Annotated in this window: 47 protein-coding genes and 1 tRNA gene; 17 read left to right on the forward strand and 31 right to left on the reverse strand. The window is 42.8% G+C overall.

Translation table 11 applies throughout. The features are described from left to right. The first annotated feature begins 186 nt into the window (after window positions 1-186). The 4 genes from IEY42_RS13980 (at window position 187) to ptuB (ending at window position 5,826) form a co-directional block, all read left to right on the forward strand. Window positions 187-1,998: a replication endonuclease gene (locus tag IEY42_RS13980; RefSeq protein ID WP_188925820.1), complete on the forward strand. Its 1,812-nt coding sequence runs from the start codon at window positions 187-189 to the stop codon at window positions 1,996-1,998. 573 nt (window positions 1,999-2,571) lie between these two features. Beyond that, window positions 2,572-3,513 carry a retron St85 family RNA-directed DNA polymerase gene (locus IEY42_RS13985; protein WP_188925821.1) on the forward strand — a complete coding sequence of 314 codons (942 nt, stop codon included), beginning with the start codon at window positions 2,572-2,574 and terminating at the stop codon, window positions 3,511-3,513. Then, window positions 3,506-5,188 (forward strand): retron Ec78 anti-phage system effector ATPase PtuA, encoded by a 1,683-nt coding sequence (ptuA, locus tag IEY42_RS13990; protein WP_188925822.1) that lies wholly within the window; start codon window positions 3,506-3,508, stop codon window positions 5,186-5,188. Before IEY42_RS13985 ends, ptuA begins: the two co-directional genes overlap by 8 nt. Continuing rightward, window positions 5,185-5,826: a retron Ec78 anti-phage system effector HNH endonuclease PtuB gene (gene ptuB / locus IEY42_RS13995; protein ID WP_188925823.1), complete on the forward strand. Its 642-nt coding sequence runs from the start codon at window positions 5,185-5,187 to the stop codon at window positions 5,824-5,826. Before ptuA ends, ptuB begins: the two co-directional genes overlap by 4 nt. Before the next feature lie 219 nt (window positions 5,827-6,045). Here the strand turns inward: ptuB and IEY42_RS14000 are convergent. Next, window positions 6,046-6,122, reverse strand: a tRNA-Ile gene (locus tag IEY42_RS14000). A gap of 309 nt (window positions 6,123-6,431) precedes the next feature. Then, on the reverse strand, window positions 6,432-6,575 hold the full coding sequence (locus tag IEY42_RS14005) for a hypothetical protein (RefSeq protein ID WP_188925824.1): 144 nt from the start codon (window positions 6,573-6,575) through the stop codon (window positions 6,432-6,434). A gap of 494 nt (window positions 6,576-7,069) precedes the next feature. Between IEY42_RS14005 and IEY42_RS14010 the strand changes: the two genes are divergently transcribed. Beyond that, window positions 7,070-9,910: an FAD-binding and (Fe-S)-binding domain-containing protein gene (locus tag IEY42_RS14010; RefSeq protein ID WP_188925825.1), complete on the forward strand. Its 2,841-nt coding sequence runs from the start codon at window positions 7,070-7,072 to the stop codon at window positions 9,908-9,910. Between the two features lie 128 nt (window positions 9,911-10,038). Here IEY42_RS14010 and rpoD read toward each other — a convergent pair whose 3' ends face one another. The 4 genes from rpoD to rpsU form a co-directional block, all read right to left on the reverse strand. Next, window positions 10,039-11,871: an RNA polymerase sigma factor RpoD gene (gene rpoD, locus IEY42_RS14015; protein ID WP_229780062.1), complete on the reverse strand. Its 1,833-nt coding sequence runs from the start codon at window positions 11,869-11,871 to the stop codon at window positions 10,039-10,041. Window positions 11,872-12,022: 151 nt separating this feature from the next. Continuing rightward, entirely contained in the window at window positions 12,023-13,750 is a 1,728-nt protein-coding gene (gene dnaG, locus IEY42_RS14020; RefSeq protein WP_188925827.1) for a DNA primase, read from the reverse strand. A gap of 89 nt (window positions 13,751-13,839) precedes the next feature. Then, window positions 13,840-14,283: a GatB/YqeY domain-containing protein gene (locus IEY42_RS14025; protein ID WP_188925828.1), complete on the reverse strand. Its 444-nt coding sequence runs from the start codon at window positions 14,281-14,283 to the stop codon at window positions 13,840-13,842. A 7-nt stretch (window positions 14,284-14,290) separates the two neighbouring features. Continuing rightward, window positions 14,291-14,506, reverse strand: a complete 216-nt coding sequence (gene rpsU / locus IEY42_RS14030; RefSeq protein WP_006080725.1) for a 30S ribosomal protein S21 — start codon at window positions 14,504-14,506, stop codon at window positions 14,291-14,293. A 309-nt stretch (window positions 14,507-14,815) separates the two neighbouring features. Here rpsU and tsaD point away from each other — a divergent pair, with 309 nt between their 5' ends. Then, the gene (gene tsaD / locus IEY42_RS14035) at window positions 14,816-15,832 is read left to right on the forward strand and encodes a tRNA (adenosine(37)-N6)-threonylcarbamoyltransferase complex transferase subunit TsaD (protein ID WP_188925829.1); all 1,017 of its coding nucleotides are present in this window, start codon (window positions 14,816-14,818) and stop codon (window positions 15,830-15,832) included. A gap of 24 nt (window positions 15,833-15,856) precedes the next feature. Here the strand turns inward: tsaD and plsY are convergent, their stop codons facing one another. Beyond that, window positions 15,857-16,486 (reverse strand): glycerol-3-phosphate 1-O-acyltransferase PlsY, encoded by a 630-nt coding sequence (plsY, locus tag IEY42_RS14040; RefSeq protein ID WP_188925830.1) that lies wholly within the window; start codon window positions 16,484-16,486, stop codon window positions 15,857-15,859. A gap of 242 nt (window positions 16,487-16,728) precedes the next feature. Here plsY and folB point away from each other — a divergent pair, with 242 nt between their 5' ends. From folB to IEY42_RS14060, 4 genes are all read left to right on the forward strand, one after another. After that, window positions 16,729-17,082 (forward strand): dihydroneopterin aldolase, encoded by a 354-nt coding sequence (gene folB / locus IEY42_RS14045; protein WP_188916890.1) that lies wholly within the window; start codon window positions 16,729-16,731, stop codon window positions 17,080-17,082. Between the two features lie 40 nt (window positions 17,083-17,122). After that, window positions 17,123-17,647 (forward strand): 2-amino-4-hydroxy-6-hydroxymethyldihydropteridine diphosphokinase, encoded by a 525-nt coding sequence (folK, locus tag IEY42_RS14050; protein ID WP_188925831.1) that lies wholly within the window; start codon window positions 17,123-17,125, stop codon window positions 17,645-17,647. A gap of 25 nt (window positions 17,648-17,672) precedes the next feature. After that, window positions 17,673-18,470, forward strand: coding sequence for an undecaprenyl-diphosphate phosphatase (locus IEY42_RS14055; protein WP_188925832.1), 798 nt, complete (start codon window positions 17,673-17,675; stop codon window positions 18,468-18,470). A gap of 120 nt (window positions 18,471-18,590) precedes the next feature. Continuing rightward, the gene (locus IEY42_RS14060; protein WP_188925833.1) at window positions 18,591-19,427 is read left to right on the forward strand and encodes a putative RNA methyltransferase; all 837 of its coding nucleotides are present in this window, start codon (window positions 18,591-18,593) and stop codon (window positions 19,425-19,427) included. Window positions 19,428-19,766: 339 nt separating this feature from the next. On the opposite strand, the gene IEY42_RS14065 is transcribed toward IEY42_RS14060, so the two are convergent. Beyond that, on the reverse strand, window positions 19,767-20,033 hold the full coding sequence (locus IEY42_RS14065; RefSeq protein ID WP_124017059.1) for an Lpp/OprI family alanine-zipper lipoprotein: 267 nt from the start codon (window positions 20,031-20,033) through the stop codon (window positions 19,767-19,769). Window positions 20,034-20,311: 278 nt separating this feature from the next. Next, a complete protein-coding gene (locus IEY42_RS14070; RefSeq protein ID WP_188925834.1) occupies window positions 20,312-21,544 on the reverse strand; it encodes a multifunctional CCA addition/repair protein in 1,233 nt (410 codons plus the stop codon). A gap of 130 nt (window positions 21,545-21,674) precedes the next feature. Here IEY42_RS14070 and IEY42_RS14075 point away from each other — a divergent pair, with 130 nt between their 5' ends. After that, window positions 21,675-23,345: an ExeA family protein gene (locus IEY42_RS14075; protein WP_188925835.1), complete on the forward strand. Its 1,671-nt coding sequence runs from the start codon at window positions 21,675-21,677 to the stop codon at window positions 23,343-23,345. Continuing rightward, window positions 23,345-24,346, forward strand: coding sequence for a general secretion pathway protein GspB (locus tag IEY42_RS14080; RefSeq protein WP_188925836.1), 1,002 nt, complete (start codon window positions 23,345-23,347; stop codon window positions 24,344-24,346). Before IEY42_RS14075 ends, IEY42_RS14080 begins: the two co-directional genes overlap by 1 nt. An 80-nt stretch (window positions 24,347-24,426) precedes the next feature. Here the strand turns inward: IEY42_RS14080 and nhaD are convergent, their stop codons facing one another. From nhaD to IEY42_RS14100, 4 genes are all read right to left on the reverse strand, one after another. Then, complete coding sequence (gene nhaD, locus IEY42_RS14085) at window positions 24,427-25,674, reverse strand: sodium:proton antiporter NhaD (RefSeq protein WP_188925837.1); 1,248 nt, start codon at window positions 25,672-25,674, stop codon at window positions 24,427-24,429. Window positions 25,675-26,002: 328 nt separating this feature from the next. Beyond that, window positions 26,003-27,289 carry a glutamate-1-semialdehyde 2,1-aminomutase gene (hemL, locus tag IEY42_RS14090; protein ID WP_188925838.1) on the reverse strand — a complete coding sequence of 429 codons (1,287 nt, stop codon included), beginning with the start codon at window positions 27,287-27,289 and terminating at the stop codon, window positions 26,003-26,005. Window positions 27,290-27,315: 26 nt separating this feature from the next. Then, window positions 27,316-28,335: an aspartate carbamoyltransferase gene (locus IEY42_RS14095; protein WP_188925839.1), complete on the reverse strand. Its 1,020-nt coding sequence runs from the start codon at window positions 28,333-28,335 to the stop codon at window positions 27,316-27,318. 238 nt (window positions 28,336-28,573) lie between these two features. Beyond that, window positions 28,574-30,313, reverse strand: a complete 1,740-nt coding sequence (locus IEY42_RS14100) for a chloride channel protein (RefSeq protein ID WP_188925840.1) — start codon at window positions 30,311-30,313, stop codon at window positions 28,574-28,576. Window positions 30,314-30,364: 51 nt separating this feature from the next. On the opposite strand from IEY42_RS14100, the gene IEY42_RS14105 reads away from it, so the two are divergent. Next, window positions 30,365-31,135: a DUF6776 family protein gene (locus IEY42_RS14105; protein WP_229780063.1), complete on the forward strand. Its 771-nt coding sequence runs from the start codon at window positions 30,365-30,367 to the stop codon at window positions 31,133-31,135. A 24-nt stretch (window positions 31,136-31,159) separates the two neighbouring features. Next, entirely contained in the window at window positions 31,160-31,510 is a 351-nt protein-coding gene (gene erpA / locus IEY42_RS14110; RefSeq protein WP_055024237.1) for an iron-sulfur cluster insertion protein ErpA, read from the forward strand. 80 nt (window positions 31,511-31,590) lie between these two features. On the opposite strand, the gene IEY42_RS14115 is transcribed toward erpA, so the two are convergent. The 4 genes from IEY42_RS14115 to IEY42_RS14130 all read right to left on the reverse strand — a co-directional run bounded on the left by IEY42_RS14115 (window position 31,591) and on the right by IEY42_RS14130 (window position 35,242). After that, a complete protein-coding gene (locus IEY42_RS14115) occupies window positions 31,591-32,052 on the reverse strand; it encodes a hypothetical protein (RefSeq protein WP_188925841.1) in 462 nt (153 codons plus the stop codon). A gap of 24 nt (window positions 32,053-32,076) precedes the next feature. Then, window positions 32,077-32,463, reverse strand: a complete 387-nt coding sequence (locus tag IEY42_RS14120; RefSeq protein WP_188925842.1) for a DUF2750 domain-containing protein — start codon at window positions 32,461-32,463, stop codon at window positions 32,077-32,079. Window positions 32,464-32,555: 92 nt separating this feature from the next. After that, a complete protein-coding gene (locus tag IEY42_RS14125; protein WP_188925843.1) occupies window positions 32,556-33,671 on the reverse strand; it encodes an anhydro-N-acetylmuramic acid kinase in 1,116 nt (371 codons plus the stop codon). Window positions 33,672-33,709: 38 nt separating this feature from the next. Next, window positions 33,710-35,242, reverse strand: coding sequence for a peptidoglycan DD-metalloendopeptidase family protein (locus IEY42_RS14130; protein ID WP_188925844.1), 1,533 nt, complete (start codon window positions 35,240-35,242; stop codon window positions 33,710-33,712). A 125-nt stretch (window positions 35,243-35,367) separates the two neighbouring features. Between IEY42_RS14130 and tyrS the strand changes: the two genes are divergently transcribed. Next, window positions 35,368-36,564 (forward strand): tyrosine--tRNA ligase, encoded by a 1,197-nt coding sequence (tyrS, locus tag IEY42_RS14135; RefSeq protein WP_188925845.1) that lies wholly within the window; start codon window positions 35,368-35,370, stop codon window positions 36,562-36,564. Between the two features lie 72 nt (window positions 36,565-36,636). Here the strand turns inward: tyrS and IEY42_RS14140 are convergent, their stop codons facing one another. The 14 genes from IEY42_RS14140 to IEY42_RS14205 all read right to left on the reverse strand — a co-directional run bounded on the left by IEY42_RS14140 (window position 36,637) and on the right by IEY42_RS14205 (window position 52,196). After that, complete coding sequence (locus IEY42_RS14140) at window positions 36,637-37,113, reverse strand: nuclear transport factor 2 family protein (protein ID WP_188925846.1); 477 nt, start codon at window positions 37,111-37,113, stop codon at window positions 36,637-36,639. A gap of 1 nt (window position 37,114) precedes the next feature. Next, window positions 37,115-37,741, reverse strand: coding sequence for a trimeric intracellular cation channel family protein (locus tag IEY42_RS14145; protein ID WP_188925847.1), 627 nt, complete (start codon window positions 37,739-37,741; stop codon window positions 37,115-37,117). After that, on the reverse strand, window positions 37,738-38,130 hold the full coding sequence (locus tag IEY42_RS14150; protein WP_188925848.1) for a DUF2721 domain-containing protein: 393 nt from the start codon (window positions 38,128-38,130) through the stop codon (window positions 37,738-37,740). The genes IEY42_RS14145 and IEY42_RS14150 overlap by 4 nt, the downstream gene beginning before the upstream one ends. Window positions 38,131-38,329: 199 nt before the next feature. Next, window positions 38,330-39,331, reverse strand: a complete 1,002-nt coding sequence (locus IEY42_RS14155) for a cobalamin biosynthesis protein CobD/CbiB (protein WP_188925849.1) — start codon at window positions 39,329-39,331, stop codon at window positions 38,330-38,332. Between the two features lie 58 nt (window positions 39,332-39,389). Further along, the gene (locus tag IEY42_RS14160) at window positions 39,390-40,082 is read right to left on the reverse strand and encodes a 5'-methylthioadenosine/adenosylhomocysteine nucleosidase (protein ID WP_188925850.1); all 693 of its coding nucleotides are present in this window, start codon (window positions 40,080-40,082) and stop codon (window positions 39,390-39,392) included. A gap of 169 nt (window positions 40,083-40,251) precedes the next feature. Then, window positions 40,252-41,340 carry a methyl-accepting chemotaxis protein gene (locus tag IEY42_RS14165; RefSeq protein WP_188925851.1) on the reverse strand — a complete coding sequence of 363 codons (1,089 nt, stop codon included), beginning with the start codon at window positions 41,338-41,340 and terminating at the stop codon, window positions 40,252-40,254. Between the two features lie 145 nt (window positions 41,341-41,485). Beyond that, window positions 41,486-42,298, reverse strand: a complete 813-nt coding sequence (locus IEY42_RS14170) for a sterol desaturase family protein (protein ID WP_188925852.1) — start codon at window positions 42,296-42,298, stop codon at window positions 41,486-41,488. Beyond that, window positions 42,295-42,975: a CDP-alcohol phosphatidyltransferase family protein gene (locus tag IEY42_RS14175; RefSeq protein WP_188925853.1), complete on the reverse strand. Its 681-nt coding sequence runs from the start codon at window positions 42,973-42,975 to the stop codon at window positions 42,295-42,297. The genes IEY42_RS14170 and IEY42_RS14175 overlap by 4 nt, the downstream gene beginning before the upstream one ends. A gap of 34 nt (window positions 42,976-43,009) precedes the next feature. Further along, window positions 43,010-43,675, reverse strand: a complete 666-nt coding sequence (locus tag IEY42_RS14180; RefSeq protein ID WP_188925854.1) for an ATP-binding cassette domain-containing protein — start codon at window positions 43,673-43,675, stop codon at window positions 43,010-43,012. A gap of 8 nt (window positions 43,676-43,683) precedes the next feature. Next, window positions 43,684-45,336 (reverse strand): ABC transporter permease, encoded by a 1,653-nt coding sequence (locus IEY42_RS14185; protein ID WP_188925860.1) that lies wholly within the window; start codon window positions 45,334-45,336, stop codon window positions 43,684-43,686. A gap of 50 nt (window positions 45,337-45,386) precedes the next feature. Further along, complete coding sequence (locus tag IEY42_RS14190) at window positions 45,387-46,613, reverse strand: ABC transporter substrate-binding protein (RefSeq protein ID WP_229780064.1); 1,227 nt, start codon at window positions 46,611-46,613, stop codon at window positions 45,387-45,389. A 52-nt stretch (window positions 46,614-46,665) separates the two neighbouring features. After that, entirely contained in the window at window positions 46,666-47,517 is an 852-nt protein-coding gene (locus tag IEY42_RS14195; protein WP_188925856.1) for a DUF547 domain-containing protein, read from the reverse strand. A 129-nt stretch (window positions 47,518-47,646) separates the two neighbouring features. Next, window positions 47,647-49,800, reverse strand: a complete 2,154-nt coding sequence (locus tag IEY42_RS14200) for a dihydrolipoyl dehydrogenase family protein (protein WP_188925857.1) — start codon at window positions 49,798-49,800, stop codon at window positions 47,647-47,649. Window positions 49,801-49,811: 11 nt separating this feature from the next. Next, the gene (locus IEY42_RS14205) at window positions 49,812-52,196 is read right to left on the reverse strand and encodes a TonB-dependent receptor (protein WP_373292853.1); all 2,385 of its coding nucleotides are present in this window, start codon (window positions 52,194-52,196) and stop codon (window positions 49,812-49,814) included. A 209-nt stretch (window positions 52,197-52,405) separates the two neighbouring features. Here IEY42_RS14205 and IEY42_RS14210 point away from each other — a divergent pair, with 209 nt between their 5' ends. Further along, window positions 52,406-52,819, forward strand: coding sequence for a hypothetical protein (locus IEY42_RS14210; RefSeq protein WP_188925858.1), 414 nt, complete (start codon window positions 52,406-52,408; stop codon window positions 52,817-52,819). Window positions 52,820-53,099: 280 nt separating this feature from the next. Further along, on the forward strand, window positions 53,100-53,573 hold the full coding sequence (locus IEY42_RS14215; protein ID WP_188925859.1) for a flagellar brake domain-containing protein: 474 nt from the start codon (window positions 53,100-53,102) through the stop codon (window positions 53,571-53,573). Window positions 53,574-53,623: the final 50 nt, after the last annotated feature.

The following is a 53,623-nucleotide window of genomic DNA, read 5'->3' on the forward strand; positions in this document are numbered from 1 at the left end:
CGAAGATAGAATTGTGAAACATATTAACTAAATTGCAGTTACACAGAATCTGTTACACCCTCTAATTTGATAAAAAGAACGATATTAGAGGAAGCATTTGCTAAACCAACGCCCTATCTTAGAAATCGTCATATTTTAGACACTACCTCACAGTTATTTAAGCTTTTACCGAAAAAGTTAGCGCATATGTTTTTTGGTTTTGATGATGATATAAATCTCAAAGCCAAAGAGTGTGCTGAATATTGCAGGCGTATTGTTATAGACCCTAGTGCAATTCAATTTATCAGTATTCATCATCAAGCGCTCGATGAAACTCAATCTCATATAAATAGCAAGGTTAATCTTGGAAGCATGCCAGAAACACTCGGTAGTGACGCCGAACAGCTTCTTGCATTTAACCGAATTTATCCCGAAAAATACGGGAATGATACCGGATTGCTTCCCGTAATTGACCAAATCCATCCCGAACAATGCGGGAATGATGCCGAATTGCTTCCTGCAACTGACCAAATCCATCTCGAACAATGCGGGAATGATGCCGAATTGCTTCCTGCAATTGACCAAGTCCATCCCGAAAAATGCGGGAATGATGCCGAATTGCTTCCTGCAATTGACCAAGTCCATCCCGAAAAATGCGGGAATGATACCGAAAGGCTTCCTGCATTTAACCAAAGTCAGATAAAAGATTGCTCTGCTGATACAAAGGAGTTGATTGCAGATTTAACTTCGAAGCAACAGCAAACATTGTATGAGTTTCTATCTAGGTACATTGAGTCATTTGGTCTTAAGCGGTTAGAACTGAATCAATCGATGAAAATATCAGGTTGTATAAAACGGTATTCAGATAAGCGCTGGTGGTTAAAGAAGTTTCGTAAAGTTATTACTCAGGCCAATGAAAAAGCTGCATTACATCTCAATTTTGTTAATAGTAAAAGACAGATTTACGCTAGCAATATCACTACCAAGAACCGAATAACTCAACGGTTGAGAAATGAAGAATTATTGAGTTCTAGCGTCATCATTAACGATGCAGGGCAGCGTTACACATTAAAGGAGGTATCAGACCTCAATGTTTCAAATCCAAAAATCAGAAAAGACGAACTAATTTGCCGTGCTAGAGGCTTTGAAAACTTGGCTAAAGATGAGGGACATGAGGCATTATTTATTACCGTTACATGCCCTTCAAAGTATCACCGAGCATTTTCAAAATCAGGTGCACCTAATCCCAAATGGCAAGGGCTAATGCCAGATGAAGCCAATACCTATTTAAATCATCAATGGCAAAAAACACGAGCTGAATTCAAGCGAAAGAACATCAACCCTTATGGATTTCGTGTGGTTGAGCCACAGCATGACGGTACACCTCATTGGCACATGTTGTTTTTTATTGAAGCTGAAAAGCTCGAAATTATGCAAGATATTATTCGTCATTATGCCTTAGAGGTTGATGGTGATGAAAAAGGAGCTCAAGAGAATCGCTGTGACTTTAAGAAGATTGACCCAAATAAGGGCTCTGCTACGGGCTATATTTTAAAATACATCGTTAAAAATATTGATGGTGAAGGGTTAGGTACAGATAAATTTGGCAATGACTCCGTTTTAGTGGCACAACGGATTGATGCTTGGGCCTCTTGCTGGTGTATTCGCCAATTTCAGCAAATTGGTGGCGCTAGTGTTTCTGTGTGGCGAGAACTTCGAAGAATCCGTACAAAGCTATTTAAGACTGATGCTGAAAATAATTCTTCAATGCTAGAGCAAGCAAGATTGGCCGCAGATAACAGTGATTGGCAAGGGTATAACAACGTTATGGGCGGTGTGTTTGGCAAGTCAAAAGATAGACCAATTAAGTTACATTATGAATTGAATATTGATGAGCAAACGGGAGAGTGTTTACCCAGTTATTATGATGGTGAATTCACCACTAAAGTTAAAGGGCTATGGTTCGCTGGGCAAGCGTTTTTGACGAGGGTTTATCAATGGAGGGTACAAAAAGCATAAACGGTTTAATATAACTGTTAGCCGCAATGTCTAATGTTTTAAATCCATGCTTTAAATTGAAATAACAACAACCAACTCAAGCTTACTTTTTAAGCTTCTAATGCAAAAAAACTGAAAATCTGCTTTCTATCCCTTGATTTAATCTCTCGCCAGAATGGCAAAAGTGCTTTTACTTGGAGTTCTGTAAATAACTGTACTAGTTATTTTATTGGACTAGGTTAAATTCAAGCTAGTATGAATTATGCTTAACACCGAGTGACGGGGCTTACAATTATTCTGTAAATGCATAAGTGTAGGGCTGCATCTATTTAGCTTACTAACAAGCATTGTTAAATATAAAGGGTTGGAGTAGTATTAAAGAGCTCTTTAGCTTAAGACGAATTACGTCTAGTCGGGTGATTAGCCAGACTCTAACTTATTGAACGAGATTAGTTGCGAAATGTACTGACTTCTTCGCTGTCTAAACTCGTTCCTCCTTTAGACAGCGAAGAAGTCAGTACATTTCGCTGTCTCTAGTAAAGAGCTAAGCCCAAGAGTATTAGTACTTTTGGGTTTTTTTTTGTTGAGAGATTTATGAACTTTGTGAAACAACTAGCAAGATACCTAGGAAACAGTGAGTCTGAAGTCATACGTTTTTTGATGGATGCCCCAAGCAAATATCGTGTATACAAGATCCCAAAAAGGTCACACGGACATAGAGTTATAGCTCAGCCATCTAAGGAACTCAAAGAGTACCAGAGGGCATTTCTGGCTATATATACGTTCCCTGTACACCCTACTGCTATGGCATATTGTGAAGGAAAGAGCATCAGAGAAAACGCTCTTGCCCATGTTCACAACAATTATCTACTGAAAACGGACTTTGAAAACTTTTTTAACTCTATAAGTCCTGCCATCTTTTGGCAAAGTGTAGATAATTGTACAGTTGACGTACCAAAGTTTACCGCTAAGGAAAAGATGCTTGTTGAAAAGCTTATTTTTTGGTGCCCAAGTAAAACAGAACACGGTAAACTAGTTTTGAGTGTCGGTGCTCCTACCTCACCAAGCATATCTAACTTCTGTCTCTACGAGTTTGACCGTTTTATGACTAATGTCTGCAACGATCAAAAAATCACTTATACAAGATATGCTGATGATTTGACATTCTCAACCAACGAAAAGAATATTCTTCACACTATAGTTCCTTCTATCCAACAACTATTGGTAGAGAACTTCTCGCACAACCTAAAGCTAAACCACAGTAAAACAGCTTTTTCATCACGTGCGCACAATCGACATGTTACAGGCATTACACTTAGCAATGAAAGGAAGCTCTCTTTAGGTAGAGAGCGTAAGCGATACATCAAGCATCTAATAAATCAATTTAAGTACAACCTATTAGATGACTCGAATATCCGACACTTACAAGGACTATTAGCTTTCGCTCAACATATTGAACCAGTTTTCATAAACCGATTAAAAGCCAAATATACTAATGAGTTAATTCAACGCATCTACGAGGCAAGTCATGAATAGCAAAACAAAAAATACTAAAGAGCTAGAGCGAAAAGCTAGGAAAAAGGAACTACTCCCTACCTTTCAGCTTTATCAAAACTATGCTCATGGTCTAGACGGTGTTGCTAAAGATGAAAAGCTAGCTAATCGCTACCTAATGCAATGTATTGAATACATTGAGAACAATAGTTCTGAAACTCCTGACAGCTTCATTCCAAAACACAAGCTACATTTGGCAAGCCTTGAACTATTTGATTTTCGTCGATTTAAAAACTTACGTATGTTCTTCGAACCAGATCTGACAGTGATAATCGGTAATAATGGCCAAGGTAAAACCACAATCCTTAATGCCATATCCAAAACGTTAAGTTGGATTAATGCCAATATTCTTAAGGAAGAAGGTGCTGGTCAGAGGTTGAGTGAACTATATGATATTAGAAGAGATTCCGATAACTCTTACGCTGATGTGTTAACAGAATTTGAATATGGCTCTGGGTTGCAGCGACTAACTGCACGCCTATCAAGAGCAAGTCTTGGAGCTTCCGAAAGGCGAGACAGCGATGTAAGGAACCTTCGAGAGCTTTCTAATGTATTCCGCGTTGTGAATAACAATAATGTAGTAAACCTCCCTTTGTGCGCCTTTTATTCTGTAGAACGCTCTCACCCACTATCACGCTTAAGTAAGGATAATGTCTTACTTAGAGAAGAGCGTTTTGACGCATACAACTCTGCTCTTGCTGGTTCAGGTAAGTTCGAGCATTTTGTAGAATGGTTTGTAGCTCTACATAAAAGGTCAGTAAATGATAAATCTAACGAAATTGAAGCAATAAAGCAGCAAGTTAAGGATCTACAGTCCTCTGTCGACAGTGGAATCATGTCGTTAGAACCTATTCTTCAACAGACAAGGCTTCAGCTGAATGATGCCTTAGCTACACTGAAGTCCGCTAGGATTAATCAGGTACTAACAGATGCACAAACAAAAAAAATCGTCGTCCAAGCTATCTGTAGTGTCATTCCAAGCGTTAGTGATATGTGGGTTGATACAAGTACTGGTTCAGACGTCGTTTTAGTAAAAAATGACTCCATCGACATAACTATTGAACAACTTTCAGATGGTCAGCGCACTTTCTTAGGGCTGGTATCCGACCTAGTTCGTCGCTTAGTAATGTTAAACCCTAAACTTGATAACCCCCTTGAGGGACAAGGAGTTGTCCTAATCGATGAAATCGAGCTGCATTTGCACCCTAAATGGCAACAGGACGTTTTATTAGACCTTCAAACTTGTTTCCCTAACATTCAATTCATTGTTACAACACATAGCCCTATAGTTCTATCTACTGTTGATAAAAATAACATCAGAATTTTTGAAGGCACAGATACAGAAGGTAGAACTCTCATAGACGCTCCCGACTTTCAAACTAAGGGAATCATCAATTCCGATGTTTTGGAGCAGCTAATGGGTACTTTTGCCACTCCTCAACGCATAGAAGAAGCCCATTGGCTAGCTAAATTTGAATCTCTTTTAATCAGTGGTCATTACGATGATAATTCCGAAGCACAAGCTCTGTATGAAGACATACGTAAACACTTCGGTGAGAAAAGCTCTGAGATAAAAAAATGCGATAGCTTAATCAGAATTCAGGAAATGAAACTCAAAGCTAAAAAAGCCATCGAGAAAAAGAGAATTGGCGAATGAGAAAATTGAATCGCCATCCTTCAAATTGTTTAGTTGGTTTAATCCCTGGACAAAACGACTGGATGGAAGCCCCTAAAGACGATATCTGGATTGAGTTAGACAAAATGCAAAGTGGGTATTGCGCATATTGTGAGTGCCACTTAAAACGTAAACACATTGAGCACTTTAAAACTAGAACGGCCCACCCTCAAGAGATATTCAGTTGGGCTAATATATTTGGCTCTTGCGGCGATAGTTCAAAGACTGGGGGATGGGGGCGCTGCGGGATCTATAAAGATGCTGGTGCAGGCAAATACAATATTTCAGAACTAGTCAAACCAGACGTAGATGATCCTAATGATTATTTGCTCTTTCTAACTTCGGGCATGGTGATTGCACACCCTGAGCTAACAGAGCCAGCCTTACGCAAAGCTGAGGAAACAATTAGGGTTTTCAATCTAAATGGAGACAGTGCTCTCTTCAATAGCAGGCGAAGCGCGATACTGGCCATACAAAAAGAAATAGATGAGCTATATCAGATGCAGGATGAGTTAGGTGATGACTGGCAATCTTTTCTTGACGAAGCATTAACAGGTGTTTGTGAACAGGAGTTTCAAACCGCTTTAGAACATTCTTGGCGTCACAACCTCCCATACTAAGAAACTGAATTAATATTTATTAAACCATCAACTGATTTGGCATTTGTTAGTTATGCCTCCATCAATGTGCTGAAGTGTATACACGATTCCAGATAGCCCACTATTAGTTAGTTAATAGAAGGTATTTAATTAAGCAATAATCTGCTACATATTTGCTACACAGAACTGCAGACATGAAAAAGCCGTAGTAGGTACTAACCTGCTACGGCTTATCAAAATTGGTGGCCCCTCCCAGACTCGAACTGGGGACCTGACGATTATGAGTCGTATGCTCTAACCAACTGAGCTAAGGGGCCGACTTAAGCTAGTCGTCACTAACAAAAGCGGATGCAGTATACGAAGTTTATTTCCGCTTGTCACCTCTGTTTGTGCATGAATTTAGCTTAAATGACTCAAGTGGTTATCTGTTAATCAGTCTCCACATTACTGGCTGTATGTTTGTGGGTTATGACCCTTTGTTCAAGCTTAAGTATTTACTCATTGTGAAGGTGAACATTTGAAATGGCTAATTCTAAACGCCGCATATCTTTGCTGGTTATTGAAATTAGTGATTGTTAGTTGTCATTGTTACTAGAAGTTGACGAATGGGTTTTTAAGGTTAATTACTAACGAGAACCGTTATCAATTTCGATAACATTAGTACCCAAAAATGGGCTGTGACGATATTGCTCAATTGTGAGGTGTTTAATCACTAATTTAACAAATTTTTGTGATTTGCCACCGTGATCAAAGTGGGTTTTATGTGCCATTGTGTGAGGTCGGCCGGTGTTAGGTGGCTTTGGTTTGGGCGGTTGTTCACGTTAGTTGCGTGAATTTTGAACTGATTTGAAGATTAAGAATAAGGGCTGCAGTGTTTGCGGTATGTTGAGAAATTATCTGCTACAAAGATAAGTAAGGTGTGATTGTGTCAGTCAATAAACTTATGTGCAACCCCCATTATAACGTACTAACTAACTTGTGGGTTCGTCTACTGTTTATGAATAGTTTATCGTCTTAGCGAGGCTTGGGCTTGTATTAGATAAGAAGTATAACAAGCGCGAGCAATAAAGATTAACTGAAACTGTTTAAAGATTGATATTTGCGCAACATCCGTGTGCATGATGAGCATACGACATGTCTGGTCAATAAACTCACCTTGAGATATGCCTAGATTTCCCTGCTAGGGGATAGCGTCGGCATAGCGTTCTTTAGATGGAGCTTATCGAGCTCTTCTCACATATTGATGACATGAATGGGGATTCACATGTTGCAATCTAATTTGACAGTTCTTGCAGATAAATTAGGCCAGTATCTTGAGCCTTCACGAGTTTATACCGATTACCTCCGCCGTATCGCTTGGGGTACCGATGCTTCTTTTTATCAAAAACGTCCACAAATTGTTGTCCATCCTAAAACTGAAGCTGAGGCTTCTAACGTTTTATCACAATGCTATCAAACTAATACGCCTGTGACATTTAGAGCCGCTGGTACCGCACTTTGTGGTCAGGCTATTTCTGATTCGGTGTTAATGGTTGCGGGTTTGCATTGGAATCAGTTCAAGGTGTTGGACGGCGGAAAGAAAGTGCAAATGCAACCAGGGGTTATCGGCGCCAAAATCAATGCCGCATTAGCGCCATTAGGTTGGAAGTTTGGCCCAGACCCTGCAACTATTGCCTCTGCAATGGCTGGTGGGATTGTCTCTAACAATGCTTCTGGTATGAACTGTGGTACTCACCATAACTCATATAAGCTCATTGATTCGGCCAGAATCGTTTTTGCTGACGGCTCGATTTTAGATACGGCAAGTGAGCAAGGCCGGGAGGCGTTTAAAAAAGAACACCCAGAGATGGTGCAAGCCATTGAGTCTATTCGCGATGACATTATGTCTGACGATGCTTTAGTGCAGCGTATTAAGCGTAAGTATTCAATTAAGAATGTCACCGGCTTTGGTATGAATTCTTTTGTTGAACACCATGACCCTATCGACATTATTTTGCATCTTATGGTGGGCTCAGAAGGTGCACTGGGTTTCCTTTCTGAAATCACCTTAAACAGTGTAGAGAAAAAAAGCCATTCGGCTTCTGCGATGGTTTACTTTGATTCATTGCGTGGTGCTTGTGAGTCAATTGTTGAGTTACGTAGAGAAGCATTTAACGAGACAAATGCGGCAGAGTTATTAGACAATTTTGCGCTTAAGGCTGTTGCTGAGTCTAAATATGACACACCCGATTTCTTAAATGATGTGCATAAAGATGTCACGGCAGTATTGTTTGAAACCTTTGGCGATAACCAAGAGCAGGTTGATGCTAACATTGCCAAAATGTCTGCCATTATGAAAAAACATGGTCTATATCGCGATGTTGAATTTACTCAAGATGCCGCTGAAATCACTAATATGTGGGCTATCCGTAAAGCGATTTTCCCATTAGCGGGTTCAATGAGACCTGTTGGAACATCGTGTATTATTGAGGATATTGCGTTTCCAATTGAAGTGTTACCTCAAGCGACAATCGATTTACAAAACTTGTCATTTAAACATGGTTATGACGATGCGGTGATTTATGGTCATGCGTTAGAGGGTAACTATCACGTTATTTTTGCTCAAGACTTTTCGACTCAAGCTGAAGTTGACCGTTTTGATGGTTTTATGCAAGCAGTTGTTGACCTTGTTGTAGGGTATGACGGTTCGCTTAAAGCTGAACACGGTACTGGATTTGGTATGGCTGCATTCGTTGAGAAAGAATGGGGCACTGAAGTCTACGACTTGATGAAACGAGTGAAAAATGCACTCGACCCAAGCGGTATTTTAAACCCTGGGGTGATTATCAATGATGATCCATTCTGTCATGCCAAAGGTTTTAAACCTATGCCAGCCGTACATGACATTGTAGATAAATGTATTGAATGTGGCTTCTGCGAACCGCACTGTGTCGCTCATGGTTTAACTTTATCTCCTCGCCAGCGTACTGCTGTTGCAAGGGTGATGAAAACGCTAGAGACAACTGGCAAAGAGCCTGAAGTACTGGCCGAGTTGAAAAAGAACTATCCATACTACGCAATTGATACCTGTGCGGCAGATGGTTTATGTAAACTCGGTTGCCCGATGGGTATTGATACCGGTAAATATGTAAAAGTGCTGCGTGCTGAAGGCGCTAGCAGTATGGATAAGAAAATCTCAGACTTTACCGCTGATCGTTTTGGCACCATGGAGTCTGTCGCTCGATTTGCTTTAGGGGCAACAGACATTTCTCGAAAAATTATCGGTGAATCTGGTATGGGGGCAATCACTAAGGTTGTCCGTAGTATTGCGCCGGGTATGCCTGTGCCATTATGGACAGAAGGTATGCCTACGCGTGGTAAAGCATTACCGAAAACCAAGACTCAGGGAGACATAAAAGCAGTTTATTTCCCTGCGTGTTTAAACCGTATGATGGGTACCAGTGCTAAGCATGACGACCAACGCTCTCTGCCTGAAACGATTGTGAGTCTATTTGAAAAGGCCAACATCGAAATGGTGTCTGGCGAAAAACCTAAGGGCTTATGTTGTGGTCAGCCTTGGGAGTCTTATGGTCATGATGAGGCGGCTGATCGTAAATCCGATGAGCTTTCAGCGTGGTTATTACAGGCGTCAAACAATGGCGAATATCCTATCTTGGTGGCAACAACGGCATGCCTTGAAAGAATGCGCCGTGCTTGTGACAGCCGTTTGAAAATGTACGGTCCTGAAGAATTTGCTTTTGAGTTTTTGGTTGATCGTCTTTCAATCAATAAAATCGTCGATAAAATTGCTGTTCATCCAACCTGTACAACTCGCAAGTTAGGCATGGCAGAGAAACTGGCTGATTTAGCCCGTTTGTGCGCCACAGAGGTTGTGGTGCCTGAAAAAGTGGGCTGCTGTGGCATGGCGGGTAACCGTGGTATGAATTACCCTGAGCTCAATGAGCACGGTTTACGCCACTTAAAAGAGGAAACAAAGGATAAAGGCTGTACCCATGGTTATTCTGTTTCAGCGACGTGTGACGTTGGTTTAACCACCCACTCGGGTATACCGTATAAAAATATCTTAACGTTACTCGATAAAGCATCGAGCAGAAAGCAACTGTAACAGGTTGATTTCAATTACAGCTCACGCAATAGCGTGGGCTTTTTTTTGGCTACAAATTTACACGCAATAAAAAACCCAGCACTTTAGCTGGGTTTTTTGATGTTGCCTTTGCAGACTATGACGAATATTTATTCGTCTAGGAAAGACTTCAAAATCTCTGAGCGAGAAGGGTGGCGTAACTTACGTAACGCTTTAGCTTCAATCTGACGAATACGCTCACGTGTTACGTCAAACTGCTTGCCCACTTCTTCAAGAGTATGGTCGGTGTTCATGTCGATACCGAAACGCATACGCAGTACTTTTGCTTCACGGGCTGTTAGGCCTGCTAGCACTTCGTGAGTGGCGTTCTTTAGACTTTCGCTTGTGGCTGAGTCTAATGGTAGCTCGAGGGTAGTGTCCTCGATAAAATCACCTAAATGCGAATCTTCATCGTCACCGATTGGGGTTTCCATTGAGATTGGCTCTTTAGCGATTTTAAGTACCTTACGGATCTTATCTTCAGGCATCATCATACGTTCTGCCAATTCTTCAGGAGACGGCTCGCGGCCCATTTCTTGAAGCATTTGACGTGAAATACGGTTCAGCTTGTTGATGGTTTCGATCATGTGTACCGGAATACGGATCGTACGTGCCTGGTCAGCAATCGAGCGAGTAATCGCCTGACGGATCCACCACGTTGCATAAGTTGAGAACTTATAACCACGACGGTATTCAAACTTATCAACCGCTTTCATCAAACCGATGTTACCTTCTTGGATTAAGTCCAAGAACTGTAAACCACGGTTGGTGTACTTTTTAGCAATAGAAATAACCAGACGTAAGTTGGCTTCAACCATTTCTTTCTTAGCACGACGTGCTTTTGCTTCACCAATTGACATACGACGGTTAATGTCTTTAATGCCAGCGATGGTTAAATCGGTTTCTTCTTCAATGGCTGCAAGCTTGCCAACGCAACGTGCTACGTCATCTTCGATCATACGAAGACCTTCAGCATAAGGCTTGCTGCTGGCTTTTTCGGTTTCAAACCAAGTTAAGTTAGTTTCATTACCGGTAAATGCTTTAATGAAGTTTTTCTTCGGCATTTTAGCTTGTTCAACACAAAGCTTGATCACTAGACGTTCTTGAACACGTACGCGATCCATCATGTTGCGCATGCTTTTCACTAAGCGGTCAAACTGCTTAGGTACTAGACGGAACTCTTTGAATAGCTCACCAATAACAAACAACGAACCGATGGCTTCAGGGTGGTCACGGCCTTTTTCAGCAATAATGCCTAAGCTTTTTTCGTAAGCTTCTCTTAATTGAGTAAACTTCTCTTTCGCTTCTTCAGGATCCGGACCTTTGTTGCCTTCTTCCTCTTCATCGTCATCATCGTCATCATCATCGTCATCGTCATCATCGGTATTAGCGACTTCTGAACCAATATTGGTGGCGGTAGGGGCGACGTCATCGTCGTCAGGATTGATAAATCCAGAGATAATATCAGACAAGCGCAATTCTTCAGCTTCATACTGGTCGAATTGCTCTAAGATCATTGCGATAGCTTGAGGGTATTCACTCACAGAACTTTGTACTGTGTTAATACCTTCTTCAATACGCTTAGCAATAACAATTTCGCCTTCGCGAGTAAGTAGCTCTACTGTACCCATTTCACGCATGTACATACGTACAGGGTCTGTGGTACGGCCTAACTCACTTTCAACGGTTGCGAGTGCTGCCGCAGCTTCTTCTGCAGCATCTTCGTCTGTGTTGTCTTCCGACATCATCATGTCATCGGCATCTGGCGCTTCTTCAAAAACGCGGATACCCATGTCATTTATCATCTGGATAATATCTTCAATCTGATCAGAATCGACCATGTCTGCTGGTAAGTGGTCGTTCACTTCAGCATAGGTTAAGTAACCTTGCTCTTTACCTTTAGCGAGCAACAGTTTGAGTTGCGACTGCGGAGTGTGATCCATAGATATCATCCAAGTTTGGGTAACTGATAAAACGATAGGCCATCTAGCCGAGCTAAAGTGGCGCGCAAATCGTCAATTATAACTGTGTGGACTAATCTTAGCTAGTCCATGGCAGCGTTTTGTACGCAGATTGTTGAACAATCAATGAGTACTATGTTGCCTTGCCTTTTATTATCGAAATCAGCTTTGTTAGTTGAAGTTTTTCAACTTTGGTCAAAGTCTGCTTAAGGCTTAGTTCCTGATAAAGTTGTTCAATTGATTGATTGTATAACCAAATCAGGGTTTGTTTAAACTCTAGCAATACGTTTTCATCCGCCACTTGATGGTCCCATTGGGCTAGCTTTATTAGAGTGCTTTTTTGTTCATGCTCTCTATGCAGTTCAAGTAGTTGTGCGCTGTTTAACGATTGTTCTCGAGTTATTTCTAACAAGTGCCCGAGTAATTTTACTCCTGGCATTTTTAGTCGTTTTAATGCTGCTTGCTCTTCTAATCCAAACCCTAAATGAGGATGTTGGACTAATAACGCAATGGCTAACCTTAATGGTGTGCCACGGCCTTGTATGCCTTTTGCATTAAGTGGTTGTGCTTTTTTTACCGCAAAACCTAATTTTTTCTTTAAATCTTCGCTACTGTTCATGCCCAGTTTGTGTGCTAAGTTTTCTAGCAACAAATTTTGCAGAACGGTATCTTGTACCTTTTCAATTAGCGCAATGGCTTGCTTGGCTAATGCGCCTTTGTCTGCACCATGGTTGTTACTTAAGGTCTCAAATAGAAACTCTGGAAGTAACATGGCTTGTTGCATTAATGCTTCAAATGCCTCTTTGCCAATTTTTCTGACCATGGTGTCAGGGTCTTCGCCTTGAGGCAAAAACATGAATTTTACTTGGTCGCCAGGTTTGAGCAGTGGCAGAGCGGTTTCTAGTGCTCGCCATGCGGCTTCTCGGCCCGCTCTGTCGCCGTCATAACAACAAATCACTTGTTTGGCACTACGCACTAAAAGCTGAAATTGTTCAGCTGTGGTGGCTGTGCCAAGTGAGGCTACTGCATAATCTACCCCAAATTGCGCCAGGGCGACTACATCCATATAGCCTTCAACAATTAAAACGTGCTGTGGATCGCGGTGTTTTTGTTTGAGCTCATATAAACCGTAAAGCTCATTACCCTTATGAAATATGGGCGTTTCTGGAGAATTCAAGTATTTTGGGGTACCGTCACCCAAAACGCGTCCACCAAATCCGACCACGCGACCTCTGCGATCACGGATTGGGAACATTAATCTGTCACGAAAACGGTCATATCGTTTGCCGTTATCGTTGGCAATGAGCATGCCTGCTGTGAGCAATTTATCTTGTGCTGCTTGGTTTTGACGATAACGGCCTAGTAAACCGTCCCAGCCGTCTGGCGCAAAGCCAATACCAAATTTTTCAACGACCTCGTCTGATAGACCGCGAAATGAAAGATAATCAATCACTTTTTGTTTATCTGTGTGCTGCCGTAATTGACTCTGATAAAAAAGATTGGCTTCTTCCATCAGTTCGTATAAATCGCGGCTTAAGCCTTGGTCAGGCCTTTTCCCTGTACCTTGTTCTCGTGGTACGGATAATCCGAGTTGACCGGCAAGTTCTTCAATAGCATCAACAAATTCGAGGCGATCGTATTCCATGACAAAGTCAATTGCATTGCCGTGGGCGCCACATCCGAAACAATGATAAAACTGTTTGTCTCTGCTGACAGTAAATGAGGGTGATTTTTCACTATGAAAAGGACAGCAAGCCGAATGATTTTTACCGGCTTTTTTCAAAGGAACTTTGCGATCTATTAGATCGACTATGTCAATGCGAGCTATAAGCTCATTGATAAAATCACGAGGTATCGCCATTGATTGCTATTTTTCTCGAATTTACTTTATCAATTGATTTAAACAAACAAGCCGTGCAAGTGCACGGCTTATTCAACATTAAAAAGCGATTATTTCAATTTAGCGCGTATCATAGTGCCAATAGCACCTAAATCTGCACGACCTTGAACTTTCGATTTTAATGCTCCCATTACTTTACCCATATCCGCCATGGATGCTGCACCAACTTCAGCGATAGTTGCATCGATAATCGTTGCGACTTCTTCTTCAGTGAGTTGTTGTGGTAAAAAAGCTTCAATAACTTGAATCTCTTCTGCCTCAACTGCGGCTAACTCCGGGCGACCGGCTGCTTCATATTGAGCAATCGAATCACGACGTTGTTTGACCATTTTGGTTAATACAGCTATCGCTTGTTCATCAGTCAGAGATTCGCGGGTATCCACTTCAATCTGCTTAATGGCGGCAAGTGCCATACGAATAGTCCCCAAGCGCACTTTTTCTTTAGCGCGCATGGCTTCTTTCATTTGGTCTTTTAGCTGATCGGTTAAGTTCATAATGAGATTAATATAAACGTACGCGACGTGCGTTTTCGCGAGAAAGCTTTTTAGCTAAACGCTTAACTGCAGCAGCTTTTGCACGCTTACGAGCAGTAGTTGGCTTCTCGTAAAATTCACGAGCACGCACGTCAGCTAAAATACCAGCTTTTTCACAAGAGCGCTTGAAACGACGAAGAGCTACGTCGAATGGTTCGTTTTCACGTACTTTAATAATTGGCATACGCCATCACCCCTTAGGTGTAGTTATGTTGGTTGGCTAAGTCTACGGTTTAATTTGGGCTGACATAAGTTAATGACGTATGACAGACATTAAACAGCAAGGCCTCAACTCAATCCAAAGGCTATTTAAAATGGTGCGGAATTTTACACCGAGCAGCGACCATTTGTAAACCCCTGATTGAGTTTCTCTTTGAGGAAGGCGTAACACTTTCATTTTCTGATAATTATCGGCTTTAATACTGAAACGTTGGAGTATTTGAGCTGACACGGGTAGAATTAGCGGCCTTATTTTTTATGAAGACGAGAGATTATGCGGGTTATAGGTATAGAAACATCTTGTGATGAAACTGGGATTGCGGTGTATGACGATAAGTTAGGCTTAATGTCGCATGTGCTATACAGCCAAGTTAAGTTGCACGCCGATTACGGCGGTGTGGTGCCTGAGCTCGCATCTCGTGATCATGTTCGTAAAATTGTGCCATTAATAAAGCAGGCCTTAAGTGAAGCTAATTCTAGCTTAGATGATATCGACGGTGTTGCTTATACCAAGGGGCCGGGTCTTATTGGTGCTCTGCTGGTTGGTGCCTGTGTTGGCCGCTCTTTAGCTTATGCCTGGAATAAACCTGCAGTAGGTGTCCATCACATGGAAGGTCATTTATTGGCACCTATGTTAGAAGATGATGCGCCAGAATTTCCGTTTATCGCACTGTTAGTCTCAGGCGGTCACTCTATGTTGGTGCAAGTTGAAGGTATTGGCCGTTATCAGGTATTAGGCGAGTCGGTTGATGACGCTGCCGGTGAAGCATTTGATAAAACGGCTAAGTTAATGGGCCTTGATTACCCTGGCGGACCGCGCCTGGCTAAACTGGCGCAAGAAGGCTTACCCGCAGGCTATAAGTTTCCACGCCCGATGACAGACAGACCGGGTTTAGATTTCAGCTTTTCTGGTTTAAAAACGTTTACCGCCAATACCATTGCCGCAGAGCCAGATGATCATCAAACCCGTGCCAATATTGCCCGTGCTTTTGAAGAGGCAGTGGTGGATACATTGGCGATTAAGTGCAAGCGCGCATTAAAACAAACCGGTTACAAGCGCCTCGTTATTGCTGGCGGTGTAAGCGCCAATACACGTTTACGCGAGTCGTTAGCTGAAATGATGTCTAACTTAGGGGGTAACGTTTATTATCCTCGCGGTGAGTTTTGTACTGACAATGGCGCCATGATTGCCTATGCGGGTTTACAACGTTTAGGCGCTGGGCAAATTGAAGGTTTATCGGTTAAAGGTCAACCACGTTGGCCATTAGATAGTTTGCCTGCGGTTGATTAAGCTTTAGCTTAGCGAAATGAAAACCTAACTCTTATTTGTAGTGTTAGGTTTTTTTATGGATTTTTTTCGGGAAACTTTACTTTCTTCACCAATTCGTAAACGGCCGATATTGTCTTTATGCCGAATGAGGATAAGGGTTGAAAGCATTGCCACCGGCAAAATAAATCTATCGTCGAGCCACCATGTATAAAAAGGCGCTAATGTTGCTGCAGCCATTGCCGCAACAGATGAATAGCGAGTAATTAACACAAACACCACCCAGGTTAAAATAAGGCACAGTGCTAAGTCGCCACCAATAGGCGCCATTGCGCCAAATGCCGTTGCCACACCTTTGCCACCTTTAAAACCAAAAAACAGTGGAAATATGTGACCAAGACAAGCCGATACCGCAATAAAACCGAGCGATGCGGCATCCAGGCCCATTTTATAGCCTAGATAAGAGGGAAGTGCGCCTTTTAACATGTCAAAAAATAGCACTAATACTGCAGAACTGACGCCCCCTATGCGTAATACATTCGTGGCACCAGGGTTGCCAGAACCGCTGGTTCTTGGATCAGGTAAACCTCTTATTTTACAAACCAATACGGCACTTGAGATCGAACCAGCTAAATAAGCGGCTATGATCATCAATATTGTGACAATAACGGTGTTCAAATTGGTTTCCTTAGTCTTCTTAGGGTATCATCGCGCATTGATTTGCAAGGCTGCAATAAATGGTACTGGCTAAAGTTAAATTCGTATCAGTTAAAAGATGTTAATTGCACAATAGCGCTTATCCTACTGTTTTAATTCATTAGGAAAAAGGTTAAATGTGTATTATTAAGCATATAATCGGTAATAAAGTTTGATTAGGATGATCTTAGGGTCTTTTTAAGTCGTTCAAGGTGGGTTGTAATATGGATAAGGTGCTTATACGTCAGTTAGCCATAGAAACTGTGATTGGTATTTATGACTGGGAAAAAAAGCTTCATCAAACATTGTTAATCGATTTAGATATGGCGTGGGACAACCGTCTAGCGGCTGCCAGTGATAATTATGAGCATGCGTTGTGCTATGAAACCGTATCGAATCGTTTAACGGCTCTGATCACTGAAAAACCAATTGAATTGATTGAAACCGTTGCTGAAATGATTGCCGAATGCCTGCAAGATGAATTTAATGTGCCCTGGGTAAAAGTTGTCGTGATGAAACCCGGTGCAGTGCCTCATGCAGCATCTGTGGGTGTTGAGATTGAACGTGGCCGTATTTAACAGTGTTTCTTTTTATCGTATTAGCAATTTAGGTTAGCCAATGGCACGTATTTACATCAGCTTAGGGACGAACATCTCGCCTGAGCAACACCTTAAAGCTGGCTTATTAGATTTACAGCAATATTTTGGCCCTTTGCAGTTGTCGCGGGTATTTGAAAGCGAGTCGGTTGGCTTTAAAGGCACCAACTTTTTAAATATGGTGGCAGTGGCAGAAACCAATCTGGCTATTGGAGAGGTTGTTGCAACGTTTAAGCGTATTGAACAGGCTAACGGGCGAATTAGAGGTGAGAAAAAGTTCAGCCCGCGTAGCTTAGACATCGATTTGCTCTTGTATGACGACACGGTTTGTGACGAGCCGGTAGAGCTGCCTCGTGGCGAAATTTTATTTAATGCCTTTGTACTATGGCCTCTTGCTGAAGTTGCCCCTAACTTGAACCATCCGATAGCACAAAAAAGTTATCACGCACTTTGGCAAGCTTATGACAAACAATGTCAAAACTTATGGCCGATAGCGTTTGAGTTCCCAGCTGAATTACAACCCAATATCAAGTTATCAACCCTTTAAAAAGTGAATCTTCACAAGGACAAATATGGACACGCTTCAAGTTATTCTGCTGGCATTAATTCAAGGTTTAACTGAGTTTTTACCGATTTCTAGCTCGGCACATTTAATTTTACCGTCGCAACTTTTAGGTTGGGCAGATCAAGGCCTATCGTTTGATGTTGCAGTGAATACTGGGTCTTTATTTGCGGTCGTGATTTATTTTCGTCACGATATCGTAGCCTTAGCTAAAGCTTGGTTTATGAGTCTTGCCGGCAAACCTAGCCAGGGAAGTAAGCTGGCCTGGTGGATTATTCTAGCCACAATCCCAGCCGTGATTGTTGGTTTTACGGCTAAAGACTTTATTGAAACTCACTTTAGAAACACGCTCGTAATTGCAACCACCACGATTGTGTTTGGTTTGTTGTTATGGTTTGCCGACAGAATGTCAAAAGCGCAATTAAACGAGTTTCAAATGGGCTGGAAAAAAGCTTTATTGATTGGTGTCGCTCAAGCTATGGCACTTATTCCTGGTACATCTCGTTCAGGTGCCACAATGACCGCCGCACTTATGTTGGGTTTAACCCGCGAAGCCGCCGCACGATTTTCGTTTTTAATGTCGATACCTGTGAGTTTTGGTGCTGCGTTATTGGTGACTAAAGATTTAGTTGAAAGCCCTGCAGCAATCGATTATCAGGCACTTGGATTAGGTGTTGTGGTGTCGTTTGTATCGGCTTATTTATGTATTCATTACTTCTTAAAGTTTATTAGCCAGATTGGCATGACACCATTTGTGATTTATCGCCTACTATTAGGGGGTTTATTACTGGGGATGCTTTACCTTTAAGACGATGGCTAAACATTAAATAAGCCGAGTTCAGGTTAATTACACATTTTATAAACGGGTAGCAATACCCGTTTTTTTTCATTATTGGTAACTGTTTGTTATCTCGAGTTAAGGTTTGCTATGACGCTACCGCTATTATGCCCTGTGTGCGCTACACCACTAAAACAACATCAAGCATCGCAAGGTTTTTTTTGTGACAATAAACACCACTTTGATAAGCATGCGCAAGGCTATTGGCCATTATTGAGTAATAGTAAAACTAAGCCTCAAGTGTTGTCGCGCCAGCAAATGCGCGGTCGTCATTTTTTGTTGGAGTCAGGACTATTCGCACCGCTTATTACGCAATTACAAACAAGGTTATTAAGTGTAATAAATGCCAGCAGTGATAAGGCTTTTGAACATCTGGACTACCAGTGTGCCAATGGCTATTACTTACGCCAGCTAGTGCCTGTCGTTGCAGAGGCTGGTGTTGCGTGTGAGCATTGGGGGATTACCGATGCCGAGAATGCAATATTTGCAGCGGCTAAAGCACAAACCCCAGCAAAACTTATTTTAGCCGCGCTAAAAAAACTGCCTTTTGCGACTCAATCAATGGATGTCGTTACCGTGTTCGATTCACTCTTAAAAGGGAAAGAGTGTATTAGAGTATTAAAGGATGATGGCCGAATTTTGATGTTACAGCCTGGTGTGCGTCATTTATGGCAAATTAAGCAGCAAGTGTATCCTGATTTGGTCGAAAAGCCGTTACAGCTTAATTTACCGAATGAGCTTGAGATTGAATCACAGCAGCAAGTGAGTTTTACCCAATCTGTAGCTGGCGAGCAAGCGCTCACGTTGTTAGAAATGTCGGTGTTTGGCTGGCGGGCTAATGATGAGTTAAAGCACAAAATCAAAGCGACTGCGATATCTGAACTTGAGTTTGATTGGCAGATCATTACGCTTAAGAAACGCTTATAAAAACTAATCTGATGACAAGTGATAACAAACGATAAGATAAAGGTGCGGCGAGAGCGTTAGAGTATTAGGCGCTTCGCTGTTAGGTACTATTGCAGCCAAAAACTAAGATTTCTATATAACTGTTTAGAAAGATAAAATGGTTGAACAATGCATCGGGGAAATACTGATTGCACGGGTGTGGAGTTGTAGGAAATGTTTAGATTAACTGCTTAATACTGCTTGATTCTTTATGTTGCACAAACAATTAAGGCTTGACGTTGAAGGCTACCTAAGTAGTTAATCAACAATCAAGCCCTAATAATCAACCTATTAATATAAGCTAATTTTTAATAGCAATTCTTACTTTTTGTAAGAAGAAGCCATGTTGTCTAAACGGTCGTTAGCACGTTTAGCTTCGGCTTGTGCGTCCATAGAAGCAGCTTTAGCGCCTTTAACATCAGCAGATAGCTTGCTTTGCTCAGACTTTAAAGAACCAACTTCTGCTGATAGTTGATCAACTTTGTTTCCTAGGTTTGCTACGCTTTCTTCTAAAGCAGTAGTGTTAGCACAACCACCTAATAAAGCAGTCATCGCAACACCAGCAATCATCAGTACTTTTTTGTTCATGGGTAAATCCCTTAATATATAGGTTGTTAAATAGTGCAACGGCGTGTGCCTTTGCAACGGCGTAATTATGTCACAGTTTTTTTATTTGCTATAGGCAAATATAAGATTATTTATCTAAAATAACGAAATAAATGAAAATTGCAAGTCTACCAGCTTAAAACTACTCTTTTTTATCGATTTTATATAATTCTTAGTGATTTATTGCTTATTCACCGCTAAAAATTGCATTTTTTCGCTTTTTTACTACCAAAGCTGTAATGATAGTTGTAGCACGAATGTTAATTTTTAACCAATTGTAATTTATACTCATTAACACATTCTATGCGTTTTAACTGTAATTGGCTTTTTATTGCTGCTCCCTGGTGTCCCTCAGCGATAATCGATTGCACATCAACCTGGTTTGCCAGTTGCAAGCAATGCTGTAAATAGTCAGCCTGTGGATATTGGGCTTGCTCAAACCCTGTTCGGCCTCTTATGTCGCCATGGCAACATAATAATAAGTCGGTTAACCGTTGAGGTTTTCGCCAAAAGTCTGCTTTATCGAACAGTTTGATTATGGTCTCAGCCCTAAGTTCAAACGCATTATGAATATTTTGGTGCTGGTCGCTCACTAATAACGCTAAATCACGATATTCATTCGGTACTTTTATTCGTTTGCATAGCTTTTTGATTGCGGCTAACCCTTTTTGTCCATGGCCATGATGTTTTGGCCAATCTTGTTTAGGGGTAAGCGCTTTACCTAAGTCGTGCACCAAGGCAGCAAAACGAACAGCTTTGTTTGGGCTCAATTTACTGGTTTGCTCCAGCACCATTAAAGTATGGATACCACTATCAATTTCGGGGTGCCATTTTTCAGGTTGCGGCACACCAAATAAGGCATCGACCTCAGGAAATAACACGTTTAACGCTTGGCATTCTTTTAATACCTCAAAAAACACTTGTGGGCTTTGGCTACCTAATGCTTTATCACATTCTTGCCATACCCGCTCAGGGGTGAGGTGCTCAAGTTCGCCACTGTTTGCTATATCACTCATCAACTGTAACGTTTCAGGTGCGATGCTAAAGCCTAAATGATGAAAACGTGCAGCAAAGCGTGCAACACGTAATACCCGTAAAGGATCTTCTATAAACGCATCAGAAACATGGCGCAGCACTTTAGCCTTAATATCGTCAACACCGTGGTAAGGGTCGTGCAAGTTGCCTTGATCGTCTTGAGCGATGGCATTAATGGTTAAGTCACGGCGTAGTAAGTCTTGTTCAAGGGTGACTTGTTGGTTGGCGTCACAACTAAATCCCTGGTAACCATTACCGGTTTTTCGCTCCGTTCTGGCTAAAGCATATTCTTGTTGTGTTTTGGGGTGTAAGAAAACTGGGAAGTCTTTGCCAACTTGCTGATAACCAAGCGCTAGCATTTGTTCAACACTGCTCCCCACTACCATGTAATCTTTGTCGACCACAGGTTGATTAAGAAGGGAATCGCGCACGGCCCCGCCTACTAAATAAATCTTCATGGCGTACCACAACGTGTAATAATAAGTGGCATAAATATTACCAGAGTTAGATTTTTACGGCTAACTTTTGACAAGCTGTGATACAAGCATTAACGTGAGGCGTCAGTTTCAAATAAGGATTTTTGGTCGAATGTATAAAGCCTTCTATGGATTAAATGATAATCCGTTTTCAATTGCGCCTAACCCTCATTATATGTTCTTAAGCGACCGTCATCGTGAGGCGTTAGCCCATTTAACTTATGGCTTGGGTGAAACCGGCGGTTTTGTGTTATTAACAGGAGAAGTTGGAACGGGTAAAACCACCGTTTCGCGCTGTTTATTGCAGCAAATACCTGAAAATACCGATACTGCGTTTATTCTTAATCCTTCTTTAACCGAGCTAGAACTGTTAGCCACATTATGTGATGAGCTCGAAATTAGTTATGGTGAAAACCCAACCTTAAAACAGCTGACAGATCTCATCAGCATGTATTTACTCAATAATCATAAAAATGGCCGCAATACGGTACTGATTATTGATGAAGCACAGCATTTGCGATCTGAGGTATTAGAGCAGCTGCGTCTATTAACCAATCTAGAAACCAATACCAAAAAGCTATTACAGGTCATTTTAATTGGTCAGCCTGAGTTACAACAATTACTGAAACGCCAAGATTTACGCCAGTTAGCCCAGCGGATCACTGCTCGATATCATTTATTACCATTGAATAAAGAAGAAATTGCACTGTACGTATTACATCGTTTGCAAGTCGCAGGACGTCATGAACCTTTGTTCACTCGTAAAGCGATAGCGGCATTGCATAAACATTCTGGCGGGATTCCTCGGTTAACTAACTTATTATGTGAGCGTGCGTTAATGGCCGGTTATGGCCAAGGCAAAGTGCCAATTGATCATAAGATGGTTAATCAAGCGGCAATTGAAGTATTAGGTGACATTGACGAGTCTAATGAAAAGCGCTGGCCGTTTGTGGCTGCTGCTGCGTTGGTGTTGGCATTTGGCTTATCATTTTATTTGTTTAATCGCACAGATATTGACGAAAACCTCAGTGCAGCTACTGCATTGCCTCAGGCTCAGGCTCAACAATCTGTAGATAAACCCATCACTACATCTATTGCAAATCAACCGCTTAGCCAAATGCAGCAACCACAAGCTCCAGTGCAATCAACACCAGCTGTTAATGCAGAGCAGCAAATATTACGTCAGGCAATGCTGCAAAGTAACAGTATCGATAATGCTTTTGCTGGGTTGTTTGGTTTATGGGATAAGCAACCCATCATTGGTTTATCAGCTTGTCAGGCTGCACAACAGCAAAACCTAGCCTGTTACCAACAACAAGGTAATTGGAACAGTATTATGCGCCTCAATTATCCTGCCGTTGTTTATTTACAAGATGCGCAAGCTAATGTGTTTTACGGGGTGATTGTTGAGCGTCAAGTTGATCAAATATTACTGCAGTTAGGTGAGCAGCAATTTTGGGTCAATAAAGATTGGTTTGATCGTCACTTTAGCGGTACGTTTGAGATTTTATGGCAGCCAGACAGTATTTTACCGCGTGAAATCGGCCAGGCATCCAGTGTGGCTGAAGTGCAGTGGTTAGAAAATAGTTTAGCCATTGTGAGCCAACGCCGCGCTCGTTTGCTGACTCAATTTGACAATGAGTTAGAACAACAACTTATGCAGTTTCAGCGTCAGCACGGTTTAAAACCGGATGGCATTGCCGGTAATCAAACCCTAATACAACTTAATTTATATTTGAGCCAACAAGGCCCTAGATTAAGCGCTTCTGAGGAACGTCGTTAATGTCGATTTTATTGGATGCCGTTAATCGCAATAAACAACAGCAAGGCAATGTGTCCGACTTCATGTCGACACCCCCACAATATTCATCGCCGCCGAAAAAATCAGGATCGGTTAAAAAGTACACTTTACTTGCGAGTGCTGTGCTTGTTGGCATTGGCGCAGCTTGGGGAATGAGTTTATTACTTGTACCGCCTGCAGCACAATCAGTTGAACCAATAACTCCAGCTCAACGTTCGCCAAAACCGGCAGTGATTAGCCCGTCAGTATTGACGGTTGAAACAGCAGTGATTCCGGTAACCGATGATGTTCGTTTAGCGGGTAAAGTTGCGTTGCCACTAGCAAAGCCGTTTAATCAAACGGCGATGTCTGTGTCTGCAAGCAATTACCGTGATTCTAGCTCTGATGACGTTTTACCGGCCAATACACTACCTGCGAACTCGCAGCAATATTCGCAGCAGCAATCAACCCCTGTGCAAAATAATCCTCGCCAACAAACGCAAAATTATGCTGAACCAGCAACACAAGAACCGATAGTATTAGGCGCTAATGCTAATCGTCGTGGACTGGCTGAACTTGAGGCGCTGCGCATGCAAGTGAACGCAGCAGCTCAAGAAGTCGATTTTGCATCAGTCAAAGCGCCGTCGATTGATGAGCGAAACAATTTATTAGCTGCATTTGAAACGGCACTCAAGGAAGTTGAATTTGAGGAGTCAGCCAATCAGCGAGTAACAAAGGCTAAACTTGATCCTATCCCTACACCGAGTAACCGCCAAATTCCTAAATATGGTGATTTACCCGCTAGTGTGCAATTGCAGGTGCCAGAGTTTACGATTAATGCGCATGTCTATTCCACAGAACCAACGAACCGTTGGTTAAATGTTGATGGTGCAGAGCTTCAGCAAGGGGACATGATTAAAAATAAGTTGACGATTATTGAGATCCGCCCAAGAGATATTATTTTGGATATTAATGGCGAGCAATTTAGGGTGCCTGCTATTTAATCTGTATCGCGTTGGCTAAAAACAACAAAGGCGCATTATGCGCCTTTGTTGTTGTTGGTGGTGAGTATTAGAGGTGAGCTTTAACCGTGAATATGGTTAGCTAAAAACAAGGTTAATACATAGCCCAAGCTGTAGCATAACAACAACGCAGGAACGTATTTTAAATAACTCACAAAGGTCAGTTCTTCTACCTTGCTCATGGCAATAATGCCTGACGCTGAACCGATAATTAATAATGATCCACCCACGCCCACAGCATAGGTTAAACCTAACCATTGCACTGTGGTTAACACTGGGTCTGCTTTTAATAACGCAGCCGTGAGTGGTACGTTATCTAATAATGCTGAACCAACACCGGTGAAGAAGTTAGAAATACTTGGGTTATACATACCGTATACGTCGGTTAATAAGTTAAGCGTACCAATTTCTTTCAGCATGCCCACCAGTAATAAAATCCCTAGGAAGAACAGCAAGGTGTCGAACTCAACTTGGCGAATATATTCTAATACTTGTAGGTCTTCGGTTTTACTCTTGTCTGTACGACCAACTAAGAACATGACCGACAAACCAAATAAGAACGTCAGCACAGGTGGAACCCCAAACAGTACGTTAAGTGCCATGGTTAAAATAATCGTGGCAAAGAAGATTATCCCTATCACGATATCAACCGTATTGTATCTTTGTTCAATTGGCGTGGTGCTCACATGGCCTTCAGCTTTGAGTGAAAATAACACCGCCAACAAACCAACACTTATGCCAGCAGGAATAAACAACACCAGTAGCTCAGAAATATGCACTTTACCGGCTAAAAAAATCATTAATGTGGTGACATCACCAGTAATGAGCGCCACACCTCCTGAGTTAACTGCAAATATAATCAATACAGCCATGCGGCGACGCATTTGATTGTCTAAATTAAACGTGGTGAGCAGTCCTAGAGATACTAAGGTGGCGGTAACGTTGTCACAAAACGTTGATAACACTAAGGCGAATAAGCCTACTTGCAGCATTAACATACGCACAGAGACTTGTTGTGGAAAAATTTTCTGCACTAAAACCTGGATCATTCCTTTAGCGTTTAAATAAGCGACAAAGGTCATGGTCGACATTAAAAATAGCCATAATGTGGCAATTTCTAATAAGTTTTCATTCAGTTCTTCGCCAACCAGTTTACTGTTTTCTGGACTGCCAGAGGCAATAAACAAGGTGATCCAAGCGACACAGCCAAGGAATAAAGTGGTTTTTGCTTTGTTAATATGGGTAACTTCTTCGAGCACGATACTGAGCAGTGCGAGCACCGCGAGAGAGATAAGAAAGGTATGTAGCATGACTGCAATTCCAACGTTGTGTTGTAGGTAATTAGGTGCTGTTGATCGTTCAAGCTTGGGTCAAAGCCCTAACATCATTACCGAGAATTTCTGCTCACTTCACTCAACCTGATTTTAAGGTTAAATTAAGCTTTTTATTTTGCGACGCGATCACATCACACAAATGAGTATTTCGCAACAGAGATCACACTTATTTGAGTAAAAATAGACCAAAGTCGAGCAACGCAGGTTAAACATAAAGGGGGGGAGAAGGTGGGTGGGGTTAATTCAAATAAAAAAGGATAACCAACGTAAGTTGGTTATCCTTTTTTTAACTATCTCGGTGTACTTACTTCATAGCAGCAAAAACACGGTCAACAGCGGCTAATGTGTATTCAATTTCTTCATCGCCATGAGCCATTGATAAGAAGCCGGCTTCATAAGCGCTAGGCGCTAAATAAATGCCTTCATCTAACATTGCATGGTAAAAATGACGGAAATGCTCCATGTTGCATTGAGTGACTTGGGCAAACGAGGTCATTGGTGCCGTGTCTTCAGTAAAGAAGAAGCCAAACATACCGCCTGCATAGGTAATGTTTAACGGAATACCGTGTTTATCTGCAGCAGCTTTAAAGCCTTGTGCAACGCGTTTGGTTTTTTCGGCAAGTGCTTCGTATAAACCAGGCTCACATAAGGCATCCATTTGCGCTAAACCTGCGGTCATTGCAATTGGGTTACCTGATAATGTACCAGCTTGATAAACAGGGCCTGTAGGCGCGATAAATTGCATGACTTCTTTACGGCCACCAAATGCACCCACTGGCATACCGCCACCAATCACTTTACCTAAAGTCGTTAAGTCAGGTGTTACGCCATAAAAGCCTTGCGCGCCGCTCATTGATACGCGGAAACCTGTCATCACTTCGTCGATGATGAGTAGTGCACCGAACTCATCACAAATGGCACGTAAACCCTGTAAAAAACCTTCTACAGGAGGAATGCAGTTCATGTTGCCGGCCACAGGCTCAAGGATGATACAAGCGATGTCGTCTGGGTGCTGCTCGAAAATAGCACGCACAGAATCAAGGTCGTTATAGGTTGCTGTTAACGTGTGCTTAGCAAAGTCTTCTGGAATACCTGGTGAGCTTGGCTGACCAAGGGTTAATGCACCAGAACCGGCTTTAACTAATAAGCAGTCCGCATGGCCGTGGTAACAACCTTCAAACTTTAAAATGTTGTCGCGGTTAGTAAAGCCACGTGCTAAACGGATGGCACTCATGGTGGCTTCAGTACCTGAACTCACCATACGAACCTGTTCCATTGACGGCACCATTGAAATCACTTTTTCAGCCATTTTGACTTCAAGCTCAGTCGGTGCACCAAATGACAAACCATTTTCAACGGCTTCTAAAACCGCTTGACGAATTTTAGGATGGTTATGGCCTAAAATCATCGGTCCCCATGAACCAACATAGTCGATATATTTTTTACCGTCGGCATCGAAAATATAAGCGCCATCGGCTTTTTCGATAAATAACGGTGAACCACCAACACCATTAAAGGCACGAACAGGTGAGTTAACGCCACCTGGAATGGTTTGTTTAGCCTGTTCAAATAAGACTTCGGAGCGGGTCATGTATAATCCTTAATTTTGTATGCCAATTATCTATCGGCTTTACGTGAATACCAGTTTACTGGGCACTCATACTTTTCGAGTTGGTTTTCAACTCCAAGTGTTAATGCAAAAAGTGCCATACGGATAAGTAAGCCGTTGTCGGCTTGTCTAAAAATAGCCAAACTTGGATGGCTGTTTAAATCATTGTCGAGCTCGTTTGCTTGGGCGCGCGAGTCTCGTGGTAACGGGTGCATGATCACGGTATTTGATTTGCAATGCTGCGTGTAAATATTGTGATTTAAGCGAAACTTGCCGCGATACTTGTTGGCTTCTTCTTGTGACGGAAAACGCTCTTCTTGAATGCGGGTTAGGTACAATATATCTGCCTGATGCAAATTACCTTCAAGTTGTTCTGTTATTGTGATCTTATGCCCAGCATTTTCAATGTCGGCGATCACATAGTCAGGCATTGCTAGCTCACTGGGTGAAATCAATGTGAACTTAATGTCTTTATGCATGCAAAGTAAGCGCGATAAAGAATGCACTGTACGGCCATATTTTAAATCACCTACCATCGCAATATGCATACCATCGATGCCCATGCCTGCGTGGCTAAGTTCTTTTTTGATGGTAAATAAATCAAGTAATGCTTGAGTAGGGTGCTCATTGGGGCCGTCGCCACCATTAATCACAGGTACACGGCTGCCTTCGGCAAACTCTTTTACTGAGTAGGCATCTGGGTGGCGCATAGCGATAACATCTGAATAGGTTGATAGCACTCTTGCGGTGTCGTATAAAGACTCACCTTTTGATAATGACGACGACGCCATTCCGGTGGTTTCACGGACATGGCCACCAAGCAAGTTAAAAGCACAGCCAAAACTGACGCGAGTACGGGTGCTGGGTTCAAAAAACAGATTGCCTAAAATAGCGCCATCTAACACATTGGTGCGTTTTTCACGCAATGCATAGGGGGTCATTTTACTGGCGACATTAAAAATAGTGTTTATTGAATCCAGATCTAACTGGTTTACGGAAAGGATATGTGAACCTTCGAACTGCATCATCAGCCTGATTTCCAAAGTGTAGGGTAAAATATTCACCAGAACAGCATGCTATTTCACCAATATTTTTATAAGGTATTTTGTGATTTTTTTACTATATGGCTGAGGCAAAATTGTAGCAGAAAATAAACAACAGATAAATATGCCCTACAAGATTCACTTGCTTTGAAATAGAACAACCTAGCGAGTTTAACGTGTGAACTCTCTCCTTGAAAACAGCATGACTTACAGCTATTAACGATTAAATTTGTCCTGAACGGATCTCTTGCAACAAGTTTGACCAACTGATGACGCCAACCACTTTTTGACCATTAGGATTATTGGGACTGTCGCGATAAATATACACTTCGCCAGAACGTTTAGCGGCAAGTGCTTCATAGGCTTCATTGAGCGTAGCGTTGTCTGGTAACCCTGGCATTGGGTGGCGCGACAAGGTGGTCGAGTCTTCAAACGATTGCATCTCAAGACGTAACATTTCTATATGGCCTTCGCTATTACGGACTAAAACCGGCCGCCCCTCGGCGCGTTTTAATACTTCAAGCAGCAGTTCATCGTCATCGTTAACAATCACAAAGCGCCGGTCCATTAACACCCTAACGCCTTTATTTTGTAAGCCTTGGTTTAATGGGGCAACTTTATAGCCTAACCCCATAATATCCAATTGCTTTAAGAAGATAGAATTGGTGTTAAAGCCCTGGTATGCAATCAAATAGGCAGGAATAGTCACAAACATTGCCGGTAAAATAATGGCAGCATCATTGGTTAGCTCAAGTAGTGCAACAAGTGCAGCTAAAGGTGCACTTAAACATACCCCCATCATGGCTGTCATGCCGATAACGGTATACAAACCAACATATGGGGCAATTGATGGAAACAGTAAACTGCTGATGATAGCTAAAATGGCGCCTACCAAGGCTCCAATTCCGTATAGTGGACCAATGAGACCACCCGGAATGCCAAAACCAATAGCCGCAACCGTAGCAAGCATTTTTGCGAGTAATAAACCGATTAAAAACAGCAAACTTGGATGCTCGCTAATGGCTTCGTTAATCGCAAAATCTCCCGAGCCTAGGGCTTGCGGCATCACTAGACCAATTGCAGTGGTAATCACAGCGGCAATCAATAACCGGTAAATTAACGGCCAGCTCTGTCCTTTAGCGGTGACTTTTAGCAACGAAAAATTAAATAATGCCGCCACACCCCCCAACACTACGCCGCCGATAAGCAAAATAGGGTAATGGTCGAGTGGGATACGGATCACATTGATAAGTTCGTATTCGTGAATGTTACCAAACACTAACTGGCTCGACACGGCGCCACAAATGGCCGATAACATAATGGGGAAGAAATAATGGATTTTATATTCGCGAACGATCACTTCAAACACGAAGAGTACTGCAGCAAGTGGCGCGTTAAAGATGGCGGCTATTCCTGCGGCTATCCCGCTGGCGCACATAATACGCACGCTGTTGTCTGGTAGGCTGAATTTTTCCGCCATCACGCTAGCACTTACGGCACCAAGATGAATAGCAGGACCTTCTTTACCGACCGAAAAGTTAGTCATCAAGGCGATTAATGCTTGTGAGAATTGCCCCGCAGCAGATTGCAGAGGTACTTTACCGTAATGCAGTTTAAAGCGGTGTAGCACATAGGCGATGCCCATACGGCGATAACGTTTTGAACCGAGTAACGACAATAGCCAAATCAGTGCTGCCCCAATTAAAGGTAGATAACTTCGCCAGTCGGTTAATGTAGAACTAATGGTATTAGTGTCAGAAAGCAGATATTGTTCGGCCCATAATAAAATCAGTCGAAATAAAATAATCACCAATGAGGCAATAATTGCAAACAGCAGCGCCAGCGCGCAAAGTTGCACACTAATTTTGGCTTGAGATAATTTATCTCTAAATTCGTTGTGCAGATATTTGCGCGCAGCTCTTTTGGCGTGAATAATAGCGACTTTATTTATTTTAAATTGCACTGTTTGGCTCTAGGCTCATTGGCATTTGTATTTTTAAAGGGTTGTTACCTAATGTTAAATTATCACCGTTGGTTAGACAGACTGCAAGTTTTACAACATAAAAACCGGACGTCGAACAAATACTTAATTAGCTTAATGTTAGTCTCTTTTTTGTTAGGCGCGTTAAGTTATAATTTGTGGTTATCGTTTGCGCCAGAAACCACCACCAATAGTGCCAGTGGCAAGCGTAAATTATTACAGCAACTTGATGAACAAGCACAGGTGTTAGCAAGCCGTAATTTGGCATTAAGTATTGCAGAAAATGCCAACAAAGAAATGCAAGACATGTTTAGCCGCCAGCTAACAGACCAAAAAGCACTGGAAAAAGAGTTGGCATTTTATCGCAGTGTCATGGTGACCGATGCCGACGTTGAAGGTGTGGCGATTAACGCTGTTGAATTATCACAAGGCATTACCGCAGAGCAGTTTACGCTGCGCATAGTGTTAACCCAGTTACAAAAACGCAAAGCAAAAGTCAAAGCGCAAGCTGAAGTGATGTTAATTGGAGTGCAAAATGGTCAAACTAAAGAGCTGTCATTAGATAAATTACTTAACAAAAAGTTAGACTTTGAATTTAGTTATTTTCAAATCATGGACAGTGATATTGTTCTACCTGACGGGTTTAGCTTGCAAAGAATCGCCGTTAAGGTGAAGGTAAAAGCCAGTCGTGGAGTGAAGGGCGGCGAGATCGAACAAGTGTATAATGTACCTGAACTATTAATGGGCGAAAAAGAACTGCGGGTAATACTTGAACAAAATAGTCAGGTAAAGGATAATTCTTAGTAGAAACCGAAGTAAGAGGTAGTAATGACTGAACAAACTGATGCAGCAATGCCGATCCAATTTACCGATGCTGCAGCGACTAAGGTAAAAGGGCTGTTAGAAGAAGAGCAGAATCCTGAATTAAAACTGCGTGTATATGTTACCGGCGGTGGTTGCTCTGGTTTTCAGTATGGCTTTACGTTCGATGAAAAAGTCAACGAAGGTGACTTCACTATTGAAAAACAAGGCGTACAGCTTGTGGTTGATCCGATGAGTCTTCAATATCTAGTCGGTGGCGAAGTGGATTATACTTCTGGCCTTGAGGGTTCTCGTTTTTTTGTTAAAAACCCAAATGCAACAACAACCTGTGGTTGTGGAGCAAGTTTCTCGGTGTAATATTATTTATAACGAGCCAATAAAAAAGCCGTCTAGCGACGGCTTTTGTGTGTGTATTACACCTCAGCGCTAGTTAAATGTTAACTGGCAATAATGTTAAAGTTAACACGCGGTTTAAACCAGGCTTTTACCTTGCCATTAAAGCTTATCCACACTTGCAGCATACCCAAAGCGATAAAAACACTATAGATAAGCCACTCGGGAACCACGCTTTGAAACAAACCAAAGTCCATGGTCGTTGGGCCGGTATCGAGGTTTTCTGGGTCATACATGATGATTGGCATCATGCTATATAGCACCAATTGCAGCAGGCTATAAGTGCGTAATAAATAAAGCGCCGCTTTTTGTCTACCCACAACACCCAGTACTAACATCAGCGTTAATATGCATAGCATTGCACTGAGTTCAGACATCGATTGAGCTAACATTAAGCCCGTCACAGAGGCAATAACATAAAACAGCATTAACGCAATCAACCGCTTAGGCAAATGAGGTTTTACGGCATCTGGCGCATTGTCTGGTTGAGGTATTTCTTGAGTCATTATTGTGTACTCATTAGGTACAGATTAATGTTTAGCTTGTGACTTTGGTGTTAAGCGCTCATTCACTTCATACGGCGGTATAACAACGCCTAAATCTTCTTGCACAGGGAAAACCGCAATAAACAGGTCGTCATCTTCCATGCCGCTAACCCAGCGCTCTTGGAATTCAGATAACGGTATGGCTAATGGCTCACATTCTTTCCATTCATCAACAGCCCAAAGTGCAGCGGTTTCTTCAGAAGGCCACATCGGAATACAGTCTTCATCTTCTGTGGTCAACATTACGCAGCCATCTTGATCTTGCAGGGTCCAAATGGTTTTTTCTGCTTTAACTTGCTCAACCATGTAATCGTAACGGCCTTCTGGGGTTAGATTCATTAGTTCTGATACGCTTTTGGCTTTGTTGCTCATATTGACTCTCATTATTTAGTAAAGACTTTGCTAAACCCAATTGGTTTGGCAAATTTGCGGTCATCATAACATTGAGGTCCGCATTGAAAAAGTTATCTTGCTTTAAAGCGTCCACCTAATACTGCTTGGCGCGACGCACCGGTAACCGCTGGTAAATTTGCAGGTAGGTCATGATGATGACGCATTGCTAACCAAGCGAAGGCGATGCCTTCTACCCATTTAGCATCAACACCTAGGCTCCCCGTGGTATCGACCTTGTAACCCGCGACTAATGGTGTCAAACGACGTACTAATTCGCCATTTAGTGCACCACCGCCACAAATAAATAACTCGCCAGTGGCTGATAATTTATTGATATCGTTGGCAATGCTATGGCAGGTTAAGTCGAGTAACGTCGACTGAATGTCTTCTTGGTCTAAGTGGCTATAGTCGGCAAGTTGTTGTTCAAGCCATGCCTGGTTAAACAGCTCTCTGCCAGTACTTTTAGGCGCGGCAAGCGCAAAGTAAGAATGGGACAATAGCTGTTCAAGAAATGCTGGATTGGTTTTACCTGATGCAGCCCATGCGCCGTCTTCGTCAAAGGGTTGCCCGAGACTTTGATTAACAAAATAATCAATTAAGGTATTGCCTGGGCCGGTATCAAAGCCAAGTACATCATCACTGTTGCCCGGTAAATAGGTAATATTAGCAATTCCGCCAATGTTTAAAATCATTCGAGTCTGTCCCGGCTTGGCAAATACTTGCTGATGAAACGCTGGTACTAATGGCGCGCCTTGGCCACCGAGGGCAACATCTTTACGTCTAAAGTCGGCAATGACATCGATGTTGGTTTCAACAGCGATGGTATTGGGGTCACCAATTTGCAGGGTAAAGCCGATTTCTAAATTAGGCATGTGGCGCACAGTTTGTCCATGCGATCCGATTGCGATGATTTGTTCTGCGCTGACATCCGTTTTTGCGAGTAAGTTATTCACAGCTTGGGCAAATAATTTTCCGACACTGCGGTCAAGGCGACCTAAGCGGTTTATTTCATCATCGGTTGCGGCTTGACATAATCGCTGTAAACCTTTTAACAAATGGCTCGGAATGGCTTCGGTATGGCCGGCAATTAATTTAGGCTGCTCAGCTGTAAAATCAACTAACACGGCATCGACACCGTCCATACTGGTGCCCGACATCAGGCCGATAAAATATTCTGGCTTAGACATGAAATGCTCTCTGTTGATGTTGCAAACTAGCAAGCGGGTTAATTGCTTGCCAATTGCTGCTGTTGATTTGATTTTAATTGCGCCATTAACTGCTTACTTAAAGACGTAAATTTACCCAATTCATTACGATTAATCGGCATGGATTTCGGCAGGTCTATGGTGCGAGGGTTGCGATGAACCCCATTCACGATAAATTCATAATGTAAATGAGCACCGGTAACGCGGCCTGTTTTACCTAAGGTACCAATAATTTGGCCTTGTTTTACGCTGTCGCCACGTTTTACTTTACGCTTAGTTAAATGCAAATATTTAGTGGTGTAGGTATCATTGTGTTTAATGAATACATAGTTACCATTGTATTGATTGTAACTTGATTCAATGACTCTCCCTTTGCCGGCAGCTTTAATGGGTGTGCCGATAGCGGCAACATAATCTACGCCTCGGTGGGCTTTAACTTGACCTGTTACAGGGTGTAAGCGGCGTGGATTAAAGTTAGAGCTAACATATTTAAAATCAACCGGTGAGCGTAAAAAAGCCTTACGCATACTGTTGCCGTTTTCAGAGTAATATTCACCATCGGTATAACGTACCGCAGTATAGCGCTCGCCCTGGTTAATAAACTCGGCGGCTAAAATTTTACCGTTACGTAAAAATTGGCCGTCGGCGTACTCTTGATCAAACAGTAATGAGAAATTATCACCTTTGCGAATATCTAAGGCAAAGTCGACGTCCCAACCAAAAATGTTGGCGAGTTCCATAATATGATTACCCGACAAGCCTGCGTCTGCCGCGGCGTTCCAAAAGTTGCTTTTAATGGTGGCGGTAATAAATGAGGTGCGGCTTTCAACTTTTTTGGTATTAACCACTTCTTTGTAGTTATCATTATTATGGCTAATCACCAAGGTTGATACCTTGTCCATGCGGTAGCTGAGCTCTTTTAACTCACCTAAGTCATTTTTGCTGATGGCAATTTCTTCGCCTGGCATTATTTTAAGTAGGTTCTTTTTCGCTAAAGGGAGTTGGGTAATGTCATACACATCTTTAGCACTTAACCCTGCGCGACTAAAAAGCCCGCCCAAGGTGTCGCCTTTTACGACTTCATAATATTCAACAGTATAATCATCGTTGCCTGCTTGTTGTTTTAGCTGTGATTTTTGTTGAGCGATTTGTTCATCAAGTTCACCAATTACGCCATCTACGCCGTTAGGGCGAGTTTGTAACAAGGCTAAATGTTTGGCGAATGCTTCATCGTCAGCAGTGGCTTGGCCGTTGTCATTTGAGTCAGCTTGTTGCGATGGCGTAGTGTCATTAAAAATATTGTCAGCGGGCGTGTCAGTACTGGTATTTTCGCCTGGGGCTGAAGGCGTTCTAAAAGCCAATGGCACGGCATAACGCGTGTTGGTTTCGATGGTCTTTTGAGCGTTGGATTTATCGACTAAACCGGTTTGTTTAGAGGCTTGCGCGTCTTCCGATGGAAACATCAGAATAATCGCGGTCAACATCACTAATAAAGACAGTGTGATTTGATGTGCTTTTGGCAACAATGTGAATAATGTAAGAAGCTTTGCCATTGACTCAGGTACCAATTTCTCTCTCGCGTTATTATATGCTAAGTGTACACTCTTTCATTTGCCGTGGCTAACAAGTAACATAGGCCTCTTTATTTTTTGTGCAAGCCCTAGGAGTTGCAGTAGCGATGGCGAATTTAGATCAAGTATTGGCAGAAATTAAGCGTGGTACCGACGAGATATTACTTGAAGCGGATTTGCTTGAGAAGCTCAAAGAAGGGCGTCCTTTACGCATCAAATTAGGTGCAGATCCTACCGCTCCAGATATTCATTTAGGGCATACCGTTATTTTAAACAAAATGCGTACCTTTCAAGAGTTAGGTCATGAAGTGATTTTCTTGATTGGTGACTTTACCGGTATGGTTGGCGATCCAAGTGGTAAAAACAGTACTCGTCCTCCATTAACTCGTGAACAAGTACTTGCTAACGCTGAAACCTACAAAGAGCAGGTTTATAAAATTTTAGACCCGGCTAAAACTCGTATTGAATTTAATTCTAGCTGGTTAGAGCCATTAGGCGCAGCCGGTATGATCCGTTTAGCATCACAACAAACCGTTGCCCGTATGATGGAACGTGACGACTTTAAAAAGCGTTATGCATCAGGCCAAGCGATTGCGATCCACGAGTTTATGTATCCATTGTTGCAAGGTTATGATTCAGTTGCGTTAGAAGCAGATGTTGAATTAGGTGGTACTGACCAAAAATTCAATTTATTGATGGGGCGTGAGCTGCAAAAGGCAGAAGGGCAAAAGCCACAAACTGTGATTATGATGCCACTGCTTGAAGGGTTAGACGGCGTTAAGAAAATGTCTAAGTCGGCGCACAACTATATTGGCGTGAGTGAGCCTGCTAACGAAATGTTTGGCAAAATTATGTCGATTTCTGATGACTTAATGTGGCGCTACCTTGAGTTATTGTCTTTCCGTTCGCTTGAAGAGCTTGCTCAGTTTAAGTTAGACGTTGAAAACGGCACTAACCCACGCGACATTAAGATTTTATTAGCCAAAGAAATCATTGCGCGCTTCCATGATGAAGCCCAAGCCCAAGCTGCACATCAGGCATTTATTGACCGTTTCCAAAAAGGTGCTATCCCTGATGACATCGAAGAAGTGATATTGGAAGCCGGTGAAGGGCTAGCGATTGCTAACTTACTTAAAAATGCGGGTTTAGTGGGTTCTACATCTGACGGTATGCGCATGATTAAACAAGGCGCTGTGAAGATGGATGGCGATAAAGTGGAAGATAGTCGTCAAAGCTTTAATGCCGGTCTTGAAGCTGTATTCCAAGTAGGCAAGCGTAAGTTTGCTAAAGTGATCTTGAAGTAATTCTTGTTAGTCACCCATAAAAAACGGCTTTTTGAGCCGTTTTTTTATGGGTGAAATTGATACTTATTTTATTTACTGCGACTCAAGTTGGTCTGACATGGTTTGATAATCCATTAGGTCCATTTGTTCAATTAAACGTTGAGTATTATTATCAAATTTTAGTGTGGTCACTCCAGGAACTGCAAGATCGATCACTTTGCCCGGCTTACCGTACTGGTCGCCAGGGCCACGTAAACGGTAGCTGCCAATAATCACAACTAACGAGCCGGTATTAAACATATGTTCTATGTTTAAGCGGTATTCGAGTACGCCCTCATGAGCCCGTTGTAAAAATCCAATAATTTGGCGACCGCCAGTATAAGTGGTATTGGCGGTTTTGTCGTAAAAAACGGTTTCGCGAGAATAAAAACGTCGCAGCGCAGAATAGTCGTGATCAGTTAATGCTTCCATGTACTTCATGGCCAATTGCTGCTCTTTTGGCATGTCGCCAATATTAGCATCGGTTGAAAAACTAAATACTAAACAACACAGTAACAAGATTATTCGCACATTAAATTCTCTTTGTTTTTAAGTCGAAAGCCGGTAATGATAAATGCCAGCGGATAGCGCTTAAGCGGATGATTAACGTGCTTATCATCGCAATAAACATCGATGTAATGCTGTCCATTCCGACAACTAAGCTTAAGGTATAACAGATCCCACCAACGATGGAAGCCGTAGCGTAAATTTCTGTTCGTAATACCATAGGAACCTGGCGACATAGTAAATCACGAATAATCCCGCCACCGACACCGGTAATTAACCCCATAACGACGGCTATCATGCCTGATAATCCCATTAACAGCGCTTTTTCGGCGCCAATAACGGTAAACAATGCTAATCCCAGAGCATCGGCCACGGGTAAGGTTATTGCGGGTAACTTATGGGGTTTACGCACTAAGACTAAACACGCTAATACCGTTGCTAAAATAACAATGATGTAATTAGGGTCGCGGATCCAAAACACTGGCGTTGCACCAATTAATGCGTCACGAATACTACCCCCGCCAATAGCGGTGACAGAAGCCAGTACAATCACCCCAAATGGATCCATGCGATGTTTTCCCGCGGCGAGTGCACCAGAAAGTGCAAATACTGCGGTACCACATAAATCGAAAATGTAGATCCATTGACTCATTTACTTAGCTCTTTGAGGTGAATATTGAGTGCATCAACTGAGATGCGAATTTCAATCACAGATAAAATCAATGAGTACAGTAATAGCAGCAAGCTAAGGCCAAACACAATTGAGCCGGTTTGATTAAAGCCGGTGTAAATCAAAATCATACAAAAAACACACATGGCAAAACTGCTGACACCCGCTTCTTGCATTTTGCGGATGATGATAATCCGTTGGCGCAAGTTTTTAATTTGTTCATCTTGTATCGGTTTGTCATTGCTACTGAGGTTACGGATGAGCGCTGCAAGAGAGAAAAATCGGTTAGTGTAAGCGAGCAATAATAAAGAAATTGCCGGGAACAATAGTGCTGGAGTGGTTAACGAAACATGTAAATTATTGAGTAACATGGTATTCCTAAGCAGATTTCGAGCTGGTAATAATCAACAATCGGTGACTAAAGAGGGTTTACGGTTTAGCAATGTAAGCCTTAACCCAGATATTTTATATGAATAAAGGATTATAACGGTACATCGGAACGCGTCTTTACCCGCAAATCGGGCGTATTATCGCTAAATAATAACGTGTTTAAAACAGGATTTACATGTTTTAGAGAAATCTTAATCCAGCCCAAATTAACGGCAGTAGCAAGGTTAAGCTTATCCAAAACAGGTTAGCCGTTTGTGTGATGGTTATGGCTTGGCTTATGTGGCGATGATCTGGCAGTGGGCCAGCTTTTACTTTGGCTAAATCCACCCGGGTACTTATGCCGTTTTCAATAAATTGTTGTGGTCCACCTAATTCTATTTTCAATAAATTAGCCGCTAACGCATAACTACCATAATGATTGTTAAGTTGTTGGCTGGCTGGTGGTGCGATTGAGCTCCAAATCGATTTGAGACCGAGCTGACCAAATTGAATCGCCAACGAACAATGCCATAGCAAGGTCGGGATAAAAAAGATCACTCGATTGAATTGGCCGATAAAACTCGCAAACACGTGATAATGCGGATGATAAGGTGGCCAGCTGTGTTCAAGTTGTCTGAGCATTCTCACGACTAATGTCATCACTGCGCCACCAAGGGCAAAAAACAAGATAGTGGCTAAGGTGCCATATATTGGGGTGGTAAACAGTTTCTCGATGGTGACTTTACTCAATCCGACCTCAGAGAGCACATTAGTATTTTGGCTGGTCCAGGGGGCCAGTAACTGCTTAGCATCTTGTTTATTGTTTGTTTTAATTGCATCGACAATATTTTCAGCCACGGGTTTAAAGGCGGAGTCACACAAACAAAAATATAAAATAATCAGTTCAAAAAACCATGGGTATGCGGCAAGACTCAGTAAAAAACTGACAATAATCCCACAGGGTACGACTAAAATCAGCGTGGCTAAAATGCCTGCCGTTAGCTGCTGGCTCACTGCGCGTTCAGGGTGGTTGACCTTGGTGGCGAGTAACACTGCGATGCGATTAAACCAGAGTAATGGTTGTAGATCGCGTGGAATAGGAACAAAACGAGCCAATATTAACGCGCAAAATAAAATACAACAGCTTCGCAGTAACCCACCGTCCTGGCTCAACAATTGCGGATCGAATAATTGATTAATCATAGAGACTCAATAGTTGGGTTACTCAAGCTAACGGGATTGTTCGCTCTAGCGTTAAAGTCTACAGCTGTTGTAACAGTGCAATAACCATCATGGCTGAATGCATGCCCGCTTTAATGATGTACGAGTCGAAATCAACTGGCGAGTCATTATTGGCGTTGTCTGATAAAGAGCGAATTACTACAAATGGTACCTTAAATTGATGACAAACTTGGGCTATCGCCGCAGCTTCCATTTCACATGCAGCCATGTCTGGGAAGTTTTCGCGCATCACTTTAGTGCGTACAGGGTCACAAATAAAGCTGTCGCCGGTACAGATTAACCCTTCAATGGCTTTTACTTCACCGAGTTCGGCCACTGCTTTTTTAGCTGCAATCACTAATGTGCCGTCAGGTAAAAACGCGGCTGGCTGTTGTGCCATCTGGCCAATCTCGTAACCAAAAGCGGTGACATCGACATCGTGGTGACGCACTTCAGATGAAATAACAATGTCGCCAATAGCCAATGAATCAACAAAACCACCAGCAGAACCGGTATTTATCACATGTGATACCGCAAACTTTTCAATCAGTAACGTTGTGGCAATACTGGCTGCTACTTTACCAATGCCCGAGCGGGTAACAACCACTTCGTTATCGCCGATATTACCGCTAATAAATTCGATGCCTGCGATAGTAGTATGCACAGGCTCAACAATGGCTTGTACTAAATGAACAACTTCTGGCTCCATAGCGCCAATAATACCGATTTTCATGGATAAACCTTAACTGATTAAACAAATTCGAATGGACGCTAATATACCATGGGCGGGCGATTTTGTGAAAACTCAGGTGTGATTTTAGTGATGAGTGTGGTGTGAAACAATCCGTTAGCGAGGCGTTAACTGGCTAACGAATTTTTAAGCGAAGACAAAGCAAAAGTGTTTATTGATGCTGGCTTTGTGCCAATAATTTATCAATTGCGTGTACCACGCTAATACTGGCATGTTCCATGGTTTCAAGGTGAGTTAAAATCTCGGCCTCGTGACCCGATTGCATCGCAGCTACTGCCGCTTTACCAGCGGTATGTACCGTTTTATGAGGTTGCTCAATCGCTTTAAAGCTGGATAAGCTGGCAAATTGTTGGCCTTCGCCATGATAATACCATTTGCCTAAACGGCACTCTGTATGGCTATTCACAATGGTATTATAGTCTTTGTTGGCAAGGATACTGTAAACCTGACTTTTCCAAACGCTGTGGTCTAATTTTACCGTGGTTAAAAATGCGGTGATTGACGCTTCGCCAATCACCCGTTTCATTTTTGTTGAGGTTTGCAACACATTAGAGACCACTTGATCGATTTGTTCAGAAGAAACCGCAATGTCGCTTGAGCAAGTCTGGTTGGTAACAACGACCTGTTTAATTTGCTCTGCTTGTTCAATCACTTTTGTCACTAATGCTTCAATATTGGCACTGGCATCATGGGCATTACTGGCCAAATCACGTACTTCACTGGCAACGACTGCAAAGCCGCGTCCGGCCTCACCTGCTCGGGCTGCTTCAATAGCGGCATTGAGCGCAAGTAAGTTCGTTTGCTCTGAAATCTGTTGAATAGAGGCTACCAGGTGGCTAATACCATTAGCCGATTGGCTCAACTGGGCTGCCGTTGTCATGCTTTTTTCGGCATGTTCGTTTAAATTTTCTGCACGACTCTTTAAGTTGCCAATGGCCACGCGAGTTTGACCAAAGAGCAGGTCTACCTCGTCGAGCATTTGTTTTTCTTCGTCTAACTTAATCGAGTTTGCCAGGGTACTATCACGAATATCATTTAACATCGAAGCGCCTTGCAGTTGTAAATTGGCGCAGTTGGTATCGTATTCAGACTGTTGTCTACAATGAGTTAACTGTTGAGTTAATTGTGAAATTTTGTTTTGTAATTGTGCTAGCTCATCGGCATGTTGTTGTTCTTTGTTTGCCCGTAACAGTTCTAATTCGGCAATTTTGGTTTTTAAACCTTGAGTAAAACCGATCATAGTATCTCTATTTGTGCGCATCGATAATCAACATTTTGGTGTCGAAGAACGGTTTAATCAAGGACGTAAAACGTTATATGTCACAAATAAAGAGAATGGTGTTCTATTTGTTGTGTAAAAACAATACGTTATTTTTATAGCCTCATTAATTTTTTTTACTAAAAGGCATCCATAATAAACCGCTAAGCCATGCATTTTGTTTCGCGTTAGGGTATTGGGTTAAGCCAATATCAATTTGGGTATCTGGTTTACTGGCCTGCGCGGTGTAGGTGCCGAACAGCTTGTCCCACCAAATAATGCTAAAGCCAAAGTTGCTGTTACTTTCACTCATCAGTTGGCTGTGATGAATACGATGCAATACCTGAGTGACCAGCACTAAACGAGCAAGGTTTTCAATTCTTGCGGGTAAGCGAATATTGGCGTGGTTAAAAATAGCAAAGCCATTGAGCAATATTTCAAACAAGATGACCGCTTCAGCGGGTAGGCCAAAGACTACAATGGCGGCTGCTTTAATACCAAGACTTGCAATGATTTCGATAGGGTGAAACCTCAGTGCGGTACTGCTGTCGACGTGACGGTCTGCATGGTGGACCTTATGTAAACGCCACAATAACGGAATACGATGAAACAATCTGTGCTGCCAATAAATCAACATATCAAGCAGCAACACACTGACAACAATATTCAACCAAACGGGTAAATTTATATACTGTAATAGCCCCCATTGTTGCGAACTGGCATACAGGGCAAAACCTGCCAATCCTATTGGTAGAATTAATCTTGCAGTAACCGATGAGATAATTAACAAGCCAAAATTACCAAACCAGCGTGTAGCCATTGAGGCTGACTGAGGACTTTTAATGAGTGTTCTAGCTGGAAATAAGATCTCGAGACTCATCATTAACGCCAAAATGGTTAAAAACACTCCCAATCTAATGGCTGCCATATCATCTATCATGCTTTAGAATCCTCAACAGGGGGGTGATTGGCGTTGACCTCACTGGCAGATGATTGAACCGCCAGGTGATTTTTTAAGGTGTTATAGCCGCCGTGAATTCGGGTAAAAATGGTAATAGTACCTAAAAAAGCAAACGTATAAGCCAGCTCTGGAAAGTAAGTTGGCCATAAACAAAATGCCACAAAAAAGGCGATAGTTTCAGTGCCTTCAGTAAGACCGTTTAGAAAGTAAAAGCTTTTATGGGCAAATTGTGGCCTAGGTAAATGGAGTTTTTCTGCAGGGATCGCAAACGCTAAAAAGCTAGAACCTGTGCCAATAAACACCGTTAGCAGCACAGCAGCGGCTAACGCATTTTCATTGGGGTTGGCGAGTGCAAACCCTAAAGGAATAGCAGCGTAAAACAAAAAATCTAGGCAAATATCTAAATAACCGCCTGCTGCCGTTGTGTGATTTTGATGTCGAGCCAGTGCGCCGTCTAGGCCGTCGAGTACGCGGTTGAATACAATAAAAAATAATGCCGCATACCAAAGTTGCAGCGCCAAAAAGGGCACCGCCATCATACCCACGATAAAGCCGACCAGTGTCAGTTGGTCTGGTTGTACTTGTTTTTTATCCAGCAGCAATACAAGCGGTTTAAGCATTGGCTTGATCACGGGTGTTATAAATCTATCTAGCATTTGTGGTTTCCAATTAATTGTCACTATTCACACGCTAAAACAGCGAAATGATCTTGCCCTGCGCCGCCTCTGCATCGCTTTGATCATGGGTGACCATAATCGCTGGCAGCTTGTGCTGACGAATTTGCTCAAACACCAACTGCCGTGTTTCTTGGCGTAATTGGCTATCAAGCTTACTAAAAGGTTCATCAAATAAAATGGCTTTGGGCTGACTTAATAACACCCTCAGCAGTGCAACTCTAGCTTGTTGACCACCCGATAAGCTTTGTGGGCTGCGATGCTCTAAACCGGCTAATCCTACTTGAGATAATGCCTGGCTAATATCAGCTTGGCGTTGTGCTTTAGCTCCGGCTGGCATGGCAAAGCTAATATTACCTGCGACAGTGAGATGCGGGAACAGTAAAGGGTCTTGATATAATAAGCCAATACGACGCATGTGGCTGGCAGTGTCAGTGATGAGCTGTCCATTTAGATATAAATTGCCTTTGGCGCTGAATCCTTTAGGCAGCATTCCGGTGAGCCAATTTAACAGCGTCGATTTCCCGCTACCTGATGGCCCCATAATCGTCAGAATATCACCGCCCGCAATGGTTTCGTTTAAGGATAATAAAAGCTGTTGTTGCCGCTTTAGGCTTAACTGTTCAATCACCAACGAAGAAGTGTTTGAACTTGCCGCGGTTGTTTGATCGTGCGTTTGCATATGTGTCCTTATTCGCGGTGTGTTAACAGCATTTTAGGCAGTGCCCATGCGATTAGAAAACCCAGGGCTGGGAGCAGCATTTGTACTAATGCATAAACTGCACTAGTGCGTCGACTGGCGCCATTCGCTAAAGTTACAGCCTCAGTGGTAATGGTATTAATCCGCCCACCACCAGCTAATAATGTCGGTAAATATTGGCTAAAACTAATGGCTAAGCCTAGCGCTGCAGCTATAAAAATAGGTGCTAGCAACATTGGTAATTTTATTTGCCAAAATATTTTTGCCTGGCTGGCGCCTAAACTGGCGGCAACATAACTAAAGCGTGGATCTAAACGGCGGTAACTGCTTGCAAGAGACAAAAATACATAGGGCAATACAAAGAGTAAATGCGCTAGTACCACATTAATAAAGGTATGGTGACTGTTTACTTGCTCTAATACCCATACCAGGCCAAATAAAAACGCAATGCTGGGAATAAGCAAAGGTAAGTAAATGATCACACTGGTTAATCTTGAGGTGGTTTTACTGGTATGTTGCTCAGACTCTAACGTTAACAAGGTCAACACAATGGCTAATCCTGTAGCACAACCCCCGATTAACAGTGTATCGAGTAGCGGCGTGTGCATTTGTTGTAATGCCGATTGCCAGTGCTGACCAACAAACGTCTGAGGCAGTAGATCAGGATAAGCCCAAAAGCCGGCGAAAGACCATAACACCATACCAAGTAAGGCTAAGCCGATAATCGTTAACATCATCACGGTTATTACGTGTGTGATATTTTGCATGATGGCGCCGGCATATTCACGCTTACCATTAACCAGCATAGATTGAGACAGTTTTTTGATGAGCTTTTCTGCCAGCCACCAGCCAAGCAGTAAGAATAACGTCAGAGCTATTTGTACAATGGCGCCAGCGGAGGCTTTAATGCGCAAGCTTAAATCGACATCGTGAAACCATTGCATAATGGCCACGGCAAGCGTTGGTGGACTATTGGGGCCTAAAATTAACGGAATTTCGACACTGGCACTGGCATAGGCAAGTACCGCTAAAATCGGCAAACGTAAAAACGGATATAAGCTGGGTAAGACCACTTTGAAAAAAGCGGTCATCGGGCAATAGCCCAAGCTTAGTGCCACTCGATGCTGAGCCCGCAACGTATGGCCTAATTCAGGCTGAGCCAGCACACCTAGAGCCATCAATAATAAAAAAGGCAACTCTTTGAGGGTTAAGCCTAAAATAATACTTAGCCCCATCGCATCATGCGGGAAAAGCCAATCGGGTGGTGAATCCCAGCCACTTAACCAGGGTGACACCAGCCGTGAAAACATCCCAGACGGGGTAATTAAAAAGCCAATGGCAATCGCCGCTGCGGCATGCGGGATCACTAAAATTGGCCCTAACAAGCGTTGAATATAACCTAGCCAAGGGCTAGTAAAGTAACTGCCTAAAATCAATATAGTAATGACAAAAGCCAGTAAGGTACTGATAAAGCTGGTGGATACACTGAGCAGTGCCATATAGCCAATGCCGGGAGTTTGCCATAAATCAACAAAACCACTGACATTAAATTGAGTGTGTCCAAGTACCGGAAACCAGCCAAAAGCAGGTAGCACTACTGCAATTAAACCGCCCATTACAGGCAGCACGAGCAAAGCCATCATTAAATAGGGGCTACTGCGAACGAGTGTATTAAAACGGCTTTTTGCTGTTATCACCGCATCACTCCATAGCGCAGTAACCACTGCGCAGCGAGGACGTTTGTCCAGCTTGGGTGCGGTTCGCTTAATGCCGGACTGCTGTCTTGATTAACGATATTGGCACTTGGGTGTGACTCTGCAGGTGGGGAAAACCACGCCTGTTGAGCTGCAGGTAATTGCGATAAAGCAATCACACTGGTGTCGCCCCATACACTTGCTTGTTGCTTTTTTGCCTGAGCTTTTGGGCTGAGTAAAAAGTTAACCACCAATTTGGCGCTATTTGGGTGGGCGGCATTGTAAGTCATGGCGACAAAATGGATGTTGCTTAAACTGCCGTCACGCATGCGATAACTACGGGTGCTGTCTGGTAAATCAAAACGCGCGACAGCCGCGGGCACTTCGGCGGCCGAAAAGGTAAATGCCAGTGCTAGCTCGCCATCGCCCATTAATCGGCGCAGTGCTAAGCCGCTAGACATAAAATGTTGGCCTTTACGCCATAAGTTTGGATGCAAATCGTCTAAGTATTGCCAAAGTGGTGGCAATAATAATGCCTGGCTTTGAGCGCTAGCGGGTTGATAAAGCCTATTTTTAATGGTATCAGGCTGACTGTTGTTAAGGGCGATTAGCGCATATTTTAAAAAGCTCATGGCTAAAAAGTCAGGCGGCTTAGGATAACTAAATCGCCCCGGATGTTGTTTTGCCCATAAGCTTAATTGTTGCAGTGTTTGTGGTGGCGTTTGGGTCAATAAGCTGTCGTAGTAAAACGTCAGTGCCGCTTTGCCCCACGGCGCTTCCATGCCTTGAGTCGGTACACCAAAATCGCGGCCCATGGCAGGATTATTATCAGGGTCGGTTAAGGCAAAGTTGGGCAATTGCGTAACCCAGTTTGGCGCTAATAGTTGATGCTTTGCCATCGCGGCAAAGTTTTCGCCATTAATCCATACTAAATCGACTTTACCATTTTGATGGTTACTTGCTGATTTCTCAGCCAATACTCGGCTAACAGCTTCGCCTGTGTCGGTGAGTTTTACATGGTGTAATGTGATTTGGTATTGCTGCTTAACTTGCTCGGCAACCCACTGAATATAGCGATTGATTTGCGGATCGCCGCCCCAGGCATGAAAGTACACATCTTGGTTAACACCACGGGCTTCAATCTCTTCCCAGGCGGCAAGCTCATTGGTTTGTGCATAAGCCACACTCGTCCAAAGGCAAGCATATACACTGACACCCAATGCCATAGCCGCCACAATATGCTTTTTTATGTTACAGATTTTACTGGGGAACATTGACTTATCGAATCGCATTTAACGACCAGTTATAATCGAGAAAATCGATATCTAATTGCTGCTTATTCGCGGCATCTTGCTGAGCACCATTGAGTGTTAATGCGTTAGGGTAGAGTAATAAAAATGCCTCTACAGAATCCGCACCGGCAAAACCTTGAGTAAAGTCATCGCCATACCATTTAAAAATGGCAGACAAATAGACCGTATCGCCTTTGGCATAATTGCGGCTGCTGTCAGCTAAAAAGCGCTTGGTTTGGGCATCAAGTTGCTGCTCAAGCTTAGCGCCGGTATAGGCTTCTTCAAGCAGTGCTGGGCAACCGATGCTGGCACAATTTACCGCAAAATGAATTCTCGGGTCATTGTATCTGTCACTGCCGCGAATAAGTTTATGTTCAATATCATTGAGGCTGCGGGTTTTTCCAAGCAAAGGAATAAAGCTTTTGTCCCAGGGCGAGCTAAAAAATCCGCCGAGATCTTTTATCGATTCAATATCAGGATACTTGGTTAAGATAAGCTCCACGGTCCAGGCGTTATACGCATTGATGAGCATAGCCAATTGTGTTGATTTATCCCATGCATCAAATTGCGTCTGGCTGATGTTGCTCAGCTGCTTGAGATAACTTTGCAGTTGAGTGCGTTGCAGCTGCATTGCCGCATAATCTACCGCGCTACTGTTGCCATTATTAATCGGCTTTACGTGCTGACTCAACAGGGCTTGCCATTGTTGGTGTAAGGCCTGCTCAGTTGTTGCTGGGATTGCATCGGCAGCCACACTGATTTGACTGAATAGTAGTGTGCTAAAGAGTAGGGGCGCAATGACAACACTTGCGACAAATGCCTTGAATATTGTACTCATCTTATTTGGCTCTCTTACTGCAATTGGCATTATCTCTTACCCAGCAGTTGCTATTGATTCACGCTTGTTTCATTTAATGACTGGCAGTTAACCTAGGTTAACTGCCATCATTTTACGCCTTTTATAGAATTAACCACGGCGCCATGTGTGGTATTTCTCTAACCAACGCAGCACGGTTGCTGGTGCGTGATTACGTTTCCATTCGCCCGCAGCGTACTTGTTGCCTTCGGCCCACGTTGGGTAACTGTGGATGGTGCCTAAAATCTTATTCAGCCCTAGGCCGTGTTTCATCGCTAATACAAACTCAGCAATTAAGTCGCCAGCATGTTCTGACACGACAGTAACGCCTAGGATTTTGTCTTTGCCTTTTGGGGTGATGACTTTAATAAAACCGTCGGTGGCACTGTCGGTAATGGCGCGGTCAAGCTCGGCAAAATCAAAGCGCGTGACTTCATAGTCAATACCTTGTTGCTGTGCTTCGTATTCATTTATCCCTACACGCGCCACTTCTGGATCGATAAAGGTGGTCCATGGTATCACGCGGTAATCGACTTTAAACTTTTTCAAATGACCAAACAGTGCGTTGACTGCTGCGTACCAACCTTGATGCGCGGCCACATGAGTAAATTGATATGGGCCAACAATGTCGCCTGCGGCATAAATATTAGGGTATAGCGTTTCTAAATATTCATTGGTTTGAATGGTGCGATTGGTTTCAATGCCGAGTTCTTCTAAACCGTAACCGCTTAGACGTGCACTGCGACCGACAGCACATAATAACTGGTCGTATTCAATAGCTTGCTCCTGGTCTTGATGCTTAACGATAAGGTATTTTTTACCTTCGCGCAGTTCACAGCGCAGGGCCTGGTGCGAGGTTAAAATGTTAACGCCACTGTTACGTAATGCCTGGGTAGCAAACTCAGACACTTCAAGATCTTCTTTAATCATGATGCGCTCAGCCATTTCAACTTGAGTGACTTGTGAGCCTAAACGGGCAAAGCTTTGTGCAAGCTCAGAGCCAATTGGACCGCCGCCAAGTACCACTAATTTTTGTGGTGCAGCATCAAGTTTGGCAAACTCGTCCCATAAGGTGTCGCTGGTAACGTAACCGACTTCTTCAATACCCGGTAATGGCGGCACAAATGGGCGGGCACCGGTTGCAATTACAATGCTGCGCGCGGTTAGGCGAGTGGTGTTGCCGTCTGGGTAGGTAATTTCTACTGTCCATGGGTCAATTAACTTGCCGTAGCCTTTGACCACATCCACCCCTAAATTGGTGTAACGCTCAACACTGTCGTGCGGGGCAATATCGGCAACCACTTGATGTACACGTGCCATGACTTTTTTAAATGAAAACTCAGGAGTGCTGTCTTCTAAGCCGTAATGATGGGCATTACGTATTTGCTCGGCTATTTTGGCACTTTTAATAATCGCTTTGCTGGGCACGCAGCCATAGTTTAAGCAGTCGCCGCCCATTTCACCGGCTTCAATTAAGGTCACCTTGGCTTTTACTGCAGCGGCAATATAACTGGTCACAAGACCACCCGCGCCAGCGCCAATCACAATCATATTGCGGTCAAATTTAGCGGGTTTAGTCCAGTTGCTGTATACGCGACGTTTTTTAATCATATTGACAATGGCCTTAGCGATAAGCGGGAATAAGCCTAATAGTGCAAATGACACAATTAGGTTGAACGATAAAATGTTAGATAAGCTGTCGATTTGCGCTAATTGAGTCCCGGCATTGACGTACACAAAGGTGCCTAAAAACATACCGACTTGGCTTACCCAGTAGAAAGTCCAGGATTTAAATGCGGTAACGCCCATTAACATGTTAATTAAAAAGAACGGGAAAATAGGCACTAAACGTAGAGTGAATAGGTAAAAGCCGCCTTCTTTTTCAATACCGGCATCAATGGCTGCTAAACGCTCTGGAAAACGTTGTTTAATCGAGTCACGTAATAAATAACGCGACACTAAAAAGGCCAGTGTAGCCCCAATGCTCGAGGCAAATGAGGCTATTATTAAGCCTTCGACTATGCCAAATAACGCACCAGATGCGAGGGTTAATATCGCCGCACCAGGTAAGGACAATGCCGTGACAGCCACATACAGTGCAAAGAAGCCGCCGATGACTAATAATGGTGATTCTTGACGTAGCTGACTAAATTGCGCCATTGAGCCTTTTAGGCCATCAAGCGTGAGTAGTTGGTTCAAATCATAGTGGAAAAATAACCCCACCAGCGTTGCTGCAATAATAAGTAATACGATTTTTTTTAACATGTTTTATAGCCTTAAAATGAATGCTGCAATGTCAGGGTGGCATTAATAGGTAACTCTGGGTAAACCAGGGTAGAACCGAAATAACCGCCTTCAAAGACTGGGCGCCAATTTTTTTGGTTTGTGACGTTATTAACGTCAAGTCTTACACTGGTTTGTTCGCTAAAGTCATAGCGAGTATTGATATTGAGCGTGTATTGATCGCGAATATACACAGTCGCCAAATAGTCCAATGGATAACTCTTGGTATATAGACCGGAGAAACCGGCTTTCCATTTCTCAGTAATCGACATTCCGCCATTAATTGTGAACGTTTGTTCAGGCAAACCTTGTACACGGCTATTTGATGGCGCAAATGACGCAAAGTTTGGCGCGCCTATTCCAGTACCTGCAATGATATCTGGGCGTGAATTATCAAACGCATCGGCCACTTGAACCGTATCCTGGCTGCTGGCTGAATTATCATAGCGTGCATCTAAATAACTGTAGCCCGCACTAAACCAATATGGGTCGGCGTCATAAAAGGCTTGCGCCTCTAATCCTTTAGTACGAATACCTGTGTTGCTGCCATCACGATTTCGCAAACTGCGTTTTTGATCAAACACTGCCGCATCGACATACCAGGCGCTATCGCTTGGCGAATATTTAATGCCCACTTCAGTTAAGGTGTTTTCGGTGGCAAAGTTTTGGCTGCTAATTTGGTTATTGGCGCCTAACGTGGTGCCTCCCGCCATACTGTTTGACGTTGACTCATTATAACTGGCGCTAGCATAGGTAGTGATAAAGTCGCTGAGCTGATAACTAATACTGATCTGCCCCGATTCGAGCATTTCATTAATTGAATCACTGGCGGCGATTTGCCCTTGTGGCGCTAAAGCATCGCGAGCTTCAACATCATAAAAGTCAGCTCGATAGCCTATGCTGGTCGACAGTTTGTCGGTCCATTGGCTGTTGTGCTGAAGCGCTAGGCCGGTTTGCCAGCTGGTTGAGTCTGTGGTGTCAGATAATGAATAGTCGCCGCTGCCATTTCCATCAATGTCGTATTGTGCCCCAGGAGATACAAACACCCCTGGGCGCAACTCAACCAGCCTTGCTTGTTGTTCTGCAGTAAGTGGAATTCGGCGGTTTTCAATAGGGCCTGTTAAATCGATGGGTAAATCGGCTTCGGTGGTAAATTGGCTATAACCCAATACCTTGTTGTAGCGGATATCGGCAGCGACAATGGTGCTTTGGTCGTTGTTCCATTGATAGGCTAGCTCAACTCGGTTTTGTGCAGTGTCAGCGCCATCGATGATTTCAACAAAACTGTTTTGGGCAATTTCTTCACGTTCTAAGTGCTGATAGTAAGTGATATTTTTAAAAGTGGCTTTATCGCTTAATTCACGCACATAGGTACTGTGAACAATAAACGTTTGAGCGTTGTTGATGTTGTCTGGATCGGTCAGTACCTGGCTGCGATCTATTTTTACTAACCCGGTTGGCGACACAATGGCATTGGCGCCTGGTACGGAGCTGCCATTAGGTTGAACGCCTTGACCGGTAACATATAAGCCATCATCAATTAATGCTTGGGTCGGGCGGTTAATCCCGGCGTTGTCGGTAAAGTCGACATCATAATATTCGACATTGATGTCCCAGGTGCTGACATTGTCTGGCAACAGGCGAAATGCCACAAAAATACTGTCGCTTTGAAAACCAGAGTAATCATAGTAGCTGCCGTTATCGATGTGCTCGACACTTAAACGCACACCACTTTGGTCTGCAACAATATCGGTGGCAACATTTAATTGAGCACGGTAATGATCCCAACTGCCAGCTGAGGCGGTAAGTTCGGCAAACCTGTCATTAGTGGGTGCCACTTTAGAGTGCACATTAACAAAACCACCATTGCGTTGGCTGGTGCCTAACAACACCGGTGGCGCACCTTTTACTACATCAATTTGTTCTATGGCGTTAAACGACATTGGGATCCCAAAGCCATTATTACCCGCCTGGCGTCGCACACCATCTTGATATAACTCACCTAACTGACCGCGAATGGTCGGCAAGCTTGAGGCGCCAAAACCGCTGGCCGAGTAGCTATTGGGGCTGACTTTTTGAATATCTGATAAGTCGATAATATTAAGCTGTTCAATCATTTCGCTGGTAATAGGAGTGACCGAGCGGGCAATATCTTTAAGCGCAATACCATCACCAAAAGGGCCATCGACAGTGCTGTTTTTAGGTGACAAGCCTTTGTCGTTAATGACTTTGCCTGACACATGGATGACTTCAATCGCTGAAGTATCATCTGCGGCAATAGTTAACGAAGAGAATAAGGCTAAGCCAACAGCCACTGCTGTCATGGAACGGTTTGGATAACGATAAATAGACATAATATTTTCTGCTGTGATGAACATGGCCTAAAAGACCTAATGATTAACGAATTTATTACAACAATCTTATGCCAAATTTTGTTTATTTAGAACTTAATAGCATAAGTGATTGTGCAATATCATCTGAGTTTATTCGGTCCATTGGGGGCTGGTTAACTTTTGTCGTTAACACCAGTTTAGCCTATTAAAAGCTCAGCAGAATGAGTTTTATTTATATTTTTTAAGGAATTAAGATGCAAACAACACTTACTAGCAATGTTCAAAGTAAATTGCAATGGTCGTTATTGTCTTTACGCTTAGGCGTATTTTTAGTGATGCTCGTGTGGACATTGGATAAGTTTGTCAATCCTGGCCATAGCATGAAAATTTTTGAAAAGTTTTACGGAATAGGCGGGGTGAGTGAAGTCGCAGCGTACATTATGGGTGGTTTGCAATTGTTACTGGTGATTGCCTTTGTACTTGGGATTAAAAAACGTATCACATACGGAGTGATATTCTTAATGCATGGCGCGTCAACCTTATCGGCCTTTAATCAATATTTTGATGCATTTAATAACTTATTATTCTTTGCTGCATGGCCGATGTGGGCCGCGTGTTTTGCCTTGTACATGTTAAGAGATGAAGATACTAAATTTACGGTAAAATAACGATGTAACTATTCGTATTTCAGGCCAGCATTTGCTGCCTGATTTGTTTTAGGGTTATTTATCCCTCTGTCGGTGAGCGCGTTATTCTATTAAGATTGTTTACATCGCGTCATATTCCAATTGCTTTTGGCTAAAAGAGCCAAAATTCTTTTTCACAAAGACTGGCAGGCTCTAGGTACAACAATACGACATCTGTTATCTTTATGTTAATGATGATATTTTGGATCAATAAGTTGATGAAACAGAGCTCTATCACGTCCACTTACAGGGTGAAAGTTCTATGATAAAAACACCAGTGAGCGAGTTGCTTGACGATTTGCGCTTAATTGATATTGGCATGGAGTTGTTTGTTGAGATCCATTTTGCCAATGGTAAAAAAGTGCAATCTCGCTCGAGTTTGATTGGTTATCAAATCAATCGATTTCTTTTGATTGAATACCCCACCAAAGATTTTTCTGAAGCCTATCAGCATATGTTAGCCAATGCTGAGATTGTGGTGAGAGCGATGACTAACAGCGGCTTTAAAGACATTATTGCCTTTAAGACCTCGATTTTGTCGATGGTCAATCTTCCTGTTCGAATGCTGTGTTTGAGTGTGCCAAAATCTATCACTAAGAAAAAAGTCAGAGAACAGTTGCGAGTCGAAATTGAGCAAGATGTGTTTATTATGCATGACGATAATAAAGTCAACGCTAAAATGCTCGACTTTTCATTGACTGGCTGTTTTGTCACGCTGGCGCCTAAATCAACCTGAGCTTCGGATAAGAAATTAGCTCCCCAAAGGAACTAAATGCTCGTTCCTTG

It is taken from the genome of Shewanella algicola (assembly GCF_014648035.1).
Classification (GTDB): Bacteria; Pseudomonadota; Gammaproteobacteria; order Enterobacterales; family Shewanellaceae; genus Shewanella; species Shewanella algicola.

Excerpts from the sequence above, each read along its gene's own strand:
- IEY42_RS14070 (WP_188925834.1), bottom strand. The coding sequence starts at position 21,544 with ATGAAGATTTATTTAGTAGGCGGGGCCGTGCGCGATTCCCTTCTTAAT.
- IEY42_RS14175 (WP_188925853.1), bottom strand. The coding sequence starts at position 42,975 with ATGCTAGATAGATTTATAACACCCGTGATCAAGCCAATGCTTAAACCG.
- IEY42_RS14195 (WP_188925856.1), bottom strand. The coding sequence starts at position 47,517 with ATGAGTACAATATTCAAGGCATTTGTCGCAAGTGTTGTCATTGCGCCC.
- IEY42_RS14160 (WP_188925850.1), bottom strand. The coding sequence starts at position 40,082 with ATGAAAATCGGTATTATTGGCGCTATGGAGCCAGAAGTTGTTCATTTA.
- IEY42_RS14150 (WP_188925848.1), bottom strand. The coding sequence starts at position 38,130 with ATGTTACTCAATAATTTACATGTTTCGTTAACCACTCCAGCACTATTG.
- IEY42_RS13985 (WP_188925821.1), top strand. The coding sequence starts at position 2,572 with ATGAACTTTGTGAAACAACTAGCAAGATACCTAGGAAACAGTGAGTCT.
- IEY42_RS14205 (WP_373292853.1), bottom strand. The coding sequence starts at position 52,196 with ATGTTCATCACAGCAGAAAATATTATGTCTATTTATCGTTATCCAAAC.
- IEY42_RS14170 (WP_188925852.1), bottom strand. The coding sequence starts at position 42,298 with ATGATAGATGATATGGCAGCCATTAGATTGGGAGTGTTTTTAACCATT.
- rpsU (WP_006080725.1), bottom strand. The coding sequence starts at position 14,506 with ATGCCAATTATTAAAGTACGTGAAAACGAACCATTCGACGTAGCTCTT.
- IEY42_RS14200 (WP_188925857.1), bottom strand. The coding sequence starts at position 49,800 with ATGTTAAAAAAAATCGTATTACTTATTATTGCAGCAACGCTGGTGGGG.
- IEY42_RS14010 (WP_188925825.1), top strand. The coding sequence starts at position 7,070 with ATGTTGCAATCTAATTTGACAGTTCTTGCAGATAAATTAGGCCAGTAT.
- IEY42_RS14115 (WP_188925841.1), bottom strand. The coding sequence starts at position 32,052 with ATGACTCAAGAAATACCTCAACCAGACAATGCGCCAGATGCCGTAAAA.
- IEY42_RS14125 (WP_188925843.1), bottom strand. The coding sequence starts at position 33,671 with ATGTCTAAGCCAGAATATTTTATCGGCCTGATGTCGGGCACCAGTATG.
- folB (WP_188916890.1), top strand. The coding sequence starts at position 16,729 with ATGGATAAGGTGCTTATACGTCAGTTAGCCATAGAAACTGTGATTGGT.
- IEY42_RS14165 (WP_188925851.1), bottom strand. The coding sequence starts at position 41,340 with ATGATCGGTTTTACTCAAGGTTTAAAAACCAAAATTGCCGAATTAGAA.
- IEY42_RS14210 (WP_188925858.1), top strand. The coding sequence starts at position 52,406 with ATGCAAACAACACTTACTAGCAATGTTCAAAGTAAATTGCAATGGTCG.
- nhaD (WP_188925837.1), bottom strand. The coding sequence starts at position 25,674 with ATGCTACATACCTTTCTTATCTCTCTCGCGGTGCTCGCACTGCTCAGT.
- tyrS (WP_188925845.1), top strand. The coding sequence starts at position 35,368 with ATGGCGAATTTAGATCAAGTATTGGCAGAAATTAAGCGTGGTACCGAC.
- IEY42_RS14005 (WP_188925824.1), bottom strand. The coding sequence starts at position 6,575 with ATGGCACATAAAACCCACTTTGATCACGGTGGCAAATCACAAAAATTT.
- erpA (WP_055024237.1), top strand. The coding sequence starts at position 31,160 with ATGACTGAACAAACTGATGCAGCAATGCCGATCCAATTTACCGATGCT.
- rpoD (WP_229780062.1), bottom strand. The coding sequence starts at position 11,871 with ATGGATCACACTCCGCAGTCGCAACTCAAACTGTTGCTCGCTAAAGGT.
- IEY42_RS14060 (WP_188925833.1), top strand. The coding sequence starts at position 18,591 with ATGACGCTACCGCTATTATGCCCTGTGTGCGCTACACCACTAAAACAA.
- IEY42_RS14190 (WP_229780064.1), bottom strand. The coding sequence starts at position 46,613 with ATGGCATTGGGTGTCAGTGTATATGCTTGCCTTTGGACGAGTGTGGCT.
- ptuB (WP_188925823.1), top strand. The coding sequence starts at position 5,185 with ATGAGAAAATTGAATCGCCATCCTTCAAATTGTTTAGTTGGTTTAATC.
- IEY42_RS14095 (WP_188925839.1), bottom strand. The coding sequence starts at position 28,335 with ATGATGCAGTTCGAAGGTTCACATATCCTTTCCGTAAACCAGTTAGAT.
- IEY42_RS14215 (WP_188925859.1), top strand. The coding sequence starts at position 53,100 with ATGATAAAAACACCAGTGAGCGAGTTGCTTGACGATTTGCGCTTAATT.
- IEY42_RS14155 (WP_188925849.1), bottom strand. The coding sequence starts at position 39,331 with ATGATTAATCAATTATTCGATCCGCAATTGTTGAGCCAGGACGGTGGG.
- IEY42_RS14080 (WP_188925836.1), top strand. The coding sequence starts at position 23,345 with ATGTCGATTTTATTGGATGCCGTTAATCGCAATAAACAACAGCAAGGC.
- IEY42_RS14025 (WP_188925828.1), bottom strand. The coding sequence starts at position 14,283 with ATGAACTTAACCGATCAGCTAAAAGACCAAATGAAAGAAGCCATGCGC.
- IEY42_RS13980 (WP_188925820.1), top strand. The coding sequence starts at position 187 with ATGTTTTTTGGTTTTGATGATGATATAAATCTCAAAGCCAAAGAGTGT.
- tsaD (WP_188925829.1), top strand. The coding sequence starts at position 14,816 with ATGCGGGTTATAGGTATAGAAACATCTTGTGATGAAACTGGGATTGCG.
- IEY42_RS14105 (WP_229780063.1), top strand. The coding sequence starts at position 30,365 with ATGTTAAATTATCACCGTTGGTTAGACAGACTGCAAGTTTTACAACAT.
- IEY42_RS14075 (WP_188925835.1), top strand. The coding sequence starts at position 21,675 with ATGTATAAAGCCTTCTATGGATTAAATGATAATCCGTTTTCAATTGCG.
- IEY42_RS14130 (WP_188925844.1), bottom strand. The coding sequence starts at position 35,242 with ATGGCAAAGCTTCTTACATTATTCACATTGTTGCCAAAAGCACATCAA.
- ptuA (WP_188925822.1), top strand. The coding sequence starts at position 3,506 with ATGAATAGCAAAACAAAAAATACTAAAGAGCTAGAGCGAAAAGCTAGG.
- IEY42_RS14185 (WP_188925860.1), bottom strand. The coding sequence starts at position 45,336 with ATGATGGCTTTGCTCGTGCTGCCTGTAATGGGCGGTTTAATTGCAGTA.
- IEY42_RS14055 (WP_188925832.1), top strand. The coding sequence starts at position 17,673 with ATGGACACGCTTCAAGTTATTCTGCTGGCATTAATTCAAGGTTTAACT.
- IEY42_RS14180 (WP_188925854.1), bottom strand. The coding sequence starts at position 43,675 with ATGCAAACGCACGATCAAACAACCGCGGCAAGTTCAAACACTTCTTCG.
- hemL (WP_188925838.1), bottom strand. The coding sequence starts at position 27,289 with ATGACCCGCTCCGAAGTCTTATTTGAACAGGCTAAACAAACCATTCCA.
- IEY42_RS14065 (WP_124017059.1), bottom strand. The coding sequence starts at position 20,033 with ATGAACAAAAAAGTACTGATGATTGCTGGTGTTGCGATGACTGCTTTA.
- dnaG (WP_188925827.1), bottom strand. The coding sequence starts at position 13,750 with ATGGCGATACCTCGTGATTTTATCAATGAGCTTATAGCTCGCATTGAC.
- IEY42_RS14120 (WP_188925842.1), bottom strand. The coding sequence starts at position 32,463 with ATGAGCAACAAAGCCAAAAGCGTATCAGAACTAATGAATCTAACCCCA.
- IEY42_RS14145 (WP_188925847.1), bottom strand. The coding sequence starts at position 37,741 with ATGAGTCAATGGATCTACATTTTCGATTTATGTGGTACCGCAGTATTT.
- folK (WP_188925831.1), top strand. The coding sequence starts at position 17,123 with ATGGCACGTATTTACATCAGCTTAGGGACGAACATCTCGCCTGAGCAA.